Origin of the sequence: Streptococcus sp. C150, assembly GCF_000187445.1 — a bacterium.
Taxonomy (GTDB): domain Bacteria; phylum Bacillota; class Bacilli; order Lactobacillales; family Streptococcaceae; genus Streptococcus; species Streptococcus raffinosi.
Genome location: NZ_GL698449.1, coordinates 397,182 through 454,852, shown reverse-complemented (window position 1 = coordinate 454,852; position 57,671 = coordinate 397,182). Strand labels below are relative to the sequence as shown.

Below are 57,671 nucleotides of genomic sequence, written 5' to 3'. Positions count from 1 at the left end.
GATTGTTTCTTCTAAACCTGATTCAAAGTTTGTGAATTGTGGTTCCCAACCAAGTTCTTCACGCAATTTTGTTGAATCGATTGCGTAACGCAAATCGTGACCAGCACGGTCTGTAACACGGTCGTATGCGTCTTTTGGTTGACCCATTTTTTCAAGGATAAGCTCAAGCACTTCCTTGTTGTTCTTTTCACCATCGGCACCAATCAAGTAAGTTTCACCGATACGACCTTTAGTGAGGATAGCCCAAACACCAGTTGAGTGGTCGTTAGTATGAATCCAGTCACGGACGTTTTTACCTTCACCGTAAAGTTTTGGTTTAATTCCTGACAAGATATTAGTGATTTGACGTGGGATGAATTTTTCGATGTGTTGGTATGGTCCATAGTTGTTTGAGCAGTTTGAAATTGTTGCCTTAACGCCAAATGAACGCACCCATGCTTTAACGATAAGGTCTGAAGCAGCCTTAGTTGATGAGTAAGGTGATGATGGGTTGTATTTGGTTTCTGCGGTGAATTTTTCACCAGGACCTTCACCATGTCCAGGAAGGTCTTCACGCAATGGAAGGTCACCATAAACTTCGTCTGTTGACACGTGGTGGAAACGAATGTCGTATTTACGAGCTGCTTCCAAGAGTGTGTAGGTACCAATGAAGTTTGTGTAGATGAATGGAGATGGGTCATTCAATGAGTTATCATTGTGACTTTCAGCCGCATAGTGAACAATGGCATCCGCCTTAGCAGCCAATTTGTCTACCAATTCAGCATCAGCAATGTCCCCTACAACCAATTCAACACGGTCACCAAGGATTTCTTCAATGTTAGCACGGTTACCAGCGTAAGTGAGTTTGTCAAGGACAGTCACATGTACGTCTGGATGATTGTTGTAGACATAGTGTACGAAGTTTGAACCGATGAAACCTGCGCCACCGGTTACGATAATGTTTTTGTATTCAGTCATTTTTTCTCCAAATTTCTTTGTTCCTTAATCGTTCCTTTAGCTAGTGAGGGACGCCAGCAACCCTTCGGTTTCATGGCTAAATCTGGAGCCGAAGTCTCCGGATTTCCCTACAAGATTCCCTAAGGGAATCTTGTTTTCACTAGGGCAGGAACAATCTTATAGCGCTCCTTGTAGTCGCGATTCTGCTGTGCAAAGTTCGTTCTTACAAATCCTCTGGTTTGAGTGGTTTAACGTCTTTGAGCAATGGGTGATTTTTGTCTGCTTCTGAGACTTCTGCTTCTTTCAAGTTTTCCCACTTGATATCAAGACTAGGGTCAGCGTAGTAGACAAAGGCGTATTTTGGTTTAAGTTCGAGTGCCCAGTAGTCATTCACAAGATAGCTGTAGGCGACCTTATCAGACAAAACTTGGAAACCATTGGCAACACCACGAGGAACGAAAATTCCTTTTGAGGCATCAATCACTGTTTGGTAGGTATTTCCAAAGGTTTCGCCCTCACGGAGGTCAACCCAAGTTCCAAGGACCTTTCCTTCATCTGCTACTGAGATGTATTTGTCCCATGGCTCAGCATGCAAGCCACGCAAAACATTTTTACGGGAGAAGGAAACGTTATTTTGCAATTTGCCTTCAGCAAAGAATGATTCTGGAAAACCAAGTGGCAACATCTTTTCCTTTTGGAAGTTTTCCTTGAACCAGCCTCGGTTATCACCATGCACCGGGATGTCAAATTCAATCATGCCTGGGATAGCATCAATCTTGTGTGCTGCAAGTTCTTTTCCAAAAAATTGTTCTGTCATTATGCTTCTCCAATCAAACGGAGCAAATATTGTCCGTATTCATTCTTTTTAAGTGGTTGTGCCAATTCGAGGACCTGCTCTTTAGTGATGTAGCCCATACGATAGGCAATTTCTTCAAGGTTAGCCACTTGAACATTTTGCAAACGCTGAACCGTTTCAATGTACTGCGCCGCTTGCAAGAGACTTTCGTGAGTGCCTGTATCCAACCAAGCAAAACCACGTCCCATCAGCTCAACAGAGAGGTCCCCACGATCCAAGTAAGCCTTGTTAACATCAGTGATTTCAAGCTCTCCACGAGGACTTGGTTTGATGTTTTTAGCAATGTCCACGACATCATTGTCATAGAAATAAAGACCAGTTACAGCAAAGTTTGATTTTGGATGCTCTGGCTTTTCTTCGATGGAAATAGCGTTCATATCATCATCAAACTCAACCACACCAAAACGTTCTGGATCCTTAACTTGGTAACCAAAGACTGTTGCACCTTTTTCCTTAGCTTCAGCACGTTGAAGCATAGCAGAAAGGCCATTGCCATGGAAAATATTGTCACCAAGGACTAGGGCAACGCTGTCATCACCGATGAAGTCTTCACCAATAATAAAGGCCTGCGCCAATCCATCTGGACTTGGTTGCACAGCGTATGATAGTGAAATACCAAACTCTGAACCGTCACCGAGGAGCTCTTCAAACCGTGGAAGGTCCTGTGGTGTTGAGATGATGAGGATTTCCTTGATTCCAGCCAACATGAGCGTTGACAATGGGTAGTAAATCATTGGTTTATCATAAATCGGCATCAGTTGTTTTGATGCAGCACGAGTCAATGGATACAAACGCGTCCCTGAACCGCCTGCAAGAATAATACCTTTCATAAGAAGGCTCCTTTTTTCTCTAATATATTACCTTTATTTTAGCATTTTTCAGCCCCCTTGTCACGACAAAGCCAGAGCTATTAAGCTTTCATTAAGAAAATCAAAGCTGTCCATTTTCTTAATAAAAAAGAATCAGCCAACGTTTCTCTATAGTAAGAGAAAGCTAACTGATTCTGAATATTTGGGGAAGGATAACTAGTCTTAATCCTGTTTCTTTATGTAATTAGCGACTGGATAATCTGTACTGTCCAAGTTACCAGGTCGGTTCATGACCAAATCAACCAGATTTTTTCCAATCAGTGGCCCTGTTGTAAGACCAGAGGAACCTAAACCTGAAGCAACGAAGACGTTTTTAAGCTCTGGAACTTCTCCAAAGAAAGGTGAGAAGTCACTCGTGTAGGCTCTCGTTCCCACACGTTCCGAGAAGGACTTGTCAGTACTTAAGTCAGGGAAATAGGTCTTAGCCTCCTCCTCCAGAACTTCTAAAACAGCTTCATCAACTGTCAAATCAAAGCCTTGATCATTCTCATGACTGGCACCTACCGAAATCTTTCCACCCGCAAATGGAATGACATCTAATTCGCCCTCTGGCATCAGAACTGGTAATTTACCAGTATCCATGCCCTCAAAGAAATAGTCTCGTAACTGACCTTTTTGAGGACGAACATCCACTTCAAAACCAAGGGGTTCAAGCGTTTGACCTAGCCAGGCACCACAAGCGAGGATGACCTTATCAAAAGTTTGACCATCAATCTCATAAGTACCATCGTCAAGAGGAGAGAGTGTAACTTGACCTTCTAACTTTTCAAAACCAGAAGCCTTAATCAAAGTAGCAGTCAGTTCTGCACCTTCGACTCTGGCTCCCCCAGAGGCATAGAGATAACGGTTAAAGCCAGTGAATTCAGGAAGGGTACTCGCATTTTTAATAGAGAGTTCACCAATAATGGGTGATTCTTCGAGTCTGGTCTCAGCATGCTCATACAAACCATCCAATTTACTATCGTCTTTCTTAAGAAGGGCCACACCAGACTGATCATAGAAACTCTTGTCATAACCATCATTTCCAAGATCTGAAACTAACTCTTGGTAAAAATCAGCTCCCAGTCTAGCCATGCGATACCAGGCCTTATTACGACGCTTGGAAAACCAGGGACTAATAATTCCTGCTGCTGCCTTGGTTGCCTGTCCAAGACCATGGTCAAAAACAGTAACTTCTACTTCTTTTTCCTTTGACAAGTAATAGGCAGCCGTTGAACCGACGATGCCTGCGCCAACAATTGCAATTTTCATTTTTTACTCCATCTATTTGAAAAGAGCTGAGTCCTATACACATAGGCACAGCTCTTTGTATTTCTTTTATCCCAAGGCCACATCCATAACCATCATGACGACAAAGCCAACCATAAGGCCCAAGGTTGCTACATCAGTATTACCATTAGTCTGTGATTCAGGAATCAATTCTTCCGTTACTACAAAGATCATGGCACCAGCCGCAAAAGCCAAAGCGTAAGGGATGATTGCCATCATCCACATGACAAGAGCGGCACCCATAACTGCACCTATAGGCTCAACGATAGCTGACATAGACCCCCAATAAAAGGCCTTAAGTCAAGATTTTCCATCTGCTCGAATTGGGATAGAAAGGGCTACACCTTCAGGGACATTCTGCAAACCAATCCCTATAGCTAGACCAATGGCTCCCATCAGACCCGCGAATGTCATATTGCCACCAGCCAAGGCTCCGAAAGTCACACCGACTGCTAATCCCTCTGGAAAATTATGAATCGTAATAGCCAAAAAGAGTAGGGCTGTCTTTGACAATTTCTTCTTACGAGGTTGAATACCTTCTGCTTTTGAAATATCATTTCCCAAATGCAAGTGAGGGACGACAGCATCAATCAAACGAAGAGCGACACCACCAAGTAAGAAGCCAGCTGCCGCTGGAAACCAAGACCACTTCCCATAGCCATTTTGGCTAGCATAAGCTAAAGAAGGGTCCAAGAGTGACCAGAATGAGGCCGCAATCATGACTCCAGCCGCAAAGCCCATCATGATATCTAACAATTTACGGCTAATATGCTTGAAAAAGAAAACAATAGCCGAGCCGACAATGGTACAACCCCAAGTGAAAAGACCAGCAAGTAAGGCCAACAAGACCACATGTTGATGTAAAAGCCAAGTCACAGATAGATCCTCCTAGAGATGGTCAAAGGGATTAGTTGACGACTGACTTTCAAGAATTGTCACATTCCAGCCCTTCTCAAGCTTCCAAGCCTCAAGTTTCTCAGCAATCTTTGCGATAAAGAGAGCTTCAATATGGTGACCAGGATCAATTGCCAAGAGGCCATTGGTAATCATTTCCTGACCAGTATGGTAATAAACATCACCCGTGATAAAGACTTGTGCGCCCTTTGTCAAAGCATCCTTGTAAAATCCTTGACCGCTACCACCACAAATAGCCACACGGTTAACAAGAGGATTTTCATGATTATAACGAACCAGGCGAATACTATCTAAGCCAAAAACAGACTTGACTTTAAGAGCAAGTTCTTCAATGGTTTGTGGCACAATATCACCCACTCGACCGATTCCTTGTTTGTCAGCAGTCTCCGTCAAATAAGTCGTCTTCTTAATATCAAGTAAGTCACAAAACCAATCATTGAGACCATCATCCACCACATCAATATTGGTATGACTCACATAGACAGCAATGTCGTTCTTTACAAGATCAAGCAAAATATCACGGTCAGGCGAAGACACCAAATCCTTAACCGGACGGAAAATAGGGGCATGTTTGGCAATGATGAGGTCCACACCTTTTTCAATGGCTTCGGCTACTGTATTCTCACGAACATCCAAGGTAACCATGACCTTCTGAATTTCTTTGTCCAGACTGCCAATCTGCAAGCCAACCACATCACCTTTCATGGAAAGTTCCTGTGGACAAAAGCTTTCATAAGACTTGATAAGTTCACTAGCTAACATGGTTCAAAACCTCCTTAATGGTTTGGATTTTCTCTTCGACAGCTGCACGGTCAGACTGATTGGCAAGAGGAATGGATCCTAAAGCAATCTCCAATTTATTGTTTTCACGTTGCCATTTGAGCTGGAAGACTTGAGACTGGTCTTTCATGAGATGAGGTCCAAAGCGAACCTCTTTATCTGATAGAGTCATTTGACCAGCCTCAGCCACCATAATTTCGTAGTATTTGCCATTTTCGGTCATGATGGCTTCTGCGACAATGACAAAACCATTTTCCATCAACCAAATACGAAGGTCGTCTTCACGATTATTGGGTTGCAGAATCAGACGTTCCACACCTTTAAGTTTATCCTTACCAGAATCAAGAATATCCGCAATCAAACGTCCCCCCATACCACAAATCGTGATAGTTGTGACAGCATCAGAAGGTTCAAAAGCTGCCAAGCCGTTAGCCAAGCGCACGTCAATCTTATCTTTGAAACCAGAAGCTGAGACATTAGTAAGAGCAGATTCATAAGGGCCTTTCACCACTTCACCAGCAATAGCTGAGTGAATCAAGCCCTTTTCAAGTAAATAAATAGGGAGGTAGGCGTGGTCACTACCTACATCTAAAAGTTTTGCGTCTTTAGGGACGAAGGTTGCTACGTCCTTAAGGCGTTGAGATAATTGTACGTACATCTTTCATCTTTCTATTTTTAAAGTCTCTTCATTATATCAAAAAAGGAGGTTGGTAAGAAATGCTTTTAACACATTTCCTAGCAACTTCCTTGTATCTTATGTCTTGTCTCCAGTAAAGACAAAGAATTTTGAAATAACGTAGTTAAGAACAATAATCAAAACTTGTGAGAATAAGCTTTCAATTCCATTTACCCAAGCATGACTATGACCAACAAATTGACCGATAATCTCTGGATAGGTATCTACCAAGAAATAGGCGAGAGCCAAATCAAGAACTAAGGTTAAGAGACGAGCTCCCACAAATTTAACAAAGCGTGTAGCCATACCAGCTTTTGCTTGACTGAACACAAAAACATCATTCGTGAAAAAAGCAAAAACGATGGCAATGGCATTTGCCAAAACTGCTGATAGGGTACCTTGTTGACTCACAGCGAAAATCAAGGTACGACTAACCATATAAACTACAGTCGCCAAAACACCAAAGAAAAGGTATTTAAAAACTTCTGTGGCCATAAAAGCTTTAAGCTTATTAATCATATTTAGTCCAACCCAATTTCCGCACGGACGACATCCGCAATAGTGTCAACATAGTAATTCACTTCATCATCTGTTGGTGCTTCTGCCATAACACGAAGGAGAGGTTCTGTACCACTAGGGCGAACCAAGATACGACCGTTCCCAGCCATCTCAGCTTCCATTTTTTCAATGATAGCTGCAATCGCAGGAACTTCCATGGCTTTAGTTTTCATGCTATTTTCCACACGAATATTAACCAGTTTTTGAGGGTAAATCGTCACTTCTGATGCTAATTCAGACAAGCTCTTACCTGTTTCAATCATGACTTTAGTCAATTGAATAGCTGTCAATTGACCATCACCAGTTGTATTGTAATCCATGATAATAACGTGACCAGACTGTTCACCACCAAGGTTATAGCCATTTTTACGCATTTCTTCTACAACATAACGGTCACCAACGGCAGTCACGACCTTGTTAATTCCCTCACGATCAAGTGCCTTGTGGAAACCAAGGTTTGACATAACAGTTGTCACAATTGTATTTTTAGCCAACTCACCTTTTTCAGACAAGTGTTTACCGATAATATACATGACCTTGTCGCCATCAACAATATCACCATTTTCATCAACAGCGATGAGACGGTCACTATCCCCATCAAAGGCAAGACCAATGGCTGAACCACTTTCTTTAACCAAGGCTTGCAATTGCTCTGGATGTGTTGAACCCACTCCAGCATTGATGTTAAGACCATCTGGTTGATCCCCGATAACCGTAATATCGGCATTCAAATCAAGGAAAACATTACGAGCTGACACAGCAGCTGCACCATTAGCAGTGTCCAAGGCAACCTTCAGTCCACCAAGATCAACACCTGTTGCCACCAAGAATTTTTCATACTTGCGAAGACCTTCTGGATAATCTACAAGTGTTCCAAGACCCTCAGCTGATGGACGTGGAAGAGTATCCTCTGCTGCATCAAGAAGGGCTTCAATTTCCGCTTCACGCGCATCATCCAATTTAAAGCCATCTCCCCCAAAGAACTTAATACCATTATCAAGAGCTGGATTATGGCTGGCTGAAATCATAACACCAGCACTGGCATTTTCCGTACGTACCAAGTATGAAACACCTGGAGTCGCAAGTACTCCAAGTTTGTAGACTTCGATACCTACTGATAAAAGACCTGCCACCAAAGCTGATTCTAACATTTCCCCTGAAATACGTGTATCACGTGCCACAAAGACCTTAGGACGGCCAGTTTCGTGTTGGCTAAGCACATAACCACCGAAGCGACCTAATTTAAAGGCCAATTCAGGCGTGAGCTCAACATTAGCTTCTCCACGAACACCGTCTGTTCCAAAATATTTACCCATAATTTTATTTTTAGTGCCCCAGCACTAAATCCTCCTTAAACTTTGATGCTGTCTAACAAGAGCAAAAGTAATCTAGTGAAATCTACCTAGATAGTTTAACTTTATCTGATTTCACCGATATTTTCAACCCTTCTTGTATAACTTTTTGGCTATTGCGCCAATTTTACCAGATTAAGCCTTCTCCATTTTGTCTATTTTACATAAACTTGGAAAATGGCCATTCTCTATTTTTGGGTGACCTTCAAATTAACTTTAACCGTATTTGGTTGCACTGTCACACCATCAGCTGAAAGCTTGAGCGTTTGTGTAGTATCCTTGGTCACATGACTAATATCTACTGGAACAGTGATGCTATCAATCTTATCCATAGCTTCCTGACTACCAACAATGGTCACATGGCCTCGATCAAAACTATAACTGATACTAGACACATTGCTAGCCTTATCTCCAGTCAACTCTACCTTAACAGGGACAGATTTGCTCAATTTTCTCAAAGTAATTTTGGCATGAACCTTAGCTGGAGAAATCGAGCTAGCCAAGACTGTCCCATTAGCTGAAACAGCTTGCAACAATAAGTTGCCATCATAATCATCAGACAAGTTGGCACCGCCTTCCAAAACTGCTTGAACGTGGTCAATTTGATTGATGATATCTTCACTTGATGTCACCTCTACCTTGGTTTCATCCAAGCTAACCTTTTTTACTTCGTAGCCATTAGCCAACTTATCTGGTGTGATATTTGCAACCACATCAAATGTCTTGCTAGCTTTTTTACCAATGGTTGCTGTCAAGGTCGATGGCGATACTTGGGCAGACATTCCAGCTGGTAAATTCTTAACCTGAATAGGAACCCGACTTGTCCCTTGGCCAAGATTTGACAAATCTGCAACTAACTTAAAATGGCGCGTATCGCTTGTTGCTTCAGTCGTCAAAGCTAACTGAGTAGTCGCTGTCAAATAAACCTCAGCGTCATAAGAATAACCACTGATAAAGTAATTATCACTGTCGTACTTAATATCTACAGGAACAGATTCTACTGTTTGCGTGAAGGTATTCGAAGCACTTGAGCTATTACTTTTATTTTGCGTATTACCAGACCAAGCCGTGACGAATAGCGTAACCGCAAAGAAGAGCGCAACTAGTATTTGCCACCAACGATCATTTTTTAATACACGGACAATGCGTTTCATTTTTTGCTACCTCCCATCCAACGTTGGAAGAATGACTGACGAGGTTCTTGCTCTTTCAACAAAATAAGACTCAACTCTTGCTCAAACTCTTGAATGGACAGTCCATGCAAGAAATTACCCTTATAAGCAATGGAAATCGCACCTGTTTCTTCAGATACGACAAAGGTAAGAGCATCTGTTTGCTCTGAAAGACCAATAGCGGCCCTGTGACGTGTTCCGAATTCCTTAGAAATTTTATTAGATTCCGAAAGCGGTAGATAAGAACAAGCTGTCGCAACCTTATTATCTCTGATGATAACTGCCCCATCATGAAGCGGTGTATTAGGGATAAAAATATTAATCAACAGTTCCCCTGTTACAACTGCATCAAGCGGAATTCCTGTCACAATTTGTTCTTGCAGAGTTTGCGTCTGTTCAATAGAGACGAGGGCTCCAATCTTACGAGGGCTCATATACTTAGCGGCTTTAACAAAAGCTTGAACCAATTTCTCATCTGAACTCACTTCTTTATTTTGCAAAAAATGCTGAGGCGTACGTCCAAAGGTTTCAAGTGCAGAACGAAGCTCTGGCGCAAAGATTACAACCGCCGCAATGGCACCATAGTTGATAACCTGATTCATCAAATAAGAAATCGTTGTGAAGCCTATAAAATCAGAAATAAATTTTACAAAAATAAATAAGACTACCCCTTGAACTAGGGTCATGATTTTGGTTCCCCTCAGGGCCCTAATAAAGCGGTAAATTAAAAAAGCAACAATCAATATGTCCAAACTATTGACGATAACTTTCAACGGACTATCAAAGAGTGACCGCCAGAAATCAATATCAATGGACGACAGTATACCCATACATATCACACTTTCTTTTAATTTTTAAACAGTTCCTATTATACCACGAATTCAAACTATTTTGAGACTACAATCACTACTTTTTGTGATAAAATAAATTCATGACTATAAAAACTACCATGGGTATCTTGGCAGGAAAGACTAGCCACTTTGTCCTCTCCAAATTAGGACGTGGGTCAACCCTCCCAGGAAAAATCGCCCTTAAATTTGACAAAAACATTTTAGACACACTGGCCAAAGATTATGAAATCGTCGTTGTTACAGGAACCAACGGAAAGACTCTAACAACAGCTTTGACAGTTGGAATCTTAAAAGAAGCTTTTGGTGACATTGTGACCAATCCTAGTGGAGCCAACATGATCACAGGGATTACTTCTACTTTCCTAACCGCTAAAAGAGCTAAATCAGGTAAGAAAATCGCTGTCTTGGAGATTGACGAAGCCAGCCTACCAAAAATCACAGAGTACATCACCCCAAGTCTATTTGTCTTCACAAATATTTTCCGTGACCAAATGGACCGCTACGGTGAAATCTATACTACTTATCAGATGATTTTAGATGGTGCCGCCAAGGCACCCAAGGCTACTATTTTGGCTAATGGGGACAGTCCCCTCTTCAACTCTAAAGAAGTCATCAATCCTGTACGTTTCTATGGTTTTGATACTGAAAAGCATGCGCCAGAGCTGGCCCATTATAATACTGAAGGCATTGTCTGTCCTAAGTGTGAGCGTATTCTTCAGTATCGCCTCAATACTTACGCTAACTTGGGTGACTACACCTGCCCTAACTGCGATTTCCACCGTCCAGAATTAGATTATAAGCTAACGAAGTTGACTAAAATCACTAACACGACTTCTGAATTTGTCATTGATGGACAAGACTACAAGATTAATGTCGGTGGTCTCTACAACATCTACAATGCCCTTGCTGCGGTTTCTGTTGCTGAATTCTTCGGTGTGGCTCCTGAAAAAATCAAGGCTGGGTTTAATAAGAGCCGTGCCGTTTTTGGACGCCAAGAAACCTTTAAGATTGGCAACAAATCATGTACCCTCGTACTCATTAAGAATCCAGTTGGCGCTAGCCAAGCTCTCGAAATGATTAAGCTTGCAGATTATCCATTTAGCTTGTCAGTTCTTCTTAACGCCAACTATGCTGACGGTATTGATACTAGCTGGATTTGGGATGCCAACTTTGAAAGCATTCTCGACATGGATATTCCTGAGATTAATGCTGGTGGTGTCCGTCACTCTGAAATTGCCCGCCGTCTTCGTGTGACTGGCTACCCAGAGGACAAGATTACGCAAGCAGAAAAGCTCGAAGATATTATGGCCTTGATTGAAAAGCAAGATTGCGACCATGCCTATATCCTAGCTACCTATACTGCCATGCTTGAATTTCGTGACATTCTTGCCCAACGTCATGCTGTCGGAAAGGAGATGAACTAATGACCTATACTTCTCTCAAATCTCCAGAAAATCGTGACTACACCTACGACCTAAATGTTGCCCACCTTTATGGTAATCTGCTCAATACCTACGGGGACAATGGTAATGTCCTTATGATCAAATACGTGGGGGAAAAACTTGGTGCTAAAATGACCTTCGATATCGTTTCTGTTGGGGACGACTTTGACAAAGATCACTACGACATGGTCTTCTTTGGAGGTGGTCAAGACTACGAACAATCCATCGTTGCCAAAGACCTACCATCTAAACGTGACGCTATTGATCAATTCATCCAAGATAATAAGGTCATCCTAGCCATCTGCGGTGGTTTCCAACTTCTTGGACAATATTACATCCAAGCTAACGGGGTTCGCATTGACGGCATTGGTGTTATGGGCCACTACACCCTCAATCAAGAAAATAACCGTTACATCGGTGACATCAAAATTCATAACGAAGAATTCGATGAAACCTATTATGGCTTTGAAAATCACCAAGGACGTACCTTCCTTTCAGATGACGAGAAACCACTTGGAAAGGTGGTCTACGGTAATGGTAACAATAAGGAAGACGGTTCCGAGGGTGTTCACTACAAGAATGTTTATGGTAGCTACTTCCACGGCCCAATTCTTTCTCGTAATGCCAACCTCGCCTACCGACTGGTAACTACAGCCCTTCGTAACAAGTATGGCCAGGACATTTCACTGCCAAGTTATGATGACATCCTCTCAAGCGAGGTAGCTGAAGAGTATGCAGATACTAAATCAAAAGCAGAATTCGAAAAGTAAGTCTTCTACATAGCAAAATAGCGAAGCCAATCGGCTTCGCTATTTTCATGTTATCTCTATTTCCAAAGACGTCTTTTCTTCATTCTGTCTTCAATTTTACGATTATCAATCCTTAGAATAGCAATCATATCAAACAAGAGCCAGGTTCTTTTTGGATAGACGATATATTTTGGAGACCAGATTGGAGAGAATTTTTCCTTATAACGTTGGAGGCCACTGAAAGAGTAAAAACGCTGTGCAAAAACATAAACCAGATTGGCAACCTTTTCTTCTAAGAAACTATCTTCTTCAGTACCGACGTTGGCTAGGGGAGCCATCCCCATATCAAAGTACTGCTTGCCTTCTGCTTGGAAGTATTGGAAGAGTTTGACAAAGAGGTAGTCCATAATGCCTTCAGGTGCCTTTTCAAAGTCATATCGCATGAGGTCAATCGTGGCCACTCTTTTATTTTTGGTTGGCATGATATTGGCAAAGGCAACAATTTCTCCCTCTTCACTCTCAACAATGGCAATCGGCGCTTGTTGCAGATAGGCTTCATCGAAGAAACCAAGAGAGAAACCTTTCTCCTTACGACCATTAAGCCAAACATCTGAGACAGCTCTCATTTCCTGCATTTGAGTCTCTGAAAATGGCGGTTGAAGCAATTTAAATTGGAAACCAGCTTTTTCCACGCGATTAGTCGGTTTACGGAATTTCTTACCATGCTTTCCTTCAACCGAAAACGTCGTCAAGTCAACCATAGCATTTTCTCCGAACTTCATGAAGTCAAATCCATAGTCATGAAGCATGAGGGTAATACTTTCATCTGCCTCATAAAATAGGGCTTGCAGATTCCAATCAGATAAAGCGCTTAGAAAGGCTTCCCATGCTGGTCGATAATAATCTTCATTCCCAATCGGATTTCCCATAACCACGCACTTGTTACTGGTTTGAGCGAATTGGAAAACTACTTGGTCCTGTCCATCAACACGATACCAAAAGAGGTGTTTGTCATGTAGGTAAGCCAAAGCACTTTCTGATGCACCTCCATATTTTGACAAAAGAGCTGTAAAACGTTCATCATCCATTTTTTGACCGAAAGTCTTACGAGGTGCCAAAATTTTCAAGAGCCCCCAAACAATGGTTGCAATGATAACAGCTGCCAATAAAATATTAAACCAGATATGGATAAAATGTCCAAGAACATCACGGCTCTTCGGTGGCAAGAGATGAGACCAGAAACCATTTCCCCCTAAAACAAGGAGAACCAAAATCGTAAAAGCAAGAAAGAGGAAATCTTTAGTCTTATCTTCCCAGCTATACACAAAATAACGATGGATCAATTTCTTTCTGATAATAAGCACAATCACCAAAGAAAGTGAAATCAAGAAGGTCATGGCCCAAGAAATGCCATTAAGGTTGACATAAATCAAGGCTAAGACAAAGGTTAATAAAGAGGCAGGAAATGCTCCCTTAACCCGACGCTTAATGAGACGAGCCATGAAAATAAAGAGAGTTCCAAATAAAATACTTGGGAACTGCCAAATCAACTGTTCCTGAATTGGATCAAAACGGTTAATCAAATAGACATCAGCCAACCGTTCTGGAATTAAAGCTGACAAAATCAAGAAGATTCCCAAGAAACGCAAGAGATAGACCAAGAAACGATATAAGCTCCCTGCAAATACCCGTGAAGAAACCCTGAAATACTTATCATTGATACGTCCTCCCATGTGTTTGAAAAAGAAGACGACTCCCAACAAGAATGGAATGACATAGTAAGTCAAACGAAAAAGTAAGAGCAAGCTAACCGCCATGGCATTACTAACACCCATTGAGGTTAGACCAGTAATGACAATAAGATCAAAACTACCAATCCCTCCTGGAATCATTGAGAAAATACCAATGATAACAGCTAGTAGGTAGAGCGGAATCAGATTGTAAAGATGAACATGTAATCCCATCAAATAGGCGACACTGACAAAGCTCCCAAGAGCAGTTCCCCACTCAGCTGTAGAAGCCAAAAGAAGACTTAGCCTCGTTTTCAAAGGTACCTGCCCAAAATAGGCCAACTTTTCCCGACTGGAAATAAAGAAAATAAAGGGCAAATAAAGGAAAATCCCTAACAAAAGCAGCCAATACTTTCTTAAATCTGGACTCAGAGGAAGAAACCAAAAACTAACAAATACCAAGCCACTCAAGAGTGACAATCCCGACATAAAGTAAGGCAATAAACGCGACAGTGCTTTAACACCCGTCTTTTCCTGCCCATCCTCAGAATAGAAAGAATACCGTAAACCGACATCAACCAAACCAGCAAAACCAGCCAGGTTATTAATCGTATTAACCGCCCAACTCGTCTCTAAAATATAGGGTTTGGAATAATCCGTCTCTAACTCCTTATTCAGGATTAAATCATAAAACAACATGGGGAGTACGGCGACTAACCCAATTATAATCATGAGAATAAGGTGCCAAATAGACAAGCCTGACAGAGCCGATTCTAACGACTCTAATGTAATGGTTCGCTTCAACCGGACCAGTTCAATAACGACAAGAACCGTAATTGAGATAAAGAAGATGGATTTGATTGCTGTTTTTAAAGGTTGTAATCTCTCCAAAAGACTCTTCATGCCACCACCTCTTTTCGACTAATTCTCACTAAATCACGAATTATTTGATTAAAGACCTTGTATTTTCGTTGAGCTAAACGGTGTCCTTGCCGACGCTCAACATACAGCTTATGAATCGGAAAGAGTTCCGAAATCTCTTTGGAATGCCTAAAACTAATAACATCCCTTTGCCCCATAACCACCCAAACAGGATAGGGTGCCTTGTGTAATTGCTCCCTATCCAAGGGTAAATCATGCAACATGAGACCTGTTACTTTTGCCATAATATCCATTTTAGCTGAAAATGGCGATAAGGCCTTCAAACAAAGATATTGTAAATGAACCAAGAATCTTGAGCGTCTAGTCAAACCATTAAAGGTCATGTTACCCGCATTCAGTAAGAGACCCGCAATCCGGTCAGGAAAGCGACTAGCATAAACCATAGCTAGATTGGCCCCATCACTGTGACCAACAAACAAGGCCTTTTTGATATTTAAAAATTGCAAAATTTCCTCCAAATCGGCAGCCATCTGTTCAAAGGTCATCTTAACACTCTGACGACTGGATCTACCGTGATTACGACTATCAATAAAAATTAAGCGATAGTCTCGATATAGAATTCCTTGCTTAGCAAAGTAGTTTCCAGACAAATTATTGCCATGCAAAAAGACAATTGGAAAACCCTTACCAAGATCCCGATAATAGATGATTTGACCATCTTTAACTTTGAATTCCATAATATTACCTACCTTTTCACTACCGTATTCTTATACGATGATTAGTCTTATAAGGTATAAGGTCCGATACCATAAAACAAGGTGCTCAGACCCTCTCACTACATTATAACACTTCCCTTAGGTAAGAGTCAGAATATTTGTGCATTTTCTGCAAAAAAGAAAAAGCCTTTTCAGGCTTTTATAAATAAAATCTTTTTGAGACTTCCCTTAAGTGAGTACGGACGTCAGCGACCTTCTTCGAAGTTCCATGACTAATTCTATAATGATTCAACCACTTTTCTCACAGCGGGAAGTCTCGTCTAGCTTTCTTCGATTGTTTTACGAAGAAATTATTTGTATTTCTTGTATTCTATGAATGCATTAAATAATTACCGCCTTCACCAAAATCAAATGTAAAATCAATTGCTGTATTCATATCTTCTGTATAAGAAGCAGTGGTTACTACGGCACTCTCTTCATTATCATATTTTGTTTTCTCAGAAATTTGATGATTTTGAGTATCTAAAATATAAAACTTTTTATAATCATGAAAATCAATTTCATATGTAAGATGGTTTTTATTATAATCATCTATATTTACTAAAGACACTTTTTGATTATTTGGGTAAATAATTAAATGGCACTATTCAAAAAGAAAAAGCCTTTTCAGGCTCCTCCTCTTATTGTTCGAAAGTTTGTTGGGCAATGAGTTTGTTATAGTTTTCTTCATCTTCTTGGTTATCACGGACAACCTTAGATACTGTAAATGATGATGAGATCAAACCAACACATCCCATAAGGTAGTAACCCTTAACCATCAAAGGCTCTTTAAGGGTATAGAGGCCAACCAACATCAAGATTACGAAGAAGGCAAATGATGCCCAAGCCATCATGTTGAAAGATGTTGTGTTACGATACACTTTTTTCTTTACTTTGTTCATAAAGCTAGTCTCCTTTTATATACTAAGACCATTATACCAACAATGTAAGCCTTTCACAACTCAAAACATGAAAAGGCTCTCATATTTCCTTAACCTTCCAATTGTTCTGATAAGTCGCTCCACTCTTCCATCAGAGCCTCTTGATTGACTGATAACTCATCTAACTCTTTCTGCAAGTCAGATAATTCCGCTACTTCATTTGTTTCAAGCATGGCAGCAGTGATTTCCTCCAAGCGTTCTTCAATGGTCTCTAGCTCATTTTCAATTTGCTCAATGCGTCGGCTTAGTTTACGCATCTCTTTCTGATTGGCTTTTTGAGCTTGATAATCATTAGCACCTGCCGAAGCTACTTGAACCTCTTCTTGTCCTTGATTTTCTTCTGCCTCAAGTCGTGCCAACTCTTCAAGCTCAGCCTTCTTCTCAAGATAATAATCATAATCCCCAAGATAAATGGTTGCCCCATCCTCAGAAATTTCCATCACTTTGGTGGCCACACGGTTGATAAAGTAACGGTCATGGCTGACAAAGAGAAGCGTTCCATCAAAGTCAATAAGGGCATTTTCCAAGACTTCCTTGCTATCAATGTCCAAGTGGTTGGTCGGTTCATCCAGAATCAGGAAGTTATTGTTTTCCATTGATAGTTTGGCTAGGAGCAGACGAGCCTTTTCACCACCAGAAAGCATGGAAACCGACTTTTTGATATCATCACCTGAGAAGAGAAAAGCACCCAGACGGTTACGAATCTCAACTTCAGGGGTGGTTGCAAAATCATTCCACAACTCATCAAGGACAGTATTTGAGGGCGTCAAGGCAGATTGGGTTTGATCATAATAACCTACTTCAACATTGGCACCATAGGTCGACGTTCCCTTGATAAAAGGCAATTGCCCCACTACCGACTTGATAAAGGTCGTTTTACCAATACCATTAGGCCCTACAATGGCAATGGCATCCATCTTCTTAACATCCAGAGAAATAGGCTCCGAAAGAATCTCATCATCGTAACCAATGGCAGCATCCCTAACTGTCAAGACCACATTCCCAGAGACCTTGTCCGCATGGAAAGTCATATTGGCTGACTTTTGGCCTTCTGTTGGCTTATCCAGTCTTTCCATTTTCTCAAGTTGTTTACGACGGGCCTGGGCACGCTTGGTTGTAGAGGCACGGACAATATTACGATTAACAAAGTCCTCCAGCTTAGCAATTTCTTTTTGTTGCTTTTCGAAGTTTTTGGCTTCAGTGGCCAACTTTTCAGCCTTGAGATCCATGAATGTTGAATAGTTTCCGACATAACGATCCAAGCTATGTTTGGTCAAATCTAGGGTTACTGTCGCTACCTTATCCAAAAAATAACGGTCGTGACTGACAATGATTAGAGCACCCTGATAATTGATCAGGTAATTCTCCAACCAGGCGATAGTTTCGATATCCAAGTGGTTGGTCGGTTCATCCAGTACCAAAAGTTCAGGCTTCTCTAGCAACATTTTAGCCAAGGCCAGGCGGGTATTCTGTCCTCCAGAAAGATCTGAAATAGGCATCTCCCACATGCTTTCATCAAACTTGAAACCATTGAGAATGGCTCTGATATCAGATTCGTAAGTAAAACCACCTCTTTGTCTGAAATCCTCGGAAAGGCGGTCATAGTCGGTCATTAGCTTGTCCAAGTCTGCCCCAGTCAACTCAGCCATCTTCATTTCCATGTCACGCAGACGTTTTTCATCGGCACGAAGACCGGCAAAAACATTTAACATTTCAGCGTAAATGGTATTGCTAGACTCAAAACGACTATCCTGAGCCAGATAAGACAGGTTCAAATCACGTTTCGTATTAATCTCACCACTTGTCGGCGCTTCCTCTCCAACTAGGATTTTCAATAAGGTTGATTTCCCAGCACCGTTACGTCCAACAAGGGCAATACGATCTCGCTCATCCACCTGAATATTAATATTATCAAAGAGCACATCTCCTGAAAAAGAGCGCTCTATTTTGTTTCCTTGTAAAATAATCATAACGTTTTAATTATACCAAAAAAGCCAAGCTCTTGCTTAGGCTTCCTTACTTTCTTTCAAGATGCTTGCTACCTTAGTATTTATCAAATCGATAGCAACAGTATTTGTGACACCTTCAGGAATGACCACATCCGCATAACGTTTCGTAGGTTCGATAAACTGGTGGTACATTGGTTTTACAACACTGATATACTGCTCAATAATACTATCCAAGCTACGACCACGTTCTTCCATATCACGCTTGATACGGCGAATAATACGAATGTCATCATCAGTATCTACAAAGAGCTTGATATCCATCAAATCACGCAAGCGTTTATCCTCAAGTACCAAAATCCCTTCAACGATAAAAACATCCTGAGGCTCCTGACGATAAGTCTTGGCACTACGAGTGTGTTGTGTATAATCATAAATCGGAATATCCACCGGACGCCCAGCAATCAACTCATTGATATGTTCAATCATGAGATCTGTATCAAAGGCAAAGGGATGGTCATAGTTAGTTGACACACGCTCCTCAAAAGTCAAATGAGACTGATCCTTATAGTACGAGTCATGTTCAATCATGGCAATTTTTTCATCTGGAAAATTGGATAAAATGGCACGAGAAACACTGGTCTTACCACCACCAGAGCCACCCGTAACCCCAATAATAATCGGTTTTTTAGGCATGGTAAATTCCTATCTAATAGAGTCTTTCTCATCTATTCTACACTAAATCATGATATAATAAAAGCAAATCCATATAGAAAATGAGACTTTTATGTTTACAAACTTTCCTGAACAATGGCAAGACCTCCTTAAAGAAAAAGAAATCACGACAGAAACTGCCATTCAAAAAGAACTCTTTGCACCAATTACAGAAGGGGACAATGTTTTAGGCATCAGCCCAACTGGAACAGGTAAGACTCTGGCCTACCTCCTCCCACTTCTCCTTTCTCTAAAGCCAAAAAAAGCTCAGCAATTGCTTATTCTAGCACCCAACTCTGAGCTTGCTGGACAGATTTTCGACGTAACCAAACAGTGGGCTGAACCACTAGGGCTTACTGCCCAACTCTTCCTGTCTGGTTCTAGTCAAAAACGTCAAATTGAACGTCTGAAGAAAGGACCAGAAATTCTTATCGGAACACCTGGCCGTGTCTTTGAGCTGATTAAACACAAAAAAATTAAGATGATGAACGTTAACACTATTGTACTTGACGAATTTGATGAACTACTTAGTGATAGCCAATACCATTTCGTAACAAAAATCAGCCACCATGTCCCTCGTGACCATCAAATGGTCTACATTTCAGCGACTAATAAAATTGACGATCAAGATCTTGTGGAAAATACTATTGTTTATGACTTATCTGACCAAGAACTTGACACTATCAAACACTATTATATTAGTGTTGATAAACGTCATCGTGTCGAACTTCTCCGTAAATTCTCTAATATTCCTGACTTCCGTGGACTTGTCTTTTTCAACAGTCTTTCTGACCTTGGCGCTACTGAAGAACGCCTCCAATTTAATGGGGCTTCAGCAGTATCACTCGCCAGTGATATTAATGTCAAATTCCGTAAAGTTATCTTGGAAAAATTCAAAAATCATGAGATTTCACTTTTACTAGGAACTGATTTATTGGCACGAGGAATTGATATTGAAAATCTTGAAGTGGTCATCAACTTCGATATTCCTCGAAATCGGGAAGCCTACACTCACCGTGCAGGACGTACTGGTCGTATGGGAAATGAAGGTAGTGTCATCAGCTTAGTAACCCATTCAGAAGATCTCAAAAAACTTAAAAAATTCGCCAAAGTTTCAGAACTGGTTCTGAAAAACCAAGAACTTCACGAAAAATAAGGCATGACAAAAGCACTTCAGTTCAAACGCTGAAGTGCTTTTAGCATATACGAATTAGGCTTTTTTACCAAAGTCCTCAATCATTTGTTCCATTTCTTCACGACTAGGTGTTGTCAACATGTAGAGGTAATCACCTTGCAACTCTGCAAAGGCAGCAGGCATGATTTTCTTAACCTTAAGTTGATCACGGTATTTGTCGAAGAGTTCTTCTTCTGAATAAGCGTAGTGAGAATTTGCACGACGTGATGTTGCCAAGCAGTAAAGTGGTTCAAAGTGAGATGCTGGGAAAGGCTCCCCAACAACGACATCCGCATAACCCTTGTACAAATCAATAGAATGAGCATAGTTATAAACATCAATAGTGAAACCACCGGCAGGACGATTATTATACTCAATTGCAATATAATCATCACCTTCACGGAAGAATTCAATATGGAAGAAACGTTCCTTCATACCAAATTCTTTGATAATAGCTTCACCATACTGACGTAACTTAGGATCCATATCCTTAAGAACGTAGTAAGAATTATCCATCTTGTAAAGCATCAAATCAAGTGGCGTGTGGGCATAATCAAAAGTTGTTGAGAAGACAATATTGCCATTACTATCCAACAAACCATCAAAAGTACAGATTTCACTTGAAGTCACAAATTTTTCAAAGAAATAAACTGTTTCATGATCCCACTCAGCCTTGAAATGATTGATATCGTCCTCAGTTTCAAGTTTGAATGTTGCAGCTGCACCGACACCGTTGTCTGGTTTAGCAATCATTGGAAGTCCGATTTCGGCTACAGCCTTATCCACATCCTCATCTGTCTTAACCACATCACCTGGTACAACTGGGACACCAGCCTTTTGGAAAAGCTTTTTCATTTCAGATTTGTATTTTGTCTTCTTGAGGTCCTCCGGCTTAGCACCAAATACATTAAACTGTTCACGAAGGGCTGCGTCCAATTCCAACCAGTATTCATTATGTGACTCGATACGATCGATTGGTCCATGTTTATAGAAGAGAAAGGCAACTGCACGTTTCACTTCATCCAAATTTTCCAAATTATCCACTCGGAAGTATTCAGTCAACGCATCTTTCAAAGGCTGATCCAATTGTTCATAAGGCTCTTGACCAATACCGAGAACAGTGATTCCCTTATTAGCAAGTTCAACAGTAAACTGTTGGAAGTTTTGTGGATAGTAAGGTGAAATAACAATATAATTCATTTCTGATTCCTCTTTTTTAGTTACTCAGTAGATAAGAAAATTATAGGTTCATGTTGTCAAGGAAATACGGCATCTGTTTACGCCACCATTCCCAATCGTGGGCTACATCGTACCCCCACTCAGAGAACCAAGCTGGAATATTCTTTTGTTCAAAAGCTTCCTTAAGTTTGTAATAAGAAGGAAGACCATCTTGTTCCCAGGCACCAAGACCTGTACACACAACAATTTCAGATTGACGATAACGATCGATAAACCAACCATCATTTTGATTCCAAATATAATCTGATGGTGAGTTTTGGTAAATAGCCTCATCTCCTCCGTATTCACCAACAAAGAAACGTGCATCATAAACACCACTAAGGGCTACTACTTTATTGAAAACATCTGGGTGTTGCAAGAAGAAATTAAGCGCATGGTAAGCACCCATTGAACAACCAGTTGTCATCATAGGATCAAACCAACCAGTCTTGTGTTTGATGAATGGAATGGCTTCTTGAATCACATAACGTTCATAAGCACGATGCATTTCTGCACGATCGTGTGGATTTTTCCAATCGCAAAGCCAGCTCTCACTGTCTACACTTGAAAGTGTAAAGAATTGCACACGCCCTTCTTCAATGAAGCGTTCACAAGCATTAATCATACCAAAATCATAGTATTCATTGTGACTTCCACCTGATGAAGCAAAAACTACCACAGGGATACCGGCGTGCCCATAACGATTAAGATACATTTCACGGTTCAATTGACCACTCCAGTGGCTAAGATGTTCGATATTCATAGTTTAAATCCTTTTCCTAAATTGCTATTAAATAGTTATGACAATAAAGACTAGTCCCACTTCTCAGCGAAAAAGCGTAAACAGTCTGGTAAATTCTCAGCCCATGCCTCTTCATTATGTTCAGCACCGGATTGAATGTGAATTTTGATATTCTCCAAATCAACACCACGGTCAATCAAATCATGATAATAACTCAGTGACGAATCAATATAAGCCTGCTTAATATTACCAGCCATCAGGGTCTTGTCCGTATCGTCAGCCTCCTCTGTCCCTACATAAATATAAACACGCTGATCAGAATCTAATTTTTGACGATCCATATAACGGTCAAAAGCGTCTTGATGCAACCAGTTAGCTGAAGAAAATACTCCTAGACACCCAATCTGGTCCTTATAATCAAGGCCCATAAACTGAGTGATGTTACCACCAAGTGAAGAACCAATCATGGCAGTGTGCTGGCGGTCTGAAAGAGTACGGTACTCTTTATCAATGAAAGGCTTCACCACATCCATGACAAACTCTGCATACTCAACTCCCTTTCCTCCAAACTGAACACCAGGAATATTAGACTCTTGATACTTCCATGCAGAATACTCATTCATACGATTTGGACCATCATTATCAATAGCCACTACAATCATACGAGAAATATCCGGATTACGCTTGAGAGTCGGAATAATTTTCCAAGAATAACCTGAAAATGCTTCCTTACTATAAAGAACATTCTGACCATCATGGAAATACACAACAGGGTAAGAACGATCTGTATCTGTTTCATAATTTTTCGGGAGAAGAACACGCACTCGTCGAAGTTTAGCAGTATATGGTACTTCCAACTCATGGGTTTTCATCACCAAGTAAAAATAAGATTTATTCATTATCAGAAAACTCACTCTATTCAAAATTTGACTCTATTATACCATATTTTTACAGAAAAAGAGCCTTATTACTAAGGCCCTCTTGACTTTTTTACAATTATTGACTAGCTTAACACTTAGTATTTTGCAATATCAAATACTGTTGATTTCACACGAGTCATAGCTTCAATAGAGTATTTCACACCTTGAGTACCGGCACCAGATCCTTTAACACCAAGGAATGGGAAGTTATCTGTACCACGTTGTGTTTTATTATTGATGTGAACTGTACCAACTTCAAGTTGTTCAGCAATAGCAAATGCACGTGGGTAATCTTGTGTAAAGACAGCACCTTGAAGTCCATATTCAGATTGGTTAGAAATCTTGATTGCTTCTTCAACTGAAGATACACGGATGAATGGCAATACAGGACCAAATGGTTCTTCCCAAGCAACACGCATATCTGTTGTTACATGGTCAAAGACTGTTGGATAGATAAGGTTTCCTTCACGTTTCAATTCAGTTTTAGCAGCAGCACCTTTTTCAACAGCATCATCAATCAAACCTTGTACAAAGTCAGCTGATTTAGTATCGATAAGTGGTGTAACACTTGCACTTTCTTCAGGCATACCAACAGTGATATTTGCAACCAAAGCAGTTACTTTTTCTACCAATGCATCAGCAACGCTATCCATTACAAGAACACGTTTGATAGCTGTACAACGTTGACCTGAGTAGTCAAAGGCACCTGCCACGATGTTTTTAGCAGTCAAGTCAAGGTCAGCATCTTCAAGAACGATAGCTGAGTCTTTACCACCAAGCTCAAGCATGATTGGACGCATTGCTGCCAAACGACCGATGTTTTCACCAACTGGAGTTGAACCTGTAAAGTTGATAAAGTCAACTGCTTTGTGTTCAACGATGTAGTCACCGATAACAGAACCACGACCTGTGATTGAGTTCAAGACACCAGCAGGGATACCAGCTTCAACAAATGCTTCAACCAAAAGAAGACCTGAGATAGAACCTTGTGTTGGTGGTTTGAAGGCAACAACGTCACCAGCGATCAAGGCAGGAGCAATTTTAGAACCAGCCAAGTTTACTGGATAGTTGAATGGTGAAATAGCAAGGACAAGACCTACTGGTTCACGACGAACAACAGCGATTTTTTTCTTGCTACCAGCATCAAAGGCACCACCTTCAAGTACTTCACCTTCCAAACGCAAACCTTCTTCAGCTGCATAGTGGATAATTTCAGCAGTACGAACAACTTCACCAATTGCAGATTTCAAACCTTTAGAAATTTCTTTAGAAAGAACTCGACCGATCTTATCAGCATCACGTTCCAAGATATCAGCTGCTTTATGAAGGTAAGCTGCACGTTCAGCGTATGAAAGCGCACGCCATGCTGGGAGTGCTGCTTTAGCTGCTGCGTAGACTTCGTCTACTTCAGCTTGGCTCATAGCTGGAACTGATCCAAGTTCCTCACCGTTTGCAGGTGCGTAGATAGTAATTGAATTTTCAGATGTTTTCCACTCACCATTGACATAGTTTTTGTATTGTTTAGCCAAGATAGTAACTCCTTTTATCTATTATAAAACCTATTCTATCATTTTTTTCCAAATATTCCAAGATTAAAACAAGGATTATTCAGAAAATTTTGACAAAAAATAATTAAAGTTCTTAACCTAGGTTAGACGTATTCTACTCCTAAAAAGACAATGAGTCAATTATTTTGTCTATGCAAAAAAAGCGAAAGCACAAGCTTCCACTTTTTTCTTATTAGTCTACGTTAACGTATTCTTTTGAAAGTTCAAGAACTTCTTCCATTGTTGAACATTCAGTAAGTGCGCGGTTAGCGTATTCTTCCATCTTAGCTGTGTCAAGTTTCTTCATCAAGCTACGTGTACGAAGAACAGATGTAGCTGACATAGAGAACTCATCCAAGCCCATTCCGACAAGAAGAGGAACAGCTGTTTGGTCACCAGCCATTTCACCACACATACCAGCCCATTTACCTTCAGCATGCGCAGCTTTGATAACATTGTTGATCAAACGAAGAATTGATGGGTTATATGGTTGGTAAAGGTATGAAACTTGTTCATTCATACGGTCAGCAGCCATTGTGTATTGGATAAGGTCATTTGTACCAATTGAGAAGAAATCAACTTCTTTAGCAAATTGATCAGCAAGCATAGCTGCAGCTGGGATTTCAATCATGATACCTACTTCAATGTTGTCTGCAACAGCAACACCTTCAGCAATCAATTTAGCTTTTTCTTCTTCGAGAATACCTTTAGCAGTACGGAACTCTTTCAACAAAGCAACCATAGGGAACATGATACGCAATTTACCGTGAACAGATGCACGAAGCAAAGCACGCAATTGAGTACGGAACATTTGATTACCAGTTTCAGAAATTGAGATACGCAATGCACGGTAACCCAAGAATGGGTTCATTTCTTTAGGAAGATCGAAGTAAGGAAGTTCTTTATCCCCACCGATATCCATTGTACGAACGACAACAGGTTTACCATTCATACCTTCAAGAACCGCTTTGTATGCCTCATATTGGTCATCTTCAGTTGGGAAGTCTTGAGAGTCCATGTACAAGAACTCTGTACGATAAAGACCAACAGCTTCTGCACCATTATCGTTAACACCTTCAACGTCTTTAGGTGTACCAATGTTTGCAGCCAACTCGAAGTGTTTACCATCAGCTGTTACTGTTTGAGCATCTTTAAGGAGAGCCCATTCAGCTTTTTGTTTAGCATAAGCTTCACCAGCTGCTTTAAACTCAGCAATTTGCTCTTCAGTTGGGTTAATCACAACTTCACCAGTAATACCTGAAACAGCCAAAATGTCTCCATCTTTTACAAGTTCAGTAATATTGTTTGTACCAAGAACAGCTGCGATTTCAAGTGTACGAGCCATGATAGCTGAGTGACTTGTACGTCCACCAATGTTAGTGACAAAAGCTTTAACAAATTGTTTGTTAAGTTGAGCAGTGTCTGATGGTGTCAAATCATGAGCAACAACGATTGATTCTTCGTTAATTGTTGCTGGGTTTGGCAATTTCTTACCAAGCAAGTTAGCAAGCACACGTTTTGTAACGTCACGAATATCCGCTGCACGTTCTTGCATGTATGGATTGTCTTCCATACCTTCAAAAATTGCAATGAACATGTCAGTTACTTCAGTCAAAGCAGCTTCAGCATTAACTTGTTTAGCACGGATAGTTTCTTTGATTTGACCAGTCATTTCTGGGTCAGCGAGAACCATCAAGTGAGCATCAAATACGGCTGCCGCTTCTTCACCAAGGCTTTCAACTGCTTTTTCACGGATAACAGAAAGCTCGTCCTGTGACGCCGCTAGAGCAGCATCTAGACGAGCCTCTTCTGCACTTGTATCTTCAACTATATTAGTTTCAAATGACAAATCCGGTTGAACAAGCAGATATGCCTTAGCAACTGCAACACCGTCAGATGCTGCGATTCCTTTAAGCATTTCTGTCATATTCTTATGCCAATCCTTCTTTTGTCATTGTTTCAGCGATTGCTGCGATTGCATCGTCAGCATCAGCACCTTCTGCAGAGATAGTTACGTCAGCACCTTGACCAACACCAAGGCTCATAACACCCATGATAGATTTAAGGTTAACTGCTTTACCTTTGTAATCAAGAGTGATATCTGAAGCAAATTTGCTTGCTGTTTGAACAAGCAAAGTAGCTGGACGTGCGTGGATACCTGTTTCTGCTACAATGTGGAAATCTTTAGAAGCCATAATGGATTCTCCTTCTTAATTTGGAATATTTGAGTTATCGATGATAACCCTTACAATTTAGAATTATAACATAGCTAATTCATATTATCAAGGTTAAAACATACTTTATGAAAAATTTCCTAAGGGTTTCTTCTCATTTAGTCATGTCCTTTCAAGATTTTATTCTCTCTTTTAACTATTTGTTACAGAAATAAAGATAAATTCGAAAAGTTTTTCATTATATTTTCATAGGATATTTTCATAAAGGCTAAGTTAGCGTTTAGATACGATTTAAGATGTTTTGACTAAAATCACTTGTTGAAAAAGCTGTTTTTTCAAATGCAAGGTCAGCTGTAAAGATACCCTCTTGAAATGTTTTTTCAATAGCAGCAGTGATTAATTGAGCAGCTTCTGACCAACCGATATAATCTAAGAGCATGCACCCAGATAATAGTACCGAACATGGATTTGCCTTGTCTTGATCTGCAATATCAGGAGCCGTTCCATGTGTCGCTTCAAAAATAGCATGGCCAGTTTGATAGTTAATGTTGGCTCCAGGGGAAATTCCGATACCACCAACCTGTGCGGCCAAGGCATCACTGGCATAATCACCATTCAAGTTGGTCAAGGCAACCACATCAAATTTTCCTGGATTTAGAAGAATTTGTTGTAGGAAGTTATCTGCGATGATATCGTTAATCTCTAAACGACCAGCAAGTAGGTCCTCTTTATACTCTTCCTGTGCCACCTCGTAACCCCATTTACGGAAACCGCCCTCAGTAAATTTTTGAATATTGCCTTTGTGGACTAGGGTTACTTTTTTGAGATTATTCTTGAGTGCATAGTCAATTGCTGAACGAATTAATCGTTTACTTCCTTCAATTGAAATTGGTTTAATACCGATACTACTTGACTCTGGGAAACGAATTTTAGTCACACCCATTTCTTTCTGCAGAAAAGCAATGACTTTCTTTACCTCTTCCGTTCCTGCTTCCCATTCAATACCTGCATAGATATCTTCGGTATTTTCACGAAAAATAGTAATATCCGTTTTTTCTGGTTCTTTAAGAGGGCTTACCACTCCTTTAAAGTAACGAACTGGACGAACGCAGGCATAGAGGTCAAGTTCCTGACGTAGAGCAACATTTAAAGAACGGATTCCACCACCAACTGGCGTTTCAAGAGGACCTTTAATAGCTACCAAACTGTCTCGAATAGCTTCTAAAGTAGCTTGAGGTAACCATTCTCCTGTTTTGTCAAAAGCCTTTTTTCCTGCTAGAAGCTCTTGCCACTCAATTTGACGCTTACCATCATAGGCTACCTCTACAGCCTTATTGAAGATGGTTTGAGCATTTTTCCAAATATCACGACCAACACCATCTCCTTCAATATAAGGAATAATAGGATTATCAGTAACCTCTAGGTGACCATTTCCCATTTTGATTTTTTCTGCCATAGATTTTTCCTCACTAACGTTTTTCTAAAGGAATATAAGTTAAGTTTTCTTGTCCAATATATTGAGAACGTGGACGAATCAATTTATTATTTTTTTGTTGCTCCTGAATATGTGCAATCCATCCTGCGACACGACTCATTGCAAAGATGAGCGTGAAGATATCACTATCGATACCCAAAGAATGGTAAACCGTCGCTGAATAAAAATCGACATTGGGAATCAAACCTTTCTTAATTTTCATGAATTCCTCAATCTCTTGCGACATATTAAAGAACTCTTGATTTTCCGTATTCTCAGTCAACTTCTTAGCCATATCTCTCAAGAATATTTCTCGAGGATCCTGTTTTTTATAAACACGATGTCCAAATCCCATGATTTTTTCTTTAGAGTCCAGCTTTTCTTGCAGATAGGCACTAACATCACCAGATTCATGGACTTCATTTAGCATATCAAAGACGCGCTCATTAGCACCACCATGGAGAGGGCCTTTTAACGCTCCAATAGCTGTCGTAACACAAGAATAAATATCTGTAAGGGTTGAAGCACAAACACGCGCTGCAAAGGTTGAGGCGTTCAACTCATGATCTGCATGAAGAATTAAAGCCTTATTCATAGCTTCAACTTCAATAGTAGATGGTTCAACCCCATTCAGCATGTAAAGAAAATTTGCCGCAAAGCCTAAATCTTCACGTGGTTTCACAGGCATCTGACCCGTCCTTAAACGAGCGAATGTTGTAATAATTGTTGGCAACTTAGCCATCAATTCAATACTTTGTTGATAGATGGCTTCCAGGGAGCGCTCCTCAGCATGAACATTATATACCCCTAATAATGAGACTGTAGAACGCAAAACACTCATGGGATGCAAATGAGGCCTTGATTGTATGAGAATACATTGCTCAACCGCATCCGAAATATCATAATTCTTACGCAATTCCGCTTCAAAATATTTAAGTTCCATTTGAGTTGGTAGATGCCCATTCCACAAGAGATATATGATTTCCTCAAAAGAAGCTTTATTATCCATAAATTCTGAAATATCATAGCCTGCATAGGATAAATGATCATCAATAATAGACGAAATACGTGTATTACAAGCAATCATATCCTTCAGACCATTTGTTTCAACTGTTGTCATATTATGCTCCCTTCAATTTTTTTCGAACAACCATTGGTAGAATACCACCATTCTTATAGTAGCGAATATCAGCGTCTGCATCAAAACGAACTAGTACCTTAAATGTTTTTGTTTCAGAAGACGTTTTAGCTGTTACTGTGATAACATCGTGGACACCAGGATTTTCCGAAAGATCAAAGCTAAATGTCTCCTGTCCTGTCAAACCAAGAGACTCAGCTGATTCTCCTTCCATAAATTGAACTGGCAAAATGCCCATCATCACTAAGTTTGAACGGTGGATACGTTCAAAGCTCTCAGCAAGAACTACTTTTACACCAAGGAGATTTGCACCTTTGGCTGCCCAGTCACGGCTCGAACCCATTCCATAGTCTTTACCAGCAATCACAAGCGTGTCTTGATTGGCTTCCTTGTATTTCATAGCCGCATCATAAATAGGAATGATGTCACCATCATATTTAGTATATCCACCAATTTTACCCTCAGCCAACTCATTTTTGATACGAATATTAGCAAAAGTTCCTCTCATCATCACTTCATGGTTTCCACGACGACTACCATAGGAATTAAAGTCCTGATAATCCACTCCGTGTTCAGAGAGATAATTCGCTGCAGGACTATTTCGGGCAATATTACCAGCTGGAGAAATATGGTCAGTTGTTACTGTATCTCCAAATTTCGCTAAAACTTTCAAATCAGTCAGTGGTTTAATGGACAAGTCGTCTCCCAAGCAATCAAAATAAGGTGGGTTTTGGATATAGGTTGATTCTAGATTCCATTTATAATTTTGACCTTGCTCAGTTGGAATAGCATTCCACTTCGCACTGTCTGAAAAGACATTGGCATATTCATCTTGGAAGAGTTGACGAGTCACGAATTTATCAACATATGACTCAATTTCATCACGAGATGGCATGATATCTTCTAGATAGACAGCTTTGCCATTTTCATCAACCCCAAGAGCTTCAGTAGTCAAATCAATATTGGTGTTACCAGCCAAGGCATAAGCAACAACCAAAGGTGGGCTAGCTAAAAAATTTGCTTTAACCAGAGGATTGATACGTCCTTCAAAGTTACGGTTTCCTGATAAAACAGCACTTGCCAACAAGTCATTGTCAGAAATAACTTTAGCCACTTCTGGTCGTAGATCTCCTGAGTTACCAATACATGTCGTACAACCATAACCAACTAAATTAAAGCCAAGTTTATCCAAATATGTTTGCAAGCCTGAAGCTTTGAGATAACCTGTAACCACTTTAGATCCTGGCGCCAAAGAGGTCTTGACTGTTGGAGAGACTTTGAGCCCCTTTTCAACAGCCTTTTTAGCTAAAAGACCCGCAGCCATAAGAACGTAAGGATTTGAAGTGTTGGTACATGACGTAATCGCTGCTATTGCCACATGACCAGTCTGAATCGTCTCTAAATGTTCCTCAAAATCAACTTGAGCCGTCTTTTCTAATTCCTCACGATCAAGACCAAAACCACGGACACCTGCTTCTCGAACTACAGCATCCTGGAATTCTTGTTTAGCATCGGATAAGAGAATCAAGTCTTGTGGGCGTTTTGGACCTGAAATCGAAGGTTTAATGGATGACAAATCAATTTCAACAACCTTGGTATAGGTAGCTTCTTTGCTAGGATCATAGAAAAGATGGTTAGTTTTAGCGTAGGCTTCTGTCACCTTGATATGTTGCTCATCACGGTTGGTCAAACGCATGTAGTTTAAGGTTTCCTCATCAATTGGGAAATAACCACAGGTCGCACCATATTCCGGTGCCATATTAGCCACTGTAGCACGGTCAGCTAGAGATAAACTCTTCAAACCAGGACCAAAGTACTCAACGAATTTACCAACAACATTTTCAGAACGAAGCACCTGAGTAATCTTGAGGGCCAAATCGGTTGCCGTCGCAATTTTAGGCAGTTCTCCTGTCAAACGAACACCTATAACCTCTGGGATTGGGAAATAAGATGCTTCACCAAGCATTGCTGCTTCGGCTTCAATTCCTCCGACACCCCAACCAAGAACACCGATACCATTGATCATAGTTGTGTGACTATCTGTACCAAACATAGAATCTGGATACAGAAGCCCATCTTTTTCAATAATAACGTCACTTAAAAATTCGATATTAACTTGGTGAATGATACCTGTTGCAGGTGGAACGGCACGATAATTTTCAAAGGATTGTTCAGCCCACTTAAGAAATTCGTAACGCTCATTATTACGCTTAAACTCCAAATTAATGTTATCTTCAAGAGACGTACTACAACCATAAGAATCTACCTGAACAGAGTGGTCAATCACCAAGTCCACAGGAATCTCTGGATTAATAAGTTCTGCCTTTCCTCCATTCGCTACGATTGCATCACGCATGGATGCCAAATCAACAACAACAGGAACTCCGGTAAAGTCTTGAAGAATAACACGACTTGGTTTAAAAGGAACTTCCGAATTTATCGAAATATTCGGAAATTTCAAGATACTATTAATGTGAGATTCTGTAACATCAACACCGTCCTTTTTTCTTAAAAGACTTTCAAGTAATATTCTAATCGTATAGGGTAGGTTTTCTACCGTAACACCCTGCTTTGTCGCAACTTTTTCAATATCATAAAACGTAAAGTCTTGATCTTTTACAGTCAGATTTGAGCAATATTCTTGCATACTAGAACCTCCATTAGTTAAAAGTTTTTTTTATTTTATATCTATTTTTTCTAAAATACAAATGAAATTGGCATTTTTATGTCACAAAAACTCACATAATTAGTTAGTTGACTCCTTTTTCCAATAAATATTGACTGGTGTCAAAAAACTTTAAAAAGGCTTAAAAACACAATATATGGGGTTGTGTTTGAATACTAAACACAAAATATTGTATTTTTTTCGGTTCAACCTCTTGATTTTTCCCTATATTTTGGGTATTCTATTAGAGTTCCAAAAGTGACCTTTAGTCACTTAAATTCATTATTAAAAGGAGTATTTGCAATGGCAAAGATTACATTGTTTTCAAAAAACAACTGCATGCAATGCAAAATGACAAAAAAATTCTTAGAAAAGGAGAATGCTGATTTCGAAGAAATCAACATTGATGAGCATCCAGAGAAAATTGATTATGTAAAAAGCCTTGGTTTCACAGCTGCTCCAGTTATTGAATCCGGTGATATCGTCTTTTCGGGATTTCAACCTGCAAAACTTAAAGAAATTCTCTAACTCTCAAGTTTTCATTATAGAAAGGAACTTGTTTGCTTAGTTTAAGGAATAAATCTTAATAAACCATTAAACTAAGTTTGGTATCAGTATTATGTCTTTAAAAAATCTTGGCGATGTTTCTTATTTCCGCCTCAATAATGAAATCAACCGTCCAATTAACGGTCAAATACCTTTGCACAAGGATAAAGAAGCCCTTCATGCCTTTTTCCTTGAAAATGTTAAGCCAAATTCAATGGCATTCAACAGCATCACAGAAAAAATTAATTACTTGATTGAAAATGACTATATCGAGTCTGAATTCATTGGGAAATACGAACCTGCCTTCATTGAGAAATTGTCTGCGGAAATTTACTCTCAAAATTTTCGTTTTCAATCATTTATGTCGGCTTACAAGTTCTATCAACAATACGCTTTAAAAACTAATGATGGCCAGGCTTATCTTGAAAGTATTGAGGACCGTGTTCTTTTTAATGCCCTCTACTTTGCTGACGGCGATGAACATCTAGCCAGTGATCTTGCTAATGAGATGATTCACCAACGTTATCAACCTGCTACTCCTTCCTTCTTGAATGCTGGGCGTAGCCGTCGTGGAGAACTTGTTTCATGTTTCCTTATTCAAGTAACGGATGACATGAATTCTATCGGACGTTCTATTAACTCAGCCCTACAGTTGTCACGTATTGGTGGTGGGGTAGGTATTAGTCTCTCTAACCTACGTGAAGCTGGTGCTCCTATTAAGGGGTATGCTGGTGCAGCTTCTGGTGTCGTACCAGTAATGAAACTCTTTGAAGATAGTTTCTCTTACTCAAACCAACTTGGTCAACGTCAAGGTGCTGGAGTTGTTTATCTTAGCGTCTTCCATCCAGATATCTTAGCTTTTCTTTCTACTAAAAAAGAAAATGCCGATGAAAAAGTTCGTGTCAAAACATTATCACTAGGCGTTACCGTACCTGATAAGTTTTACGAATTGGCACGTAAGAATGAAGAAATGTATCTCTTCAGCCCTTACTCTGTCGAAAAAGAATACGGTAAACCATTTAACTACATCGACATCACAGCTATGTACGATGAATTGGTTGCCAATCCCAATATCACAAAAACTAAGATTAATGCACGTGAGCTAGAAACTGAAATTTCTAAACTCCAACAAGAATCTGGTTACCCATATATCGTCAATGTTGATACAGCTAACAGACATAACCCAATTGATGGTAAGATCGTCATGTCCAACCTCTGTTCTGAGATTCTCCAAGTTCAAACACCAAGTGAACTGAACGATGCACAAGAATTTGTCAAACTCGGTACAGACATTTCATGTAACCTTGGATCTACTAACATCCTTAACATGATGACATCGCCTGACTTTGGACGTTCTATCAAGGCTATGACGAGAGCACTTACTTTTGTTACAGATAGCTCTAGCATCGAAGCTGTACCATCTATAAAAAATGGTAACCAACAAGCTCATACCTTTGGTTTAGGTGCCATGGGGCTCCATTCTTACCTTGCTAAAAACCACATTGAATACGGTAGCCCTGAATCTGTTGAATTCACTAATATCTACTTCATGCTTATGAACTACTGGACTTTGGTTGAATCTAACAATATTGCCCGTGAACGTCAAGAAACCTTTGTTGGTTTTGAAAAATCCAAATATGCCGATGGTTCTTACTTTGATAAATACGTTACAGGACAGTATGTTCCTAAATCTGACCGTGTTAAAGAACTGTTCGATGGCCACTTCATTCCGCAAGCAAAAGATTGGGAAGAGCTTCGTGAGTTAGTTAAGAAAGATGGTCTCTATCATCAAAACCGCTTGGCAGTTGCACCAAATGGATCAATTTCTTATATTAACGACTGTTCTGCTTCTATCCACCCAATCACACAACGTATTGAAGAACGTCAAGAGAAGAAAATTGGTAAAATCTACTATCCAGCTAACGGACTCTCAACAGACACTATTCCTTTCTACACTTCAGCTTACGACATGGATATGCGTAAAGTGATTGATGTCTATGCTGCTGCTACTGAACATGTGGATCAAGGTTTGTCATTAACACTTTTCTTGCGTAGTGAACTACCAAAAGAAATTTACGAATGGAAAACAGAAAATAAACAAACAACTCGTGACCTTTCTATCCTTCGTAACTATGCCTTTAACAAAGGAATCAAGTCAATTTACTACATTCGTACTTATACAGACGACGGGGAGGAAGTTGGCTCTAACCAGTGTGAAAGTTGTGTTATTTAACACTCTAAAATATCACTGTTCTTATTCATAAAGGGTATTAAAAAGGTCGGTTCGCCGACTTTTTTAATAGATAAACTCAAAAAGCTATGTCATGATTTTGAATTATGATAAAATAGAAACGATATCAATAAAGAAAGAGGTTTCTAATGGAAACTTACTATAAAGCCATTAACTGGAATGAAATCGAAGATGCGATTGATAAATCTACCTGGGAAAAATTGACTGAACAATTCTGGTTAGATACACGTATTCCACTTTCAAATGACCTTGATGATTGGCGTAAACTTTCAGCTGAAGAAAAAGATTTGGTCGGAAAAGTCTTCGGTGGCTTGACCTTACTAGATACTATGCAATCACAAACAGGTGTTGAAGCTATTCGTGCCGATGTTCGTACACCCCATGAAGAAGCTGTTTTGAACAACATTCAGTTCATGGAATCTGTTCACGCAAAATCCTACTCTTCTATTTTCTCAACTTTGAACACTAAATCTGAAATTGAAGATATTTTCGAGTGGACCAATAGTAACGAATACTTGCAGACCAAAGCAAAAATCATAAACGACATCTATGAGAATGGAACACCACTTCAGAAAAAGGTTGCATCAACTTTTCTTGAAACCTTCCTTTTCTACTCAGGCTTCTTCACACCTCTATATTATCTGGGTAATAATAAGCTTGCTAATGTAGCTGAAATCATTAAATTGATTATCCGTGACGAATCTGTTCACGGGACCTATATTGGCTATAAATTTCAACTTGGCTTTAATGAATTACCTGAAGAGGAGCAAGAAAGCTTCCGTGAATGGATGTATGACCTTCTCTATGAATTGTATGAAAATGAAGAGCTCTATACTAAGTCTCTCTATGATGGTGTTGGGTGGACTGAAGAAGTCATGACTTTCCTTCGTTACAACGCCAACAAGGCCCTCATGAACTTAGGACAAGATCCACTTTTCCCAGATAGTGCAAACGATGTTAACCCAATCGTTATGAATGGTATTTCTACAGGAACTTCCAACCACGACTTCTTCTCTCAAGTTGGTAATGGTTACCTTCTTGGTACTGTGGAAGCTATGCAAGACGATGATTATAACTACGGACTATAAGAAAAAACTAGCTGAGCTAGTTTTTTCTTGTCTTCAATACTATATTCGAAAAACAAATAGAAAAAGAGTTCAATCTGAACTCTTTTTAGCTTATTTTGCTTTAACTTCAAAGCCTTCTGCTACACCTTCAGCAAAGTTTTCTTCAACAATGCTAGCACAGTGATCACAGATTGTTGCATTATAGCTACGTTCCTTGGTAGTTGGATCAATACGACGACAACGGTCACAAACTTCACCTGAAGCACGTTCTACAGTGAAGGCAACATTTTCAAAGTTCACAGCTGATTCAGGAGCATCACCTTCAGCAATAGTCAATGCTGAAACAATCAAAAGTTGAGCAAGATTTGTATTCAAACCTTCAAGAAGTTCTTTAACTTCAGCATCTGGATAAATAGTCAAATGAGCTTCTAGTGATTTACCGATAACCTTCTCATTACGAGCTTCTTCCAAAGCTTTTTGAGCTTGACCACGGAAATCCATGAATGCTTTCCATTTTTCAAGGATTGCTTCTTGATTTTCGAAAGCTTCTGCTTCTGGCAACTCTGACAATTGAACAAACTCTTCAGTTTCAAATTCAAGATATGACCAGATTTCTTCAGCAGTGTGAGGAAGAATTGGAGTCAAGAGTTTTGTGATCTTAACAAGAATATCGTAGAAGACTGTTTGCATTTGACGACGTTCAAGAGAATCTGCACTCTCAATGTAAACCACGTCTTTAGCAAAATCAAGATAGAAAGCTGACAACTCTACATTAATAAAGTTAACCAAAGCTTTGTAGATAGTCAAGAACTCAAAGTTTGCATAAGCGTCACGAATGGTCTTAACCAATTGGTTGAATCGGATAGTCATGTACTGATCCACAGATCGCAATTCTTCAAAGGCCACAGCATCAGTTGTTGGATTGAAGTCTGATGTATTAGCAATCAAGAAACGGAGCGTGTTACGGATTTTACGGTAAGATTCAGATACTTGGCTAAGGATATCCATTGAGATACGGACATCATTGGTCGTATCAACACTTGTTACCCAAAGACGGAGAATTTCTGCACCAAATTGCTTTTCAACATCACTAGGAGCAATCGTATTTCCAAGTGATTTAGACATCTTTTCACCCTTACCATCGAGGGCAAAACCTTGAGACAAGAGTTGTTTATATGGTGCGACACCATGATTGGCAACTGATGTGATAAGTGATGAGTTAAACCAACCACGGTATTGGTCAGAACCTTCAAGATAAAGGTCAGCTGGATAAGTCAATTCAGGTCGATTAACGACAACACCATTCCATGATGAACCTGAGTCAAACCACACATCCATAATATCATTTTCTTTAGTAAACTCACCGTTTGGTGAACCTGGATGTGTGAAACCTTCTGGAAGAAGATCTTTAGCATCACGTTCCCACCAAATAACCGATCCATGCTCTTCAAAAAGTTTAGCTACATGTTCAATCGTTTCCTCAGTCATGATTGGTGTCTTATCTTCAGCATAGAAGATTGGGAGTGGAACACCCCAAGCACGTTGACGAGAGATGACCCAGTCTCCACGGTCACGAATCATGTTGTAAAGACGAACTTTACCCCATTCTGAATGGAATTTAACTTTTTCAATTTCATCCAAAATTTCTTGACGGAATTTAGATACAGATGCAAACCATTGAGGGACTGCACGCCAGATAATTGGTTTTTTGGTACGCCAGTCAAATGGGTATGAGTGAGAGATTTCTTCTTTGGCAAGAAGGAGATCACCAAGTTTATCAATGACTGTTGGTACAACTTTATCATAGAACTGACCTGCAAAATCAGGACCTGCATTTTCCATCATGATACCACGTTCATTGACCGTTACAGCAACTTCTAAGCCATTGGCAACACCTACGTTATAGTCATCTTCACCAAAACCGGGCGCTGTATGGACGATACCAGTACCAGAATCCAGTGTAACGTGATCACCAAGGATAACCAATTCATCAACTTCTGAATCCCATGGGTGTTCGGTTACAATTTGATCCAATTCTTTTCCTTGGTAAGTTGCAAGTACTTCAACATCTTCCCAACCAAATTTTTCAGAAAGACTTGGCAATAGCTCAGAAGCCACAACATATTTACGGTCAGATCCAGCAGGCTTAACAACTACATAATCAAAATCAGCTCCCATTGTCAAGCCTCGAGACGCTGTAATAGTGAATGGTGTAGTTGTCCATACAACGATATAGGTATCGGTATCCAATACGCCTTTACCATCCTTAACTTTATTAGCATAGTAAAGAGATGTAGAAACTAAATCATGGTATTCGATTTCTGCTTCAGCAAGCGCTGATTCTGATGACCATGACCAGTAAACTGGTTTCGCACCTTGGTAGATGTAACCTTTTTTAGCCATCTCACCGAAGACACGAATTTGTGCAGCTTCATAGTCAGGTGTCAAAGTTACATATGGGTTATCCCAATCAGCTGAGACACCAAGTCGTTTGAAATCTTCACGTTGCTTGTCAACTTGTGAAAGCGCATAGTCACGACACATTTTAAGGTATTCAGAGCGTTCGATTTCTTTACGTTTCACACCTTTTTTAGCCAAAACCTGTTCGATTGGAAGCCCATGAGTATCCCATCCAGGAATATAGGGTGCATAGAAACCAGACATTGATTTAGAACGAACGATAATATCCTTGGAAATTTTATTCATGGCATGTCCAACGTGAATATTACCATTGGCATACGGAGGGCCATCATGAAGGGTGAAGTGCGGTTTTCCTTGGTTCAATTCTTGACGACGTTGATACATATTAGCATCTTCCCACTCTTTTTGCCAGAGAGGTTCTTTATTAGGAAGTCCAGCACGCATCGGAAAAGCTGTCTTACCAAGATTTAGGGTTTCTTTAAGTTTCATTCTATCTCCTCTTCAATATAATTTACAAAATAAAAAGAGCCTTCATCAAAAAGGACGAAAGCTCGTGGTACCACCTTTGTTTAGAGCAAATATAAATTTGCTCCCTCATATGTCCGTAAGGAGGACCATCCTTCTAACTTACTTGATTCAGTCAGAACCAAAGAAAATGATAACCGGCCAAATAGGGAATGTGGGACTCACACCATCTCCCACTCGCTGAAAATATACTTGGTAAGTTTTATTTTTCTTATTCGCCAATATTCAATTTAAAAGTTTGTGTTTCGTTAAGGTTTACTTCACCTGTTGTTTCAGGTTGAAAATCAAAATCTTCATCTACTGGTGTAGAAGTTGGAAAGTCTGCTGCTTCGCTATCGAAAGAATCTGAGTTACCGAAATCAACTGGGGTCGAAACAGTTTCATTCGTTTCTTCAAATTCTTGATTAGAGAAATCTTCGACTTTCTTGTTACTTTCAGCAACACGACGTTGAAGTTCAGCCATTTCATCAGGAGTAAATTGACGCGTTGCATCAAATGAAGCTGCATCATTTGAATCTGGGACATGTTCGTCCAAAACTTTTTCAACAACTTCTTTAAAGGCAGCATCTGAGTTTTGAAGATAAATAGCTGTTGGTTGCAACAATTCACCCCACTCTGGAGCACTTGCTAAGCTAAGTTGACCTTCAACTGCAGCCAAAAGACGTTGATGGAAAACACGACTTTGACGTTTAAGCTCTTCTGTCTCAATAGCGACACGTTTCGCTTCATCAGTAGCATCACGAAGAATTTCAGATGCTTTAGATTTAGCTTCTTCAACCAAATGCGTTGCATTGAAGTTAGCTTTATTAATCAAGTTAGCTGATTCGTCAGCTGCTGAAGCTTTAACTTTTTCAGCTGTTTCTTGAGCCAAGATAACTGATTGGCTTAGTGATTCTTTCATTTCATCAAAATAAGCCAATTTTTCTTCAAGCTCTTTTACACGAGAAGCAAGCTCACGATTATCACGAACTAAATCTTCATAATCATCAACGATAATATCAAGAAATTCATCTACTTCTTGTTCATTGTATCCACGAAATTTAGTTGTAAACTGTTTATCTTTAATATCAAGTGCTGTGATTGCCATTACAGGCCTCCTTTATTTTTTTACCATTTCTTCAAGCTCTTTTACACGAGCAGCAAGTTCACGATTTTCATGAACTAATTCTTCATAACCATCTACGATAATATCAAGAAATTCATCTACTTCTTCTTGATTGTAGCCACGAAATTTAGTTGTAAACTGTTTTTCGATAATCTCAAGTACTGTAATTGCCATTACAGATCTCCTCTATTTACATTACCATCTCTAATGATTTTAAACTAAATACCTACTTTTTTCTTCGTCTCAACATGCTATTAATAGTGACTTTAGCTTTACCAGATTTTGAAAATCCTTCTTGTTCGGCCAATCGAAATCGACCGAAACCCCGAACCGAAATCATATCACCAATAGTAATCAACTGGTCAGCCTTCTCAACTTGTCTATAATTTAATTTGACTTTACCAGATGAAATCAGCTTCAAGGCCCTAGAGCGTGATAAATTTAACACGGTTGCTAACACATTGTCAAGACGCATGCTAGAAAGTAAAACAAAAGAATGTGAGTAGTTTTCTTGATTTGTAATCCAATTCCCTTCACTAACATCCTTAAGTGTAACGGAAACATTACCAATCTTTTTGATAGTCATTATAGCATAGTTTGCTAGGTGAGATGCTATCGAAAATTGAATACGTCCATCGTCATTGATAATGATGTCACCAAATACTTGTCGTTCAAGTCCAAGTTGATTAATCAAAGTCCCCAAAACTTTTGGATGAGTCAAGGTGTTAAACTGTCTTGCATAAGAAACCTCTAACCGCTTAATCTCAAAGTCATCATCAGAAAGCTCATAATAATCCGGAGCTATAATAACTCTTCTGTACTCCTCCGTCTCAAGATTTGAACTTACAAAGAATTTTAATTGATAGTAATTTGCTAAATCTTCAACAATTTGAATCTCACGGGGATTTAAGAAATCAGTCAAATAAGGACTATACCTATCTTCAACCAATTGGCAAAATCCCCTGACCTTTTCTAAAAAAGGACGTTCATCTAACGAATAATGCTGTTCAATATTTTTATTTTCTGACATCAGAATAGAATATTCCTAAGAATAGTGAGAGAAAAATTCAACAAAAGAACGATTACGATGATTGAAAAGTCAACACCAGCAAAGACCAGATTCAGACGACGAAATGGCGCAAGAATCGGATTAACAATTTGTCTAATGATTCTTCCAAGGCTTGTGTCATAGGCTCCTGGAAACCAAGATAACAAAGCGTAGACAACAAGAAGTATCTCTGCAACGTTAACGACACGTGCCCAAATAACATATAGTAATATAGACATTGCTTAACGTCTCTTCATGTCAAAGTCAAAGTTAGCTTCTTGATTACCGTGTGCCAAACCAATCTCTTCAATATCAACAACGACATTGATTGGTGTAAGCAAGTACATTGAAGAGCCAACTTTTTGAAGATTCCCAGTAAGTACTTTACTTGCACCATCAATGAAATCAAGACAACGACGAGCTTGTGCCTCTAACATATACTGAAAATCAATCAAAACACATTCATTTTCGATCAAAAGTTCTACAATTTCCTGAGCATCTTCATATTTCTTAGGATATTTAATTGCAATTGTTGTTTTTGTTGTACTCATTTGATGTGGTCCCTGATTTGCTTGTGAACGACTCAAAGGTAAACTACGAAGAACTTGTGTTTCCTGCAAGTCTGCGTTAACATGTTGACGACGAGGAGGAACTGTTGCCTGTGAACGCTCAGGTTGACGTTGCTGACGAGGTTGTGTCTGCACTGGTCTCTGCACTTTTACAGGACGTTTTTTCTCTTCTTCTTTTGCAGCATCTTCATAATCGGTTACTTCGTCGGTATCAAAATATGAAACAATTTTATCAATTGTGTCTTTTAATGCCATAAGGTTAATCTCCGTTCTCTTTAAAGAATGCACTGCCGATTCTGACAAAGGTTGATCCATTTTGAATTGCCTCATCAAAATCTCGACTCATCCCCATGCTTAATTGATCACAAGGAACATTCTTTATTTTTTTCTCTTGAATTGATTTTCTAAGTTCATTTGTCTGTGAGAAAATCTCATCAAGTTCTTGATTATCTGCATCAATTGGTGCCATTGTCATTAGTCCAACAATACAAATGTTATCAAGATTTTTAATTTGGTCTAGAACTGTATCAAGTTCTTCAGGCGAAAAACCATGTTTTGATTCCTCACCTGAAACGTTAACTTGAAGGAAACATTTAATCGTATGATTGGCACGCTTTTGAATTTCCTCTGCTAATTTTACAGAATCCAAGGCGTGAAAATAATCAACTAAATTAATAACATCCTTTACTTTTCGACGCTGTAAGGTACCGATAAGGTGCCAGGTCAAATCATAATTGTTTAAAGCTTGATACTTATCTAAGAATTTATCCACGCGATTTTCAGCAATGTGTTTAATTCCTGTTTTAACCAATTCTTCAGCAATATCACTAGAGACATATTTGGTTACGGCAATAATATTGACTTCATCACTAGAGCGATTAGCCTTCTCACAAGCTGCCTTTACCGCTTGATAAACATTATTTTTATTTTCTTCTATAGTCATTATTAACGATTTTTAAAGAATGGTGGTGTTTCCAACTCATCATCATCCTCAACTTCACTTGAAAATGTAGACATAGTCAACTGACTATCTAATTGGCCAGTTTCAGGACGTGAGATATTATCACGTCTTAAGTCCCAGTTTCCAAAAGCAGACTGCTCTTGTTGAGATGCTGCCGCTGCAGGACGAACCCCTGCTTGAGGCATTGAAGGTGTTTCATTATAGTCAAAATTTGGTTGACGTTCAAATGAAGGTTGAGAAACTGGACGTTGTTCTTCTTGAATTGCTTGCTGAACAGGTGCTGCTGGTTGTGACGGTACTGATGTCACTTTGCGAGGTTGAGCTTTCACTCCCGCTACTTTATCAGCACGATCTTGACGAACTCCTGTGGCAACAACAGTTACGCGAATCTCATCTTTCAATGTATCATCAATTGATGTACCCAACCAAATGTTAACACCGTTACCAGCTGCTTGGCCAACAATTTCAGAAGCTTCTTCAGCCTCTGTAAGAGTCATATCAAGACCACCAGTTACGTTAACGATTACGTCTTCTGCACCATCAATAGTAGTTTCAAGAAGTGGAGAGAAGATTGCTTTGCGTGCAGCTTCAACAATACGTTCCTCACCAGAACCAATACCAATACCCATAAGCGCATTACCTTTGTTTGCCATAACTGTTTTCACATCAGCAAAGTCAAGGTTAATTAATCCTGGATTAGTGATAAGATCCGTAATACCTTGGACACCTTGGCGGAGAACATTATCTGCTTCGCTAAGGGCTTCAAGAAGCGGGGTTTTCTTATCAACAATTTCAAGAAGATTGTTGTTTGAGATAATAAGAAGTGTATCAACTTGCTCACGCAACTCTTGAATACCTTCAACCGCATAAGCACCACGTTTGTTACCTTCAAATCCGAACGGACGTGTTACAACTGCAACTGTCAATGCACCTAAGCTTTTGGCAATACGTGCAATTACTGGAGCTGCTCCTGTACCAGAACCTCCACCCATACCGGCAGTGATAAATACCATGTCAGATCCTGTAAGTGCTTCTGTAAGTGTTTCTTCACTTTCTTCAGCCGCCTTACGACCAACTTCAGGTTGACCTCCGGCACCAAGTCCACGGGTCAATTTAGGGCCCAATTGGATAACAGTTTCTGCTTTTGAAGAGCTGAGCGCTTGAATATCAGTATTAGCTGCGATAAATTCAACACCAGAAAGACCTTCTTCAATCATTCGGTTGATAGCGTTTCCGCCACCTCCACCGACACCGATAACTTTAATGACCGCACCTTGAACAGATGCGCTATCAAATGAAAAACTCATTTTATTTCCTCGCTTTTTCTAGATTAAATTAATCGAACATACTACCAAAGATACCACGAACACGATCTCCAAGTTTTTGTTTTGGTTCATGATTTCCTTCTTCAACTGGCAAAGGCACTTCGATTGTATTCTCAACTGGAATAGGGTTAGGTTGTGGAGCCACTCGTGGCGCTGGTGATGGTGCTGGAGTTCTGTCAAAACTCAATGCGGGAGCCTCATTGTCGATAGGTTTACGACGGAGATACTCTTCACCAGATACTGCTCGTTGAGCAATAATATCAACTTCTGTAAGAAGGCCAACATACTCAACAAGACTAATCACATTTGCAAACATCGGATTACGAATGCCTACTTGATTTGGTACGTAAAGTTTGACATTTGTCTCAAAAAGCTCTTGAGCAACTTCAACTACACCAGGCATAATAGCTGTACCACCTACAAGGACGATACCACCAGGTAAATCAAGTAGACGACCACGAGTCAAATCTTGTTTCACTCTGTCCAAGATATGTTTCACACGAGCTGAGATAATTTCAGCAAGGTATTTTTCAGTGATTTCAACAGGTGAATTTTCGCCTACAACTTCAACTTGAACAGTTTCAGATTCACTTGCTTCGTCAATATCAGCATTACCAAAATTAAACTTAAGCGCTTCTGCAATCTGCATAGAAGTCTTCAAAACCTTTGAAATATCCTTTGTGATGTATTCGCCACCTTCAGAATAAATATTGGTAAACTGAAGTTCTTGCGCACGCATACTTGCAACAGTAGTTTGACCGCCACCCAAATCAATGACTGTAGCACCAAACTCACGTTCACCTTCATTTAAGACCGCACGTGTCATCGCAAGAGGTGAGATAATAATATTCTCAACCTTAATACCTGCACGTTCAACCGTCTTACGAAGATTGTGAAGGATTGTTGTTGGTCCTGTATAAATGAGACCCCTCATTTCAAGACGAATTCCCATCATTCCACGAGGATCACGAATTCCTTGGAAGCCATCAACGATAAACTCTTCAGGAACTAGCGAAATAACCTCACGCTCAGGTGTAATGCTCTTAGTCAAGGCTGAGCGAACAACACTTTCAACATCTTCATCTTTGATTTCTTTTGATTCACTTGTTACAGGAATCATCCCTTGGGTAGGCTCAATTTGAAGAAGATTAGCTGGAAGCCCAACATTAACTTGCTCAATAACAATACCAGCTTTTTCTTCTGCTTGTTCAATAGCTGTTTTGATGGATTTCGCTGCAGCGTCAATGTCAACAATGATACCATCTTTCACACCAGAACTCTTAACATTACTTACTCCGATGACATTCATTGATCCATCAATAAATTCAGCAACAAGAACCTTAATCGAGCTAGTTCCTATATCTAATCCTGTAAAAAAGCCATCTCTAGCCATTCACTCGACCTCTCAATCTTTCCATTCAATATCTTTGTAAACTGTATAAAAACAGAATTATTCGGATACTATTGTACCATAAAAAAACGTAAAATGTCAGCATTTTACGTTTTTTATTATTCAATATTAACCCTGAGTTAGGGAAGTTTGATGTGAGTTTTCTTGCCCTACTGCAGGAATACTTTCTCCTTGGTCACTTGAACTTTCGGTATTAGTATCCTCTCCAGAACTTTGTACAGACGATTCTGACTCTTGCCCTTCTTCAGAAGTAGCACTGGTTTTTTTACTATCAGTCTTGTCTTTATCTTTCTTTTTATCCTTATCGGATTTTTCAGATTTTGATGCTTCAACTTCCGGAGTCGTCGTATAAATACCAACTTCCATATCAACAATAGTCCCATCTGAAAGATGTTTTTTAATTTTTTGGTAATATGGTAACTTGGTTGTTAATTGAGATAGTGGGACACGGATGGTATTGCCATCATACAACTCAATAGTCAACAAATCTGAAGTTGCCTTGGTAGGCGTTAAATTAATAATCTGAATGTTATTTTTGATTTTAGCATCCAGTTGATTTAGCTCTTTTACAAGTTCTTCAATTTTCTTGTCATCATCTATTTTTAAAGTAATAAATTTGTCTGGAAGATTCCCTGTTGAAACCGTTCCACCAGTTTTACCACTCTCGAGAATTGACATGTAACCATTGCCAGTTTGACGATAAGCCACTATTGGGTATTCTTTTACTGCAATGTTAAATTGATTTGGAAAGTCATAGGTCACATTCGCTTTTTTAACCCAGACATTTGTTTTTTCAACAGTTCTCGCAACTTTGTTCTGATTTAAAAAGACATAACTAATATAATCTGTATCAAGAATACCACTTGCCACTTTCACATCTTCTGGCAAAGCATTTTTTGTTCCTGAGACAGTGATAATCTTTTGCTTAGACCAAGGCGAGATATAGAAGAGTGAAAACACAATTAAAATAGCAGCTGAGAAGACAATGAGACCAGCAAGATTTTGTTGTGCAATAGGAATGTTACTGCTTGATTTCAACTTATTCTTTTTTTTCTTCTTGGCCTTTTTTTTCTTTTTAACCTTCTTCTTTTCCGGTACCTTGTTTTCGATTGGAGTATTCTCTTTCTCTATACCTTCAGAATCTTCGCTCTCTTTTTTTCTTAAAAATTCCAAGTTTCGCTTCTGCCACTCCGTCAGAACTTGTTTTTCTTGTGAATTTTGTTCCTTTTTTGCCATGAAATTCCTTTATTTATTTGAAATACTAGTTACTAATAGGTGGTAAAAATCATCAGGAGATGTGATTTCCTCAGATTTTGCCATAGCTTCTTTGTAAGTCTTTGCATTTTCAACAAGTTGTTCTAGCTCATCATTCAAAGTTGCCCAACTTAAATCAGGTTCCTGTAATTGGCGGGCATAACCTTTTCGTTCAAAATAAGCAGCATTTTCAAGTTGATCTCCACGGCTAGCTTCTTTCCCCAAAGGAATGATTACATGCAGTTTTTTCATCGCCAATAATTCAAAAATGGTATTTGAACCACCCCGAGTTACTACTAAATCAGCCAAATCCATAAGAGGTTGGTACAAATCTGTTACATAATCAATTCGGTAGAGATGAGGTTGTAAGGTATTTAATGAAGAATCACCAGAAATATTAATGACATTGTAGTGTTCAGTCAGTTGTGGAGTATTGCTAATAAAATCATTAAAAACCTTTGCACCAGCTGATCCACCGATAAAAAGAACGGTTTTCAAATTGGCATCAAACTGTTTCTTAATATTATCGAGGATATCTTTTTGGCCTGTTTGTGCCACACCAACCTTTGTAATAGCGCCAACATGTTTTGTCTTTGTCAAAGCTTTTGGTTGCTCAAAAGTCGTAAACATCGTAGTCGCAAACTTGTAGGCAATTTTATTGGCTAACCCCATAGAAAGGTCAGACTCATGCACATAAACAGGGACTCCTAATAATTTAGAAGCAATCACTGGCGGTACAGAGACAAATCCACCCTTAGAAAAAAGTGCTTGTGGCCGAATCTTTGCAATAATCGCAATAGATTGAAGGATTCCCCAACCAACTTTAAAAACGTCAAGCATGTTTTGCCATGAAAAATATCGACGTAACTTCCCTGTAGCAATGCTGTGGAAGGTAACATCTAAACCAGATTTAGAGATTTGTTCATGTTCGATGCCATGCTTATCACCAATATAGTGAACCTCCCATCCATCTTTTATGAACTTTGGAATTAAGATAAGATTTAGGGTCACATGTCCAACTGTTCCACCACCGGTAAAAACAATCTTTTTCGATTTTGCCATAGCTTATCCCTTCAATTGCTCAACCGTTGCGATAAATTCATCACCACGCACTTCAAAATTCTTGTACATATCCCAGCTGGCGTTAGCAGGACTCAATAAAACAACATCTCCTGCACTGGCTTGATCAAAAGCAATACGTGTTGCATCAGCTACATCTTTAGCATCAAGATAAGATACACCTGCTTTCTCAGCGGCACGTTTGACACGAGGAGCGGATTCTCCCAAAATAATCATTTTCTTGACTCCTGTAATATCAGGAACGAGTTCATCAAATTCATTACCACGATCTAAACCGCCAGCAATCAAAATGACTTTACTATTATCAAATCCAGAGAGTGCTTTTTGGGTCGCCAAAATGTTTGTTGACTTACTATCATTATAGAATTTCACGTCGTTAATGGTATCAACGAATTGAAGGCGATGCTTAACCCCTCCAAAACTTGCTAAAGTTTCTTTGATTGCCTGGTTTGAAATACCTGACAGCTTAGAAACCGCAATTGTAGCTAAGGCATTTTCCACATTGTGACTACCAGGAACGCCAATCTCATCGGCTTTCATAATCAACTCACCTTTATAGTAGAGACCTCCGTTTTCAAGATAGGCTCCATCTACTTTTTCCACAGTTGAGAATGGAACGACTTGTGCTTTCGTCTTAGTAGCCAACTCTTTAGCAAGATCTTGGTTAAAGTTCAAAATAATGAAATCATCTGATGTCATTCGATTTTGAATATTCCATTTGGCTGCCACATATGCTTCAAAACTACCGTGATAATCAATATGTGTTGGCATCAAATTGGTAATAACCGCAATGTGGGGATGGAAACTGTCAATTCCCATCAATTGGAAAGAAGACAATTCCATAACTAAGGTGTCTTGAGCGGTCACTGATTGGGCAACTTCTGATGCAGGGAAGCCGATATTTCCTGACAAGACGCCAGACTTACCACCATGATTTAGGACATCAGCAATCATAGTTGTCGTTGTCGTCTTACCGTTTGAGCCAGTTATACCAATAATCGGTGCCTCTGACACTAGGTAAGCCAATTCAACTTCAGTCCAGACTGGAATTCCTTTTTCAAGCGCACGGGCTACCATCGGATTGTCGTAGCGAATCCCAGGGTTCTTGACCATTAGTTCAAAATTTTCATCCAAAAGCTCAAGAGGATGTCCACCACAAACAACCTTAATTCCTTCTTCAAGAAGAGCCTGAGCCGAAGGGTTTTCCTCAAATGGTTTTCCGTCATTAACAGTGACGATAGCTCCTAACTTAGCCAAGAGGCGAGCCGCTGCTTCACCAGATTTTGCCAAGCCAAGGACCAAAACTTTTTTATTTTCAAATTGTGTTATTGATTTCATAATTCGTCCATTCTCTCAAATTGTATCATAACCATTTTACCTTTTATCCCAACCTATTTCAAGAAGTTACCTCTTCTAAGTACAGAAAAAAGCCAACCTGAATGATTGACTTTTTAAGGTTCATGGTACTCAATTTTCTTTTTGTTCAGTTTTTTCATGATTTAGCTCTGACATGGAAAAGAAATCTTTTAAGGTAAAATAACTCAATACAAGCATTCCCACCGTGACAAAAAACTCACCAGGTAAACTAAAAAATTTAATGATTGATAACACTGCTAAAAGTAATAGCAATGCTGAGGTAACCATGACAAAGAGGAGATTCATGGTGTTTTTTACCGACTTGGGTGCAATAAAGAAATAAAATGACGAAATCAATATAGCAACAATCAGATAAAACATTCCTTCTCCTCCCTATAAATTATTCAGCTTCTGCTGCTTTCTTCTTACGTTTGTTAGCTTTATCACGCTCTGCTTTATTCAAAATTTGTTTACGCAAGCGGATAGATTCAGGTGTTACTTCCATGTACTCATCATCATCCAAGAATTCAAGTGATTCTTCAAGTGTCAAGATACGTGGAGTCTTGATTACGGCTGTTTGGTCCTTCGTAGCTGAACGAACATTTGTCATTTGTTTTGCTGTAGTGATATTAACACCAAGGTCATTTTCACGAGCATTTTCACCGACAATCATACCTTCATATACTTCTGTACCTGGGTTAACAAAGATTGTACCACGTTCTTCAATACGCATAATTGAATAAGTTGTCGCCTTACCTGTATCAATAGAAACAAGGGCACCACGGTGACGTCCACCGATTTCTCCCGCTACAACTGGCATGTATTGGTCAAAGGTATGGTTCATGATACCGTAACCACGTGTCATAGACAAGAATTCAGTAGAGAATCCGATAAGACCACGTGCTGGTACAAGGAAAATAATACGTGTTTGACCATTACCAACCATTTGCATATCAAGCATATCACCTTTACGTTCCGAAAGGGCTTGAATAATAGAACCTTGGTACTCTTCAGGAGTATCAATTTGAACACGTTCAAATGGTTCGCATTTTACACCATCAATTTCTTTAATGATTACCTCTGGACGAGATACTTGAAGTTCATATCCTTCACGACGCATTGTTTCAATAAGAATTGACAAGTGCAATTCACCACGACCTGAAACCGTCCATTTATCAGGTGAATCAGTCGGATCTACACGAAGAGAAACGTCCGTTTGCAATTCTGCCAAAAGACGTTCTTCAACCTTACGTGATGTTACGTGTTTACCTTCACGACCGGCAAATGGTGAGTTGTTGGCCAAGAAAGTCATTTGAAGAGTTGGTTCATCAATACGAAGTACTGGCAATGGTTCAACAGCATCTGTTGGTGTGATTGTTTCACCAACGAAGATATCTTCCATACCTGAGATGGCAATCAAGTCACCAGCTTTAGCTTCATCAATTTCACGACGCTCCAAACCAAAGAAACCAAAAAGTTTCGTAACACGGAAGTTTTTAGTTGTTCCGTCAAGTTTTGAAAGAGTAACTTGGTCACCAACTTTTACAGTTCCACGGAAGACACGTCCAATACCAATACGTCCAACAAAGTCGTTGTAGTCAAGAAGTGACACTTGAAATTGAAGTGGCTCATCTGAGTTATCTACAGGAGCTGGGATGTGATCAATAATCGTGTCAAAGATTGGAGCCATAGTGTGCTCTTGATCAGCAGGATTATCTGACAATGATGATGTACCATTAATCGCTGATGCATATACAACTGGGAATTCCAACTGATCATCATCGGCGCCAAGTTCGATGAAGAGTTCTAGGACTTCATCAACAACTTCTTCAGGGCGAGCTGATGGTTTATCAATCTTGTTAACAACAACAATAGGTGTCAAATTTTGCTCAAGCGCTTTTTTCAACACAAAACGTGTTTGAGGCATAGTTCCTTCGTAGGCATCAACAACAAGGACAACCCCATCAACCATTTTCATGATACGTTCAACTTCTCCACCAAAGTCTGCGTGCCCTGGTGTGTCCATGATATTGATACGAGTACCTTTGTAAGCAACAGCTGTATTTTTAGCAAGGATAGTAATACCACGTTCTTTTTCAAGATCGTTAGAGTCCATTGCACGCTCATCAAGTTCCTTACGTTCATCAAGGGTATGCGATTGTTTCAACAATTCATCTACAAGTGTTGTTTTCCCGTGGTCAACGTGCGCAATAATGGCAACGTTACGGATGTCTTCTCTATATTTAGTCATTTTTTCCTCTTTAATTTTTATTTCAACTTTTCAAGTATACCACAATTTTAAGAAAATAGCAGAACCCAGACCAATTGTAAACGTTTTTCAATAAGAAAAAGGTGTAATAGGACCCCAGTTGGTCAGATACACCTTTTCGCATTATTTTTGAATTGTAAGAGCTAGACTGGCAGCTCCAATGATACCAGCATCATTACCAAGCTCAGCCAATTTCACTTTTGTTGTACGACGTACTTGTGGGAAAGCATAACGTACAAAATAACTTTCTACTCTACTACGTAAGAATTCTCCAGCAGCTGAAACACCACCACCGATAACTACAGAATCAGGGTTAAGGATGTTTGAAATATTTGCTGTGGCAAGGCCAAGGTATTCTGACACTTTGTCAACAATACTATCGGCGAACTTATCTCCTTCAGCTGCAGCCATAAAGATATCTTTACTTGTTACTTGTTCACCGTTATCTACAGCAGCCTTAATGGGTGAATCACCTTCATACTCCTCGGCCATATGACGTGCCAAACGAACCACACCAGTTGCTGAAGCTACAGTTTCCAAACAGCCATTATTTCCACATGTACATTCAAAACCTGTTTCAGGTTCAACGATAATATGACCAATCTCACCACCAGCACCAGCAACACCGTGAATCAAATTACCGTCAGCGATGACACCGCCACCTACACCTGTTCCAAGTGTTACAAAAACAACATCTGGATTGTTGGCACCAGCACCAACCCAACGTTCACCTAAAGCAGCCACATTTGCATCATTATCAATAGCGAATGGAATACCCAATTCTTTTTCAATGACAGATCCAACTTCTTGAGTGTCTGCCCAGTTTAGGTTGAAGGCACCTGTTACCGTCTTATTTTTACGGTCAACAGCACCCGGAGATCCCATACCAATTCCAATAAAGTCATCTGCAGTGAGTCCGTACATTGCCAAACGGTGTTTCAAGGACTCAATAATATTTGGAACGATGTGACGTCCATCTTCAAGCGTATTTGTTTCAATCGCCCATTTTTCCTGAACGCTACCTTCTGCAGTCAAAATACCAAATTTGACAGTTGTTCCACCAAGGTCAATACCCAAGAGTTTTTTGCTCATTTTCTTTCTCCATTTCAATGCGATGCTCATGTCGTAAAATCATTTCAGCAGATAGATAATTGTCTTTATCAATTAAGCCATTCTGGTAAAGAGCCTCTAACTCAATTTTCATCATCTCAATATCATAAAGTCTTTTACCTAGATAAACTATTATGCCAAATTGCTTCAACAACTGTTGAACATCATATAAAGTTCTCATAGCAATATTTTAGCAAAAAGCTTCAGTCATGACAAGAGACTATTGAAAACCTTTACAAATTATCAATGCAAAATTTAAAACCCAAGCCGATAAGACTCAGGTTTTAATCTATTGGCAATTCGGGCAAATGCCATGGAAAATCATCTGTTCTCGAGTGATACGGAATCCTGTCTGCGATTCAACTTCTTCCTTGAAAGAAGGAATTGGCAAGTCTAAGTCAGTGATATGACCACATTTTTCACAAACAATATTCAAATGATCATGTCCCATAAAATCATAGTAGGTCGTATTATCATTGTTTACTTTAATTTCTGAGACGATTCCCTCTTCAACCAAAACCTTTAGATTGTTATAAACAGTCGCAAGACTCATACCTGGGTTGTCAGGGAGGAGATCATAATATATCACATCTGCACTAGGGTGCTGATCAGACATCATCAAATAACGGATAACAGCTTTGCGAGACTCCGTCAATCGAATTCCCTTCGCCTTTAACTGATTCAAGACATCTTCATAAACGCTTAAACTACGTCGATGTTGAGACATATCGTCCATTCCTTCTTCTAAAAGTATTTGTTAATATTATACACTTTTAAAGGAACTCTTGACAATCATCTTAACTCAGAAAAATGCTTATTTCAAGCCAGGTTCTTTACCAAGTTCAGCAGTCAACATCCAGACTGTTTTATCAATTTCTGACTTAGCTGCTGTAAAGATATCATTTGAAGGAGCATCTCCTTCTTCATCTGTAATATCCAAACCAACTTGGAACAAAACTGACAAGTATTTATATGTATCAACCAACAATTTGATTTGATCAGTCATTGATTTATCAAAAGTACCTGTAGTTTCCGTCAATCCTGAATTAGATGAAAACTCAACGAGTGTTGAAAATGGTTCCCCACCAATAGTAATCAAACGTTCGCTAATAACATCAAGATGACCGTTCAAGCTATCCATTAATTCATCCATTTTTGGATGAAGATAAAGGAAACCAGAACCACGCATATACCAGTGTACTTGGTGGACAATTGAAGCTGCCACAGACAAATCAGCAACTGCTTGATTCAAGACTGCTTTAGTTTTAGTGTTTGTTGATGCTGTAACATGATCATTAACTGTTTCAGTGATAGTTTCTTTAATTGTATGTACCATATTTTTTCTCCTTATTTAGAATTACTATTGTTTACATCTTTATTTTAGAACATTTCTAAATAAGAGTCAAATATAATGATTTTTTTGACTCTTTTTCGAATACATAGGTATGTTAAGTATCATTTATTTTTTTCTAGGAGCTTCCTTAGGCTCATTTATTGGCTTGGTTTGTGACCGTTTCCCCGAAGAATCCATAGTGACTCCTAGCAGCCACTGCAGCTTTTGTAAGCACTCATTGCGATTTTTTGAGATGGTACCTGTCTTCTCACAACTTATTCTAAAATCTAGGTGTCGTTTTTGTCAAAAACCTATTCCTTATCGTTATCTCTTTATTGAACTGTTCTGCGGAGTAGTCTGTTTACTCTTTTTACACCACTTTCTAGATTTCGCTGAAGCCTACTTTATTATTTTCAGTCTCTGTCTAACACTCTTTGATTTAAAACATCAATCTTACCCACTTGTTATTTGGCTACTTGGAACTACGCCTCTCATTTTTTTGGGAAACTTTTACCTAACCTTTACTTTAGGACTCTCACTTGCTATCCTAGCTTATCTCAAACACCTAAATATCGGAGAAGGTGATTTTCTCTACTTGGCAAGCGCCTCACTCATTTTCCCATTTTCTCAAATACTACTGGCTATCGAAATAGCTTGTCTTTTGGGACTTATTTATTTCCTAGTCAGTAAAGACCTCAAGCAAAAAATCGCATTTGTACCTTTTCTGTTTGTAAGTATTTTATTTCTCACTTTCATCAAATAAAGCAAAAAAAGCCGATGATTTCGGCTTTTTGATTTATTAATTCATATTAACACGGTGCCACTCGTTAATCACATAACAGAGCATACCCAGTTGTTGAAGACCCCAACCACTAATTTCCGATGAGTCTTCAGTCGAACCACCGAGGTAACGTGTATAGATTGCTACCATGTAAGGTGTGTCTTCCATAACAATAGCATCAACGTTTAGTGCTTCACGGACATAACCTGGTTTTTGATAAATCGTTAAATCAGGAAGGTAGGTCTTATAGTACTCATTAGGGAATGATTCACCAATGTAATGGAGAATATCCTTGTAGTTGTCCTGATGTTTCCAAAGGTAATCCAAAACTTGAATGTAATAATCTGTTGTTGTCTTATTACCATGCATTTGGATAGTCTTAACATCACCTTTTGACTTACCATATTTATCAAGCATACCATAGAATTTCTCTATACCACCTAGGCGTTCTGCCAAAGCATAAGCTGGAGTATTTTCAGAGTATACAAGAGAATATTCTTGCATTTCTGGAATGGTCATTGAACCACCAAAGGCAGCAACATAATTATCATGCTCACCTTGATACTCATACTCAGTGTTCGTAATATCAAAACGTTCCGTTAAAGAAAGTTTACCTTTATTGACCTCATCCATGACAAGCATGTTTAATGGCAATTTGTAGGTAGAGCCTGCAGTCATTGGTTGAGTATCATTCATGGAATAATGCTCATTAGTTTTGGTATTCTTGTATGAGAAAGCAATTTGGCTAGCATCAATACCTTGATCAGCCAGATAAGCTTCGACCACTTGGTTCAAAGTCATATTGGCATAGTCATAAGTCAAACCATTGGCTGCCATCGTGTTAGCATCAGCATCCATAACAGCTTGTTTAGCTTCAGCTGACTTGTTGGTTGGTGTGACCTTTTCCTCTTTTTCCTTCTCATCTTTTTTAGCCACTTTTGAACTGGATCCAAAAATATTTCCAAAGTTACCTGAGTGACCAGCTTGCTTACCGCGCCCTGCTAGAGCAAGCATAGCAATAAACAAAAGAACCACCAAAGCACCTAGGAAAGCCAAAATAAGGTAAGCTTTTTTATCATCTCGAGATGACTTGGATTTTGACTTAGATCTAGATTTCTTAGAACGCTTGCTCCTTAATGCTAAAGGTTCAGTTTTTGGTTCCTTTTCCTTTTGTTCATCTGATACGACTGTTTCCTTAGCAGGCTTCTTATCTACAGATTTTTTAGAAGACTTTTTATGTTCTTTTTTCGTTTCTTTCTTCTTGGACTTTTTGGCGTCTTTTTTGACATCCTTCTTATCATCCTTGATATCATTTTTGCCGTCTTTTTTGATATCGTTTTGAAGGTCTTGTTCTAGCGAATCTTCCTTCTTGTCTTTAGTTTTTCGGCGACTTCCACTATACTTTTTGCTTGAATGTTTTTTCTTTTTTTCATAACAATAATAGTTTAAGCTATAATGCCCTAAAAAGCAAGGAGATTTTACAGCCCTATTACAAAAAAATCACCCTCAAGAACGAGGATGATTCTAGGCTTATTTAGCTGCTGCGTAAAGCTCAGCAACTTTATTCCAATTGATGATTTCAAAGAAGGCTTTGATGTAGTTTGGACGTACGTTACGGTAGTTTAGGTAGTAAGCGTGTTCCCAAACGTCAAGTGCTAAGATTGGTTTTTTACCGTCTGAGATTGGTGTATCTTGGTTGGCAGTTGAAACAACTTCAAGTTTACCTTCTGCGTTAACCACAAGCCATGCCCAACCTGAACCAAAACGAGTTGTTGCTGCTGCAGTAAAAGCTTCTTGGAAAGCTTCAAATGAACCAAAAGCTTCGTTAATAGCAGCTGCTACTTCTGCAGTTGGTTCTTGTTTTTCTGGTGATAAAAGTTCCCAGAAAAGTGCGTGATTAAGATGTCCACCACCATTGTTAATAAGTGCTTGACGGATATCTGCTGGAATTTTTTCGACATCAGCCAAAAGCGCTTCAAGGTCTTCACCAATTTCAGGGTGTTTTTCAAGCGCAGCATTAGCGTTTGCTACATAAGTTGCGTGGTGTTTGTCGTGGTGAAGGGTCATTGTTTCAGCATCAATGTATGGTTCCAATGCATCATAAGCGTAAGGAAGGTCTGGAAGGATAATAGCCATATTAAGGGTCCTCATTTCATTTTTTCTTCATTTTACCCTAAAATGATAGAGCTTTCAAAAAATTTGCTTACTAAATCACGAAAAATCTCAAATATTAACGATGTGAGCCTATCTTCAGAAGTGCTAAATCAAACAAATACTCTTTATCGTAAGTACCATTTTTAATCTGATAATCAGTCTCAATCAAACTCTTGATACTCGTCTTCAAAAATTCTATAGATAATGGACGACTGTCTCTAAGAGCATAGCGAATCTGATATGGATTAACTTTACGTCCTAGATAATCCGAAAGGCTTACGACAATTTGCTGTTCACTTTTACCTTGAGCAGATAGGAGTTTCACTTGTAAATAGGTACGAAATTGTCCCAACATAACCGCTATTAACTTAATATCATCCTCTCCCTGGAGGCGCAAATCATGAACCAGTTCACGTACCCCATTAATGTCACCTCGTAAAAGGAGTTGGGTCATGTCAAAGATATTATCCTGCAAGCTCTTTGGGATTGCTTCGGCAATATCCTTGGATGAGATATTTCCTTCCGCTTTGTAGCCCTTTAAAAAGGCCATGTTTTTTTGAACATCTGAAAAGTCAAAATTTGACTTGATTAAGAGCTCCTCAAAAACACCTGTATCAAAAATAAGTCCCTCTTGATGCGCTTTTTTTTGAAAATACGTTT

Annotated in this window: 51 protein-coding genes and 3 pseudogenes (2 of these 54 cut by a window edge); 7 read left to right on the top strand and 47 right to left on the bottom strand. The window is 39.4% G+C overall.

Features of this window, described 5'->3' with window-relative positions; genetic code table 11:
• The 11 genes and pseudogenes from rfbB to cdaA all read right to left on the bottom strand — a co-directional run.
• On the bottom strand, positions 1-957 hold the 5' portion of the coding sequence (rfbB, locus tag HMPREF0848_RS02210; RefSeq protein ID WP_003096936.1) for a dTDP-glucose 4,6-dehydratase. The gene continues 90 nt to the left of window position 1, outside the view; the window shows 957 of its 1,047 coding nt (coding positions 1-957); its start codon is at positions 955-957; its stop codon lies off the left edge, out of view.
• Between the two features lie 202 nt (positions 958-1,159).
• On the bottom strand, positions 1,160-1,753 hold the full coding sequence (locus tag HMPREF0848_RS02205) for a dTDP-4-dehydrorhamnose 3,5-epimerase family protein (RefSeq protein WP_008534332.1): 594 nt from the start codon (positions 1,751-1,753) through the stop codon (positions 1,160-1,162).
• Positions 1,753-2,622, bottom strand: coding sequence for a glucose-1-phosphate thymidylyltransferase RfbA (gene rfbA / locus HMPREF0848_RS02200; protein ID WP_002888905.1), 870 nt, complete (start codon positions 2,620-2,622; stop codon positions 1,753-1,755). Before rfbA ends, HMPREF0848_RS02205 begins: the two co-directional genes overlap by 1 nt.
• A gap of 201 nt (positions 2,623-2,823) precedes the next feature.
• Entirely contained in the window at positions 2,824-3,912 is a 1,089-nt protein-coding gene (locus HMPREF0848_RS02195) for an NAD(P)/FAD-dependent oxidoreductase (protein ID WP_008534331.1), read from the bottom strand.
• 66 nt (positions 3,913-3,978) lie between these two features.
• Positions 3,979-4,806 (bottom strand): annotated as a pseudogene (locus HMPREF0848_RS02190) (ZIP family metal transporter).
• Between the two features lie 12 nt (positions 4,807-4,818).
• The gene (locus HMPREF0848_RS02185) at positions 4,819-5,607 is read right to left on the bottom strand and encodes a Nif3-like dinuclear metal center hexameric protein (protein ID WP_008534326.1); all 789 of its coding nucleotides are present in this window, start codon (positions 5,605-5,607) and stop codon (positions 4,819-4,821) included.
• Positions 5,597-6,283, bottom strand: coding sequence for a tRNA (adenine(22)-N(1))-methyltransferase (locus HMPREF0848_RS02180; protein WP_008534325.1), 687 nt, complete (start codon positions 6,281-6,283; stop codon positions 5,597-5,599). Before HMPREF0848_RS02180 ends, HMPREF0848_RS02185 begins: the two co-directional genes overlap by 11 nt.
• A 96-nt stretch (positions 6,284-6,379) precedes the next feature.
• Positions 6,380-6,820 carry a GtrA family protein gene (locus HMPREF0848_RS02175; protein ID WP_037608797.1) on the bottom strand — a complete coding sequence of 147 codons (441 nt, stop codon included), beginning with the start codon at positions 6,818-6,820 and terminating at the stop codon, positions 6,380-6,382.
• A gap of 2 nt (positions 6,821-6,822) precedes the next feature.
• Positions 6,823-8,175 carry a phosphoglucosamine mutase gene (gene glmM, locus HMPREF0848_RS02170; protein WP_008534323.1) on the bottom strand — a complete coding sequence of 451 codons (1,353 nt, stop codon included), beginning with the start codon at positions 8,173-8,175 and terminating at the stop codon, positions 6,823-6,825.
• Positions 8,176-8,399: 224 nt separating this feature from the next.
• The gene (locus HMPREF0848_RS02165; RefSeq protein ID WP_008534322.1) at positions 8,400-9,365 is read right to left on the bottom strand and encodes a CdaR family protein; all 966 of its coding nucleotides are present in this window, start codon (positions 9,363-9,365) and stop codon (positions 8,400-8,402) included.
• Positions 9,362-10,213, bottom strand: coding sequence for a diadenylate cyclase CdaA (gene cdaA / locus HMPREF0848_RS02160; RefSeq protein ID WP_021152019.1), 852 nt, complete (start codon positions 10,211-10,213; stop codon positions 9,362-9,364). Before cdaA ends, HMPREF0848_RS02165 begins: the two co-directional genes overlap by 4 nt.
• A gap of 101 nt (positions 10,214-10,314) precedes the next feature.
• Between cdaA and murT the strand changes: the two genes are divergently transcribed.
• Positions 10,315-11,658: a lipid II isoglutaminyl synthase subunit MurT gene (murT, locus tag HMPREF0848_RS02155; RefSeq protein WP_037608795.1), complete on the top strand. Its 1,344-nt coding sequence runs from the start codon at positions 10,315-10,317 to the stop codon at positions 11,656-11,658.
• Positions 11,658-12,446, top strand: a complete 789-nt coding sequence (gene gatD, locus HMPREF0848_RS02150) for a lipid II isoglutaminyl synthase subunit GatD (RefSeq protein WP_008534320.1) — start codon at positions 11,658-11,660, stop codon at positions 12,444-12,446. The genes murT and gatD overlap by 1 nt, the downstream gene beginning before the upstream one ends.
• Before the next feature lie 56 nt (positions 12,447-12,502).
• Here the strand turns inward: gatD and mprF are convergent, their stop codons facing one another.
• The 6 genes from mprF to udk form a co-directional block, all read right to left on the bottom strand.
• Positions 12,503-15,058 carry a bifunctional lysylphosphatidylglycerol flippase/synthetase MprF gene (gene mprF, locus HMPREF0848_RS02145; protein ID WP_008534318.1) on the bottom strand — a complete coding sequence of 852 codons (2,556 nt, stop codon included), beginning with the start codon at positions 15,056-15,058 and terminating at the stop codon, positions 12,503-12,505.
• Positions 15,055-15,774: an alpha/beta fold hydrolase gene (locus tag HMPREF0848_RS02140; RefSeq protein WP_008534316.1), complete on the bottom strand. Its 720-nt coding sequence runs from the start codon at positions 15,772-15,774 to the stop codon at positions 15,055-15,057. Before HMPREF0848_RS02140 ends, mprF begins: the two co-directional genes overlap by 4 nt.
• Before the next feature lie 349 nt (positions 15,775-16,123).
• Positions 16,124-16,363: a hypothetical protein gene (locus HMPREF0848_RS02135; RefSeq protein ID WP_008534312.1), complete on the bottom strand. Its 240-nt coding sequence runs from the start codon at positions 16,361-16,363 to the stop codon at positions 16,124-16,126.
• A 70-nt stretch (positions 16,364-16,433) separates the two neighbouring features.
• Positions 16,434-16,694: a YiaA/YiaB family inner membrane protein gene (locus HMPREF0848_RS02130; protein ID WP_008534311.1), complete on the bottom strand. Its 261-nt coding sequence runs from the start codon at positions 16,692-16,694 to the stop codon at positions 16,434-16,436.
• Between the two features lie 89 nt (positions 16,695-16,783).
• Positions 16,784-18,703 (bottom strand): ABC-F family ATP-binding cassette domain-containing protein, encoded by a 1,920-nt coding sequence (locus HMPREF0848_RS02125; RefSeq protein ID WP_008534309.1) that lies wholly within the window; start codon positions 18,701-18,703, stop codon positions 16,784-16,786.
• Between the two features lie 36 nt (positions 18,704-18,739).
• Entirely contained in the window at positions 18,740-19,375 is a 636-nt protein-coding gene (gene udk / locus HMPREF0848_RS02120; RefSeq protein ID WP_008534308.1) for a uridine kinase, read from the bottom strand.
• A 91-nt stretch (positions 19,376-19,466) separates the two neighbouring features.
• On the opposite strand from udk, the gene HMPREF0848_RS02115 reads away from it, so the two are divergent.
• On the top strand, positions 19,467-20,549 hold the full coding sequence (locus HMPREF0848_RS02115) for a DEAD/DEAH box helicase (protein ID WP_008534307.1): 1,083 nt from the start codon (positions 19,467-19,469) through the stop codon (positions 20,547-20,549).
• Positions 20,550-20,603: 54 nt separating this feature from the next.
• On the opposite strand, the gene HMPREF0848_RS02110 is transcribed toward HMPREF0848_RS02115, so the two are convergent.
• The 9 genes from HMPREF0848_RS02110 to acnA all read right to left on the bottom strand — a co-directional run bounded on the left by HMPREF0848_RS02110 (position 20,604) and on the right by acnA (position 32,427).
• Entirely contained in the window at positions 20,604-21,767 is a 1,164-nt protein-coding gene (locus HMPREF0848_RS02110; RefSeq protein WP_008534306.1) for an ATP-grasp domain-containing protein, read from the bottom strand.
• Positions 21,768-21,807: 40 nt separating this feature from the next.
• Positions 21,808-22,548 (bottom strand): esterase family protein, encoded by a 741-nt coding sequence (locus HMPREF0848_RS02105; protein WP_008534305.1) that lies wholly within the window; start codon positions 22,546-22,548, stop codon positions 21,808-21,810.
• Between the two features lie 50 nt (positions 22,549-22,598).
• Positions 22,599-23,426 (bottom strand): alpha/beta hydrolase, encoded by an 828-nt coding sequence (locus tag HMPREF0848_RS02100; RefSeq protein WP_008534304.1) that lies wholly within the window; start codon positions 23,424-23,426, stop codon positions 22,599-22,601.
• Positions 23,427-23,542: 116 nt separating this feature from the next.
• Entirely contained in the window at positions 23,543-24,976 is a 1,434-nt protein-coding gene (locus HMPREF0848_RS02095) for an NADP-dependent glyceraldehyde-3-phosphate dehydrogenase (protein ID WP_008534303.1), read from the bottom strand.
• Positions 24,977-25,187: 211 nt separating this feature from the next.
• Complete coding sequence (gene ptsP / locus HMPREF0848_RS02090) at positions 25,188-26,921, bottom strand: phosphoenolpyruvate--protein phosphotransferase (RefSeq protein ID WP_008534302.1); 1,734 nt, start codon at positions 26,919-26,921, stop codon at positions 25,188-25,190.
• Positions 26,922-26,925: 4 nt separating this feature from the next.
• Positions 26,926-27,189: a phosphocarrier protein HPr gene (locus HMPREF0848_RS02085; protein ID WP_002884015.1), complete on the bottom strand. Its 264-nt coding sequence runs from the start codon at positions 27,187-27,189 to the stop codon at positions 26,926-26,928.
• A 259-nt stretch (positions 27,190-27,448) separates the two neighbouring features.
• Positions 27,449-28,624 (bottom strand): NADP-dependent isocitrate dehydrogenase, encoded by a 1,176-nt coding sequence (icd, locus tag HMPREF0848_RS02080; RefSeq protein ID WP_008534299.1) that lies wholly within the window; start codon positions 28,622-28,624, stop codon positions 27,449-27,451.
• Positions 28,625-28,637: 13 nt separating this feature from the next.
• Entirely contained in the window at positions 28,638-29,762 is a 1,125-nt protein-coding gene (locus tag HMPREF0848_RS02075; protein ID WP_008534297.1) for a citrate synthase, read from the bottom strand.
• 1 nt (position 29,763) lies between these two features.
• Positions 29,764-32,427: an aconitate hydratase AcnA gene (acnA, locus tag HMPREF0848_RS02070; RefSeq protein WP_008534296.1), complete on the bottom strand. Its 2,664-nt coding sequence runs from the start codon at positions 32,425-32,427 to the stop codon at positions 29,764-29,766.
• Between the two features lie 321 nt (positions 32,428-32,748).
• Here acnA and nrdH point away from each other — a divergent pair, with 321 nt between their 5' ends.
• The 3 genes from nrdH (at position 32,749) to nrdF (ending at position 36,330) form a co-directional block, all read left to right on the top strand.
• Positions 32,749-32,973 (top strand): glutaredoxin-like protein NrdH, encoded by a 225-nt coding sequence (gene nrdH / locus HMPREF0848_RS02065; RefSeq protein WP_008534294.1) that lies wholly within the window; start codon positions 32,749-32,751, stop codon positions 32,971-32,973.
• 91 nt (positions 32,974-33,064) lie between these two features.
• Complete coding sequence (nrdE, locus tag HMPREF0848_RS02060) at positions 33,065-35,224, top strand: class 1b ribonucleoside-diphosphate reductase subunit alpha (RefSeq protein WP_008534292.1); 2,160 nt, start codon at positions 33,065-33,067, stop codon at positions 35,222-35,224.
• Positions 35,225-35,370: 146 nt separating this feature from the next.
• Positions 35,371-36,330 (top strand): class 1b ribonucleoside-diphosphate reductase subunit beta, encoded by a 960-nt coding sequence (gene nrdF / locus HMPREF0848_RS02055; protein ID WP_002887602.1) that lies wholly within the window; start codon positions 35,371-35,373, stop codon positions 36,328-36,330.
• 90 nt (positions 36,331-36,420) lie between these two features.
• Here nrdF and ileS read toward each other — a convergent pair whose 3' ends face one another.
• The 18 genes and pseudogenes from ileS to HMPREF0848_RS01965 all read right to left on the bottom strand — a co-directional run bounded on the left by ileS (position 36,421) and on the right by HMPREF0848_RS01965 (position 54,079).
• A complete protein-coding gene (gene ileS, locus HMPREF0848_RS02050; protein ID WP_008534290.1) occupies positions 36,421-39,219 on the bottom strand; it encodes an isoleucine--tRNA ligase in 2,799 nt (932 codons plus the stop codon).
• A gap of 247 nt (positions 39,220-39,466) precedes the next feature.
• Positions 39,467-40,342: a DivIVA domain-containing protein gene (locus HMPREF0848_RS02045; RefSeq protein ID WP_008534288.1), complete on the bottom strand. Its 876-nt coding sequence runs from the start codon at positions 40,340-40,342 to the stop codon at positions 39,467-39,469.
• Between the two features lie 27 nt (positions 40,343-40,369).
• A pseudogene (locus HMPREF0848_RS02040) lies at positions 40,370-40,534 on the bottom strand (DivIVA domain-containing protein); the annotation flags it as partial.
• Positions 40,535-40,586: 52 nt separating this feature from the next.
• Positions 40,587-41,390 carry a YlmH family RNA-binding protein gene (locus HMPREF0848_RS02035; protein WP_008534286.1) on the bottom strand — a complete coding sequence of 268 codons (804 nt, stop codon included), beginning with the start codon at positions 41,388-41,390 and terminating at the stop codon, positions 40,587-40,589.
• The gene (locus tag HMPREF0848_RS02030) at positions 41,390-41,647 is read right to left on the bottom strand and encodes a YggT family protein (protein WP_008534285.1); all 258 of its coding nucleotides are present in this window, start codon (positions 41,645-41,647) and stop codon (positions 41,390-41,392) included. The genes HMPREF0848_RS02035 and HMPREF0848_RS02030 overlap by 1 nt, the downstream gene beginning before the upstream one ends.
• A gap of 3 nt (positions 41,648-41,650) precedes the next feature.
• Entirely contained in the window at positions 41,651-42,232 is a 582-nt protein-coding gene (locus HMPREF0848_RS02025) for a cell division protein SepF (RefSeq protein ID WP_008534283.1), read from the bottom strand.
• A gap of 4 nt (positions 42,233-42,236) precedes the next feature.
• Positions 42,237-42,920 carry a YggS family pyridoxal phosphate-dependent enzyme gene (locus tag HMPREF0848_RS02020; RefSeq protein ID WP_008534282.1) on the bottom strand — a complete coding sequence of 228 codons (684 nt, stop codon included), beginning with the start codon at positions 42,918-42,920 and terminating at the stop codon, positions 42,237-42,239.
• A 2-nt stretch (positions 42,921-42,922) separates the two neighbouring features.
• Positions 42,923-44,245, bottom strand: a complete 1,323-nt coding sequence (ftsZ, locus tag HMPREF0848_RS02015) for a cell division protein FtsZ (protein WP_008534281.1) — start codon at positions 44,243-44,245, stop codon at positions 42,923-42,925.
• A 28-nt stretch (positions 44,246-44,273) separates the two neighbouring features.
• On the bottom strand, positions 44,274-45,656 hold the full coding sequence (gene ftsA / locus HMPREF0848_RS02010) for a cell division protein FtsA (protein ID WP_002887627.1): 1,383 nt from the start codon (positions 45,654-45,656) through the stop codon (positions 44,274-44,276).
• A gap of 126 nt (positions 45,657-45,782) precedes the next feature.
• Complete coding sequence (locus HMPREF0848_RS02005) at positions 45,783-46,910, bottom strand: cell division protein FtsQ/DivIB (protein WP_008534280.1); 1,128 nt, start codon at positions 46,908-46,910, stop codon at positions 45,783-45,785.
• A gap of 9 nt (positions 46,911-46,919) precedes the next feature.
• Positions 46,920-47,990 carry a UDP-N-acetylglucosamine--N-acetylmuramyl-(pentapeptide) pyrophosphoryl-undecaprenol N-acetylglucosamine transferase gene (locus HMPREF0848_RS02000; RefSeq protein ID WP_008534279.1) on the bottom strand — a complete coding sequence of 357 codons (1,071 nt, stop codon included), beginning with the start codon at positions 47,988-47,990 and terminating at the stop codon, positions 46,920-46,922.
• A 3-nt stretch (positions 47,991-47,993) separates the two neighbouring features.
• Positions 47,994-49,346: a UDP-N-acetylmuramoyl-L-alanine--D-glutamate ligase gene (murD, locus tag HMPREF0848_RS01995; RefSeq protein WP_008534275.1), complete on the bottom strand. Its 1,353-nt coding sequence runs from the start codon at positions 49,344-49,346 to the stop codon at positions 47,994-47,996.
• A 129-nt stretch (positions 49,347-49,475) separates the two neighbouring features.
• Positions 49,476-49,745, bottom strand: a complete 270-nt coding sequence (locus HMPREF0848_RS01990; RefSeq protein WP_002887635.1) for a DUF3165 family protein — start codon at positions 49,743-49,745, stop codon at positions 49,476-49,478.
• A gap of 19 nt (positions 49,746-49,764) precedes the next feature.
• A complete protein-coding gene (gene typA, locus HMPREF0848_RS01985; RefSeq protein WP_002887637.1) occupies positions 49,765-51,615 on the bottom strand; it encodes a translational GTPase TypA in 1,851 nt (616 codons plus the stop codon).
• Positions 51,616-51,756: 141 nt separating this feature from the next.
• Complete coding sequence (locus HMPREF0848_RS01980) at positions 51,757-52,725, bottom strand: ROK family glucokinase (protein ID WP_008534274.1); 969 nt, start codon at positions 52,723-52,725, stop codon at positions 51,757-51,759.
• Positions 52,700-52,924: a YqgQ family protein gene (locus HMPREF0848_RS01975; RefSeq protein WP_008534273.1), complete on the bottom strand. Its 225-nt coding sequence runs from the start codon at positions 52,922-52,924 to the stop codon at positions 52,700-52,702. Before HMPREF0848_RS01975 ends, HMPREF0848_RS01980 begins: the two co-directional genes overlap by 26 nt.
• 108 nt (positions 52,925-53,032) lie before the next feature.
• Positions 53,033-53,470: a Fur family transcriptional regulator gene (locus tag HMPREF0848_RS01970; protein ID WP_002887639.1), complete on the bottom strand. Its 438-nt coding sequence runs from the start codon at positions 53,468-53,470 to the stop codon at positions 53,033-53,035.
• A gap of 87 nt (positions 53,471-53,557) precedes the next feature.
• Positions 53,558-54,079, bottom strand: a complete 522-nt coding sequence (locus HMPREF0848_RS01965) for a Dps family protein (protein WP_008534272.1) — start codon at positions 54,077-54,079, stop codon at positions 53,558-53,560.
• A 109-nt stretch (positions 54,080-54,188) separates the two neighbouring features.
• Between HMPREF0848_RS01965 and HMPREF0848_RS10345 the strand changes: the two genes are divergently transcribed.
• Positions 54,189-54,839, top strand: a complete 651-nt coding sequence (locus HMPREF0848_RS10345; RefSeq protein ID WP_008534270.1) for a prepilin peptidase — start codon at positions 54,189-54,191, stop codon at positions 54,837-54,839.
• Between the two features lie 36 nt (positions 54,840-54,875).
• Here the strand turns inward: HMPREF0848_RS10345 and HMPREF0848_RS01960 are convergent.
• The 3 genes and pseudogenes from HMPREF0848_RS01960 to holA all read right to left on the bottom strand — a co-directional run.
• A pseudogene (locus HMPREF0848_RS01960) lies at positions 54,876-56,288 on the bottom strand (serine hydrolase); the annotation flags it as partial.
• 99 nt (positions 56,289-56,387) lie between these two features.
• Positions 56,388-56,993, bottom strand: coding sequence for a superoxide dismutase SodA (sodA, locus tag HMPREF0848_RS01955; protein WP_008534268.1), 606 nt, complete (start codon positions 56,991-56,993; stop codon positions 56,388-56,390).
• Positions 56,994-57,087: 94 nt separating this feature from the next.
• Positions 57,088-57,671, bottom strand: the 3' portion of a protein-coding gene (gene holA, locus HMPREF0848_RS01950; RefSeq protein WP_008534266.1) for a DNA polymerase III subunit delta. Its footprint extends 451 nt past the window's final position; the window shows 584 of its 1,035 coding nt (coding positions 452-1,035); its start codon lies off the right edge, out of view; it ends in the stop codon at positions 57,088-57,090.

Coding starts and splice junctions, on each gene's coding strand:
- HMPREF0848_RS02205 (WP_008534332.1), bottom strand. CDS start 1,753: ATGACAGAACAATTTTTTGGAAAAGAACTTGCAGCACACAAGATTGAT.
- rfbA (WP_002888905.1), bottom strand. CDS start 2,622: ATGAAAGGTATTATTCTTGCAGGCGGTTCAGGGACGCGTTTGTATCCA.
- HMPREF0848_RS02195 (WP_008534331.1), bottom strand. CDS start 3,912: ATGAAAATTGCAATTGTTGGCGCAGGCATCGTCGGTTCAACGGCTGCC.
- HMPREF0848_RS02185 (WP_008534326.1), bottom strand. CDS start 5,607: ATGTTAGCTAGTGAACTTATCAAGTCTTATGAAAGCTTTTGTCCACAG.
- HMPREF0848_RS02180 (WP_008534325.1), bottom strand. CDS start 6,283: ATGTACGTACAATTATCTCAACGCCTTAAGGACGTAGCAACCTTCGTC.
- HMPREF0848_RS02175 (WP_037608797.1), bottom strand. CDS start 6,820: ATGATTAATAAGCTTAAAGCTTTTATGGCCACAGAAGTTTTTAAATAC.
- glmM (WP_008534323.1), bottom strand. CDS start 8,175: ATGGGTAAATATTTTGGAACAGACGGTGTTCGTGGAGAAGCTAATGTT.
- HMPREF0848_RS02165 (WP_008534322.1), bottom strand. CDS start 9,365: ATGAAACGCATTGTCCGTGTATTAAAAAATGATCGTTGGTGGCAAATA.
- cdaA (WP_021152019.1), bottom strand. CDS start 10,213: ATGGGTATACTGTCGTCCATTGATATTGATTTCTGGCGGTCACTCTTT.
- murT (WP_037608795.1), top strand. CDS start 10,315: ATGACTATAAAAACTACCATGGGTATCTTGGCAGGAAAGACTAGCCAC.
- gatD (WP_008534320.1), top strand. CDS start 11,658: ATGACCTATACTTCTCTCAAATCTCCAGAAAATCGTGACTACACCTAC.
- mprF (WP_008534318.1), bottom strand. CDS start 15,058: ATGAAGAGTCTTTTGGAGAGATTACAACCTTTAAAAACAGCAATCAAA.
- HMPREF0848_RS02140 (WP_008534316.1), bottom strand. CDS start 15,774: ATGGAATTCAAAGTTAAAGATGGTCAAATCATCTATTATCGGGATCTT.
- HMPREF0848_RS02130 (WP_008534311.1), bottom strand. CDS start 16,694: ATGAACAAAGTAAAGAAAAAAGTGTATCGTAACACAACATCTTTCAAC.
- HMPREF0848_RS02125 (WP_008534309.1), bottom strand. CDS start 18,703: ATGATTATTTTACAAGGAAACAAAATAGAGCGCTCTTTTTCAGGAGAT.
- udk (WP_008534308.1), bottom strand. CDS start 19,375: ATGCCTAAAAAACCGATTATTATTGGGGTTACGGGTGGCTCTGGTGGT.
- HMPREF0848_RS02115 (WP_008534307.1), top strand. CDS start 19,467: ATGTTTACAAACTTTCCTGAACAATGGCAAGACCTCCTTAAAGAAAAA.
- HMPREF0848_RS02110 (WP_008534306.1), bottom strand. CDS start 21,767: ATGAATTATATTGTTATTTCACCTTACTATCCACAAAACTTCCAACAG.
- HMPREF0848_RS02105 (WP_008534305.1), bottom strand. CDS start 22,548: ATGAATATCGAACATCTTAGCCACTGGAGTGGTCAATTGAACCGTGAA.
- HMPREF0848_RS02100 (WP_008534304.1), bottom strand. CDS start 23,426: ATGAATAAATCTTATTTTTACTTGGTGATGAAAACCCATGAGTTGGAA.
- ptsP (WP_008534302.1), bottom strand. CDS start 26,921: ATGACAGAAATGCTTAAAGGAATCGCAGCATCTGACGGTGTTGCAGTT.
- HMPREF0848_RS02085 (WP_002884015.1), bottom strand. CDS start 27,189: ATGGCTTCTAAAGATTTCCACATTGTAGCAGAAACAGGTATCCACGCA.
- icd (WP_008534299.1), bottom strand. CDS start 28,624: ATGGCAGAAAAAATCAAAATGGGAAATGGTCACCTAGAGGTTACTGAT.
- HMPREF0848_RS02075 (WP_008534297.1), bottom strand. CDS start 29,762: ATGACAACAGTTGAAACAAATGGTCTGAAGGATATGATTGCTTGTAAT.
- acnA (WP_008534296.1), bottom strand. CDS start 32,427: ATGCAAGAATATTGCTCAAATCTGACTGTAAAAGATCAAGACTTTACG.
- nrdH (WP_008534294.1), top strand. CDS start 32,749: ATGGCAAAGATTACATTGTTTTCAAAAAACAACTGCATGCAATGCAAA.
- nrdE (WP_008534292.1), top strand. CDS start 33,065: ATGTCTTTAAAAAATCTTGGCGATGTTTCTTATTTCCGCCTCAATAAT.
- nrdF (WP_002887602.1), top strand. CDS start 35,371: ATGGAAACTTACTATAAAGCCATTAACTGGAATGAAATCGAAGATGCG.
- ileS (WP_008534290.1), bottom strand. CDS start 39,219: ATGAAACTTAAAGAAACCCTAAATCTTGGTAAGACAGCTTTTCCGATG.
- HMPREF0848_RS02045 (WP_008534288.1), bottom strand. CDS start 40,342: ATGGCAATCACAGCACTTGATATTAAAGATAAACAGTTTACAACTAAA.
- HMPREF0848_RS02035 (WP_008534286.1), bottom strand. CDS start 41,390: ATGTCAGAAAATAAAAATATTGAACAGCATTATTCGTTAGATGAACGT.
- HMPREF0848_RS02030 (WP_008534285.1), bottom strand. CDS start 41,647: ATGTCTATATTACTATATGTTATTTGGGCACGTGTCGTTAACGTTGCA.
- HMPREF0848_RS02025 (WP_008534283.1), bottom strand. CDS start 42,232: ATGGCATTAAAAGACACAATTGATAAAATTGTTTCATATTTTGATACC.
- HMPREF0848_RS02020 (WP_008534282.1), bottom strand. CDS start 42,920: ATGACTATAGAAGAAAATAAAAATAATGTTTATCAAGCGGTAAAGGCA.
- ftsZ (WP_008534281.1), bottom strand. CDS start 44,245: ATGAGTTTTTCATTTGATAGCGCATCTGTTCAAGGTGCGGTCATTAAA.
- ftsA (WP_002887627.1), bottom strand. CDS start 45,656: ATGGCTAGAGATGGCTTTTTTACAGGATTAGATATAGGAACTAGCTCG.
- HMPREF0848_RS02005 (WP_008534280.1), bottom strand. CDS start 46,910: ATGGCAAAAAAGGAACAAAATTCACAAGAAAAACAAGTTCTGACGGAG.
- HMPREF0848_RS02000 (WP_008534279.1), bottom strand. CDS start 47,990: ATGGCAAAATCGAAAAAGATTGTTTTTACCGGTGGTGGAACAGTTGGA.
- murD (WP_008534275.1), bottom strand. CDS start 49,346: ATGAAATCAATAACACAATTTGAAAATAAAAAAGTTTTGGTCCTTGGC.
- HMPREF0848_RS01990 (WP_002887635.1), bottom strand. CDS start 49,745: ATGTTTTATCTGATTGTTGCTATATTGATTTCGTCATTTTATTTCTTT.
- typA (WP_002887637.1), bottom strand. CDS start 51,615: ATGACTAAATATAGAGAAGACATCCGTAACGTTGCCATTATTGCGCAC.
- HMPREF0848_RS01980 (WP_008534274.1), bottom strand. CDS start 52,725: ATGAGCAAAAAACTCTTGGGTATTGACCTTGGTGGAACAACTGTCAAA.
- HMPREF0848_RS01975 (WP_008534273.1), bottom strand. CDS start 52,924: ATGAGAACTTTATATGATGTTCAACAGTTGTTGAAGCAATTTGGCATA.
- HMPREF0848_RS01970 (WP_002887639.1), bottom strand. CDS start 53,470: ATGTCTCAACATCGACGTAGTTTAAGCGTTTATGAAGATGTCTTGAAT.
- HMPREF0848_RS01965 (WP_008534272.1), bottom strand. CDS start 54,079: ATGGTACATACAATTAAAGAAACTATCACTGAAACAGTTAATGATCAT.
- HMPREF0848_RS10345 (WP_008534270.1), top strand. CDS start 54,189: ATGTTAAGTATCATTTATTTTTTTCTAGGAGCTTCCTTAGGCTCATTT.
- sodA (WP_008534268.1), bottom strand. CDS start 56,993: ATGGCTATTATCCTTCCAGACCTTCCTTACGCTTATGATGCATTGGAA.